This window comes from Nocardia carnea NBRC 14403, assembly GCF_000308515.1.
GTDB lineage: Bacteria > Actinomycetota > Actinomycetes > Mycobacteriales > Mycobacteriaceae > Nocardia > Nocardia carnea.
Genome location: NZ_BAFV01000018.1, coordinates 57,146 through 111,915, shown reverse-complemented (window position 1 = coordinate 111,915; position 54,770 = coordinate 57,146). Strand labels below are relative to the sequence as shown.

Here is a 54,770-nt window from a genome sequence, read left to right as displayed (position 1 = left end):
TGGATTCGCGGATTCCGGGGCCGGCGGTACGAGGCGGCGGCGGGGTCGCGGCGGCCGGCACCACCAGGACACGGTCGCCCAGTACCGCCCGGATACGGACGGCAGCCGAAGCGAGTTCGGCGCGGGCGGCGGCGGCTTGTTCGGCGGTGACCGTGGCAGCGAAGGCGAAACGCTGCGCGATATCGGGTTCCAGCGCGCCGGGATGCCCCGTGATCCACTGCCCGTGATTCGCCCACGCCTCATATGCTTGGACCACCCGGAACGCGGCAATCCACTCGTCGCGGAGGCGCAGGTGGACCGGTTCGGCGCCGAACCTGCCGGCCATCGATCGGACCGCGGCCGCGATCCCGGGATCGGCGTAGCCGCACAGCTCATGGTCGACCACGAAACCTTTCGAGGTGGCGGTATCGGTGCCGAGCAGGCAATCCGCGACGGCGGCCAGCATCTCCCCGTCCGCCGTGACCCAGCCGACCGTGTCGAACGACTGCGCCAGCGGCAGCAATCCGGACGTACAAATCCGGCCGTGAGTGGTACGGATCCCCCACAACCCTTGATAAGCGGCAGGCACCCGAATGGACCCGGCGGTATCGGTGCCCAGCCCGATATCCACCTCGCCGCGAGCCACGGCAACGGCCGGTCCGCTGGTGGACCCACCCGGAACACTTTCGGGCGCAGCAGGATTGACAGGCATGCCGTAACGGCCATTGCTGCCGGTGAGGCTGTATGCGAACTCGTCGGTGTGCGCGATACCCGTGATCCGGGTTCCGGACGCCAGTAATCGCGCCACCGCGTGAGCATGCTTCGTCGCCGGCCGCTGATCCGCCGCATAGGCCGGGATTCCGGCGCCGACAGCGAACCCCGCGACCGCATACAGATCCTTGACCGCCACGGTCCGGCCGGTCAGCGGACCCGGCGCGGTCGCGTCGACCAGGGGTGACCCGCGAAGCCTCCACACGGCCGTATCGATGCCCTTCGAGTTGCCGTACCCCCGGCAGAGACCATCCGCGTCGGGGCGAGCACGGCCGGACGCGCCGAATCCCCTCCTGCCACCCGGAGGCACGTCCGCGCCGCCACCTGTTGCGAAACCGGTCCCGGGGGCCGGTATGGCGCGGTCTCTCGTCCCTGCCGAATAACCGGCGTCAGTACTCGCATCGACTCCCGAATCCGCACACGCAGTGATCGCCCCGGCGCGGAAGTCGCGGCCCGCGATCATCGGATCCGCTCCAGGATTCGCCGCGCGAACGCCGTGTCCGCGCCGGGGCCGAAATCGGATCGCCGGATCATTCCGTGCACCCCGCGTACCTGGTCGACGGCCTGCGAGATCGTGAAATCGGCGGCGGCGCTGAGGTACAGGTAGGCCTGACGGGGGTCGGCTTCGAAGAGTCCGGCCACCAGGTCGACGGCGTGGGCGACGCATAATTCCAGCGCGGTGTTCAGGTCCGGATGGATACCGGTGGGGATCAGCAACCCGTGCGCGGCGGCGAACGGGCCGATCCCCCCACCGAACCCGCCGGCGATATCCGCCGCGGGGATCAGGTCCACGGTCAGTGTGGCGCGCAGCGGCGCTTCCAGCGCGGTCAACGCTACTTCGCCGTCGCCTTGCGCGAAATGCGGGTCACCGATGTAGAGCAGTGCCTCGGGAACTTGGACGGGCAGGAAGAGGGTCGCGCCCGCGGTGAGGAGTTTGATGTCGATATTGCCGCCGTGCGGTCCGGGTGGGACCGAACCGACGCGGGTCCCGGTATCGGTGGCCACGCCCATGATCCCCAGGAACGGGGCCAGCGGGAATTCCGCGCTCCCGGCCCGTCCGGTGGAGTCGAGCGGCAGGGCGCCGAACCAGTGGCCGTCCCGATCGTGCACCCGGCAGAACTGCCCGTAGTCGCCGTCGAATCCCGGACGGCCGGCCAGCACGCCGCGACCGTGCCTGGTGGACACCACGCCGTAGGGCGCGCGCATGGTCAAGGCGTCGATGCGTACGGCCAGCAGATCACCCGGTCGCGCACCGGCGACGGCGATCGGTCCGGTGACGATATGTGGTCCGGCCCCGGGTTCGCGCGGGGTGTGTGCTGTCACCTCGACGGCATCGGCGAGCACATCGTCGCGGTGCACACCGTGACTCCCGAAGTATCGCACCGGGTCCGAGCCCTGGTCCTCGAGAATGCCCTCGTGGCTGACGGTGTCCACGACGACGGTAGCGCCCGGGGGCACGGTGGCGACCGGGGTATCCGTACGGCACGGAAGCCGGCCCCAGAGCACTTGTTGCGAATCCGCGGGAACGTACACCGTGCCGGGCGCGACCGCCGAATCCTGTTGCAGCACCGGGAATGCGGGCGCGAAATCCTGTCCGATCAGTGTCGTCACCGCGACCTCCTTATTGGTCGGACCACCTGATGCACCGACCATAGGAGCCCGGAACCCCCGCGGCGACCGGGACAACGGAACGTAACGACCGATTTACCGCCGGGCAATACGGGCTCGAAAAGCCCTGGATATCGGTAACTTTCCCGAATCAATCGGACATATCGCCGGTACACTCCGGTATTACCGGAGCTGATAGGTTGTATCCCTCCCGAAGCGATCGCTGAGCATTGGTCCGACCTCTTCTCCGGCATCGGCCGCTCCGATTCGCCGACGGTGAGCCGAACGAGGAGGGGACCGTTATGACATTCGCATCGATACCTCCGATGCGGCGTCCCGCGCGCAGCGTCGGCGCCGAGGTCGCCGCACATCTGGAACGCCTGATCATCGCTGGTGAACTACGCGCCGGTGACCGGCTCCCTTCGGAACGCGACCTCGCCGCGAACCTCAACGTTTCCCGCTCGTCGTTACGCGAGGCCATGTTCGAACTGGAGTCGAAGAAGCTCATCGAGCGCCGGCAGGGCCGCGGCAGCACGGTGGCCGAGATCCCGCGCACGGCCACGGAACTGCACGGCAACCTCGCCGGAATCGATATCGAACTCGGTTACGCGACCGAATTGCGCGATCTGGTCGAGCCGCGGATCGCGCAGCTGGCGGCGCAGCGGGCCCTCGAATCGAATCTGTTGTCCCTCGGCGAATTACTGGGTCGTTCTCACGACGCCCACTCGCCCGAGGAGTCGATACGCCTCGATATCGAGTTCCACACGATGCTGGCCCACGCCGCCCAGAACCCGCTGCTGGTCACGCTGTGCACCATGACCACGGAATGGACCCGGCACACCCGTGGCCTCTCCCACCGCACCGCGCTGGGTCGCCGGATCTCCGTCCAGGGGCACCAAACGATCTACCGAGCGGTGTCCGAGCACGACGGCCCCGCCGCCGCGGCCGCGATGGAACAGCATTTGCGCGAGGTCCGCGAGATCAGCGTCGCTCCCCCGGCCCGGTGACGGCACATCCGCCGAACAAAACAGTGTGGCGCGGGGTCGAGTTCACTGCGGCGGCGTCCGGCGCGGATCTGGCATAGACCGTGTTCACCGGTCCGGGCCCCACGACTTTCCGGACGTTCCGTAGCGTTCTCCGCAGATTCCGCCGAGAAGGAGGTCTGAGGTGACGGAGATCGAGGGCGGGCAAGCGGTGCGCGTCGGCGACCGGGATATCCATTACACCGAATCCGGTTCGGGACCTGCCGTGCTGATGTTGCACGGCGGCGGTCCCGGCGCCTCGGGGCAGGCTGCGTACGCACACAATGTGGACGCGCTGGCCCGCCGGTTCCGCGTGATCGTCCCGGATATGCCCGGGTACGGGCGGTCGAGCAAGTATCTGGATCGCTCCGACCCCTTCGGCGACCTGGCGGCGGCCATGACGGGGCTGCTGGATGCGCTGGGGGTGCGCAGCGCACATGTGGTCGGCAATTCCTACGGCGGGGCGGCGGCCTTGCGGATGGCCATGGACGCGCCGGATACGGTCGACCGGTTGGTTCTGCCGGCTCCCGGCGGGATCGGCACCACCCGGGCCCTGCCGACCGCGGGTTTGCGGGCGCTGCTCGCCTACTACGGCGGCGACGGCCCGAGCCGCGAGAAACTCGCTACGTTCATGCGCGGATACCTTGTGCACGACGCGCGCACCATCACCGACGAGATGATCGACAACCGCTATCGCGCGAGCCTGGATCCGGAGGTCGTCGCGAATCCGCCGCTGCGCCGGCCCTCGGGTCGGTCCGCCCCGCGCACGCTCGTGCGTATGGACCTCACCCGTGATCCCCGGCTGCGCCGGATCACGCAACCGACCTTGGTGATCTGGGGCGCGGAGGATCGGGTGAACCGTCCTTCCGGGGCACATATGCTCGCCCGCCGGATCCCGAACTGCGATGTGTACCTACCGGCCGCCACCGGCCATTGGGTCCAAGGGGAACGGCCCGAGTTCTTCAACAACTTGGTCACCGCCTTCCTCGCCGAGTGGCAGTAATCGACCTCGGCCGGCCGCCGGAAATCCAGGAAAGACCCGGCGTTGTCCTCGGCGGCCTCCCGCGCCGGTGCCGTATGAAAGCCGGACTGCACCGATAAGTTTCGGCGTACTGACCGAATCACGGTTCACTTTCCGCTAATGTCGCGCTGGCCGGGCGAATGCCCGGCGGGGCCTGTGCCGCGGCGCGGCGCCGGCCCCGATATCGGCTCGGCGGTCGGTCCACCGATCGCAACGTTTCCGCAGAGGAGCAGCATGTATCCCGGCGCGCATGTCGATCGTTTCCCTGATAAACCGGCCGTAATCCTCGCCGAGACCGGTGAGACGCTGACCTACCGGGAACTGGAGGACAACTCCGTCCGCCTCGCCCGGCACCTCCACGAGGCGGGTCTGCGCAAGGGCGACCATGTCGCGCTGCTGTCCGGGAACGACCCGACGGTGTACGAGGTGTACTGGGCGGCGCTGCGATCCGGGCTTTACATCACCGCGGTGAACCGGCATCTGTCGCCGAGCGAGATCAGCTATATCGTCGGCGACTGCGGGGCGCGGGCGCTCATCGCGTCGGCCGGTCTGCGCGAAGCCGCCGAGAAGATCATCGAGGAGACGCCCGGAGTGCAGATCCGGCTGGCCTTCGGTGGCACGGTCGAGGGGCACGGATCCTATGAGGAAGCGCTGGCCGCCGCTTCCCCGGAACCTTTGACCGAGCAGCCCCGCGGCGCCGATATGCTCTATTCCTCCGGGACCACCGGGCGGCCGAAGGGCATCAAACATCCGCTGCCGGACCGGCAGGTCGGCGATCCACCCGGCGATACCTATACCGCCGTTTTCGGCCCGCTCTACGGATTCGATACCGAGACGGTGTACCTGTCGCCCGCCCCGCTGTACCACGCGGCACCGCTGCGGTTCGGGGGCGTGGTGCATGCCCTCGGTGGGACGCTGGTGGTGCTGGAACGTTTCGACGCCGAGGAGGCCTTGGCGGCCATCGAGCGGTACCGCGTCACCCACAGTCAGTGGGTTCCGACCATGTTCGTCCGGATGCTGAAACTCGACGAGGCCGTCCGGGCCCGCTACGACGTCTCGAGCCTGCGGGTGGCGGTCCATGCTGCCGCGCCGTGCCCGGTCGAGGTCAAACAGAAGATGATCGACTGGTGGGGGCCGGTGCTGCACGAGTACTACGCGTCCACCGAGGGCAACGGCGCCACCTTCATCGACAGCGAACAGTGGTTGCGGAAGCCGGGGTCGGTGGGGCCCGCGGGGCTGGGTGCGGTGCGGGTCTGTGGCGACGACGGCGCGGAATTGCCGGCGGGCGAGATCGGCACGATCTATTTCGAACGCGAGGAAGTCCCGTTCACCTACCACAACGATGCGGCGAAAACCGAGCAGGCGATCCACCCGCAGCATCCGACCTGGACCACCACCGGGGATATCGGCTACATCGACGAGGACGGTTTCCTGTTCCTCACCGACCGTAAGGCGTTCATGATCATCTCCGGTGGGGTGAACATCTATCCGCAGGAGATCGAGGACGCCCTCGCCCTGCATCCGAAGGTTCTCGATGTCGCCGTGATCGGTGTCCCGGACGAAGAGATGGGCGAATCGGTGAAGGCCGTGGTCCAACCCGCTCCCGGCGCCGAACCGGGCCCCGGATTCGCCGCGGAACTCCGCGACTACCTGCGTGCCCGTATCGCGGGATACAAGGTCCCGCGCACGGTCGATTTCGCCGACGAACTCCCCCGCACCCCCACCGGCAAGCTGGTCAAAGGCAAACTCCGCGCCCAGTACCTGTGAGCCCCACCGGGTCGGTCTCCGGTACCCGGTGCTCGTAGGGAGCGGCGGGGCGTTTGCGCCGGCGGGTGCTCGCAACTCTGTACGGCGGGTCCCCGATGCCGGATAATCGGCGACGACCACAGTGCCCGATACCGGAGACCACAGATGCCCATGGCGGTCGGCCGACTCGCCCCCACCGCGTACGTGACTTCCGGGCGGTTTCGCCCATGAGCCACGGAGTACGGCGGTCGCCTCGGCAGGACCGATCGCGCTTCACCGTCGACATCCTCTTGGAAGCGGCAGCGCAGCTGTTCGGGCGTGACGGTCTGGCGACCACCACCAACCACATCGCCGAGCGGGCCGGTACCTCGATAGGCACGCTGTACCAGTACTTCCCGGACAAACAGGCGATCCTGCACGCGCTGGCCCGGCGGCACGTGGCCGAGGCAGCTACCCGTCTGGGTGCCGTACTGGACGAGGTGCGCGCCGCCGAGCCGCCGTTCGAGACGGCGCTGCGCACGGTGCTGGACGTCGTCGTCGATCTGCACCGCGACCGCCCCGGATTGCACGCACTGATGCACCGGATGGCGTTACGCGAAGTAGGTGAACTGGCGGTCATGCACGCCTTCGAGGACCATCTCGCGAACGAACTGGCATATCACCTCCACCGCTGCGGGCGCGTCGGCACAGACCCGGTGTCGACCGCACGCCTGCTGGTGCACACGATCGATGCGCAGGTGCACCGGGTGAATCCGCGGCATCCGATGACCACGGACGATCTGATGGCCGTGGTGGAGCGGTTGGCGCCGCCGGTATCAGCGCCCTGACCCACCGGCTTCGGCGAGGATCGCACGCATGGCCCCGGCCAGCTGCGCGATTCCCGGTTCTTCGACGGGAAAATGCCCGCAGTTGTCCAGCAACACGGTTTCACGCCGGCCGGGAATGCGTTCGAGGAAACGGATACTCAGCTCGGGCGGTGTCCACTGGTCCGCGGCGGGATGGACCAGCGTGACCGGAGCAGCAGTGAAATCCTCCGGCGGTGTGTGCCGGTAGTCCACGAAACTACGGAGAAATCCCAGCGGGATCCGGGCGCCGCCGCCCAGCGGATCGGTCGCGCACAGCCGCGACAGTTCGGGGTCGAGGCTCATCTTGTCCATATGGGTGATCCAGCGGATCGGCACGCGTAGGCGGCCGCCGACCGGGTCGATCCACCGCAGCAGGCGCGGGCCCGACCGGCCGGGCAGGTTCCATCGGGTCAGGGCGGCGGGCGCCGCCGGATCGGCGGGGTCCAGCAGGCAGGTCGCCACGACGTGCGCTACCGCGCCGGTGCGTGCGGCGACCTCGTAGGCCAGCATCCCGCCCATACTCGCGCCGAACAGCACCAGTGGCCGGTCGTCCGCCGCGGCCCGGGCGTGCACCAGCTCGCACAGCAGGTCGACCCACTGGCCATAGCGCACCCCGCCCGGATCGGGTTCGATCGTCCGCCCGTATAGCGGGAGGTCGACGGCCGTGGCATCGACGTTCTCCCGGAGACCCAGTGCCACCGCCGGCCAGAGCAGGCCCGAGTGGCCCCCTGCGCCGTGGATCGCCAAGATCCGCACCGGAGCCTCGGGCACTGCCGCGCGCAGCATATGGACGCGGCGACCCCGCCACTCCCACCATTCGGAGACCGGTTCAGCGACCGAATCGGACCGGTAGGGCTCGGGAAGAAACTCGGCGTACGCGCGGTGCGCTTGTGCGTTCATATCTCCAGCCTCAGGGAGCCGGGCATGCCCCACAACTCGCTTTCGGCAGCCGTCCTTATACGTCCTGAACTGCGCTGATGCAGCCGCATCGGAGAGCTGCTCAGCTCCCGGTCGGCGTCCGGCCGTGCCCGGCCGCGGCCCCGTGAGCCGGCGGGACACGTTTGCCGCGCTCGATCCGGGCAATACCGCGGGGCGATGGGACCGGTCCGGTGACGAGGCGGGCAGGAGAGCGGGACGATGGCCGATAACGCGGAAAAGCGGTCGAATATCAACGATGTGGAAAAGCGCTGGTCCGGCGACCGGGCAGGCTTCCGGCGGGCTGTGCGCTACACGCTGGCGGTGCTGGGGGCTGCCGCGCTGGTCTGCGCCGGTACCGCGATCTGGTCGGCCACGGCGCAGTGCCGGGACGCCGATTCGCTGCTGTGCGATACGCCGTCCCAGGTGGCGGTCCTGTTCGGTCCCGGTGTGCTGCTGTTCCTGGGTGGTATCGGGGCATTCGTGGAGACGATCCGGGTGTGGCGGCGCGGTGGTACCTGGCCGATCTGGCAGGGCGCGGGCTGGTTCCTGTTCATGATCATGCTGTTCTATCTCGGCGTCGGCGCCACCACGGTCCCCGCGACCTGACCGGGTGCACAGAAACGTCCGGTTCCGGTAAGGGTCCCGGTAGGCCTGCTGATCGAGCCGTACTTGTGGCAGACTTTCGAGGAATGCTCGGATGACGGCCACAACGACTCGATGGGGTCGGCGGGAGCCGTGCGCGGAAGGTGATGCGGGAATTGAGATCGCGATGGATTTGATCGCCATCGAGGGCCGGGTGGCCACCGACCGGATCGCGGCCCGGGACCGTACACCGGAAACCGAATTACAGCTGGCGACCAGCCTGTCCGAACTCGCCGCCGCGTACCTGGCCACCAAAACCGATGGTTCGGCACGGAACCGGGTGGCCGGAGCATTGGAACCCGCCCAGGAGGCGGTGATGATCCGGCTGCGCTGGTTCACCGCCGGGCAGGTCACCGCACAGTTCGCGAACAAGGTGCAGGACACATTGCGGCTGCTGGAGCAGGCGGCCCGGGAGATCGGGCACCGCGAACTGGCCACCGCGACCATCCGCGACGCATGCAACGCCTATACGCAGGTAGCGCACGATCATCCGAATGCGGCGGGCGCCTGCGCGGACAGCCTGTCGAAATGCGGTGTCTGGCTGTGCCGGCTGGACCCGGGCGCGGCCGTCATGGCAACCGACGAGGCCGTACGGATCCGCGCCGGTCTGTTCGCGGCCGATCCGGATCAGTCCCGGAAATACCTCGCCACCTTGAACACGCTGTTGCGCACCCTGATGGTGGGCCGGCAGCGGAAACAGGCGGTGGCCATGTACCGCGAACGTTATACCGCGCTCACCACCCCGGAGATGGCCGCGCAGCTGCGCGCGATGAAGATCGAAGAGATCGGTTTCACCGGCAAAACCCAGTCCGCACTGCGCAAACTCGAATGCCGCACGCTGGAGCGCGCCGGCTATCTGACCCAGCAGCAGATCCTTTATCAAAGCGCCGGCGATCTGGCGACCATCGAGGAGATCAACTGGAATCTGGCACTGGTCGGGCTCAAACCGCTGGTGGCAGGGGCGATGCCGGAACAGCCGGCCAAACCGGTGGAGATCGGTTCGTCGTTCGGTGCGCTCGGGGTGCTGTGTTCGGCGCCGGATGCAGTGCAGCAGGTGCGGGCGGCGATTATCGCGGCCTACAGCGAGGCGGGCGCGGAGCTGGTGGATATCAACACCGCGTACGGCGTGGACAAGGCGCATTGGGGCACCCGGGACCCGCAGATGAACGCGACCCCCGAACTCGGGGAGGATATCGTGCTGATCGAGCGGAGGTCGGGGAGCTGGGTCGCGGTGCAGAGCCTGAAATGGGAGCTCACACCGGTGGCGAAGAACCCGCTGGCCCGCCGTCTTTCACGGCAGTGGCCGGTGATGAGCGTGACCAGTACCGAGAGCCTGGCCTACGAGCTGTGCTGGTACGAACAGGGCGGGGCCACCCAGTACGCCGCGCTCGGGCGGCCCGCGGAGCCGGTGGCGCTCGATACCCCGCTGGCGCCGTTGGATTTCGGCAAGCTCGCCGATTACGGCGCCGATTACGCCTCGGAGACACAGATCCGTTCGGCCTTCGGTAATGCGACCATGTTCGCGAAGCTCACCGAGCTGCCCGCGAGCGGTATCCGCCAGGCCGCCGAGGCCCGGCCGCTGGCCGGCTACGGCGATCAGGTGCTGTGTTTCCGTGGCCCGGGAGCGAAACGGCTGGGCGGCGCCTGAACGGCCGACCGCATGTAGCCGGGGTCACCCCGATACCCTAGCGACCGCTTGGTGAGACTCGTCTCGGCCTCCGAACCATGCTTCGCTATGGTTTGGACCGAAGCTGATGCATTGCCGGATATCGGCAATGCCGGGAACATTAGGGTGATATGCGCCGATCACCATGGTGTCGTCTGCGCATGCCCTGGAACGGGTTGATCTATCGTGGCTGTTCGGCGGCATCTGTCCGACTCGTGGGATCGGGCACTCCGCTCCGGGAGAGATGTCACTCGCGGCCGGGTCGGTATCCGCACCCGGCTGCTTTCGATCCTGCTGATCACCAATATCACGCTGCTGATCATCGGTGTCGGCGCCGCCGGTTACCTGGTGAAAGACAGTCTGTCGGCCCGGGTCTGGGCCAATCTCATCAGCAGCACCACCACGCCGGTGATCTCCATGGTCGAAACGTTCGAGGAAGAGCGCAGGCTGTCGATGCTGTATCTGGAGGGCGATCCGGTCGCGGCCGGCGCCCTCGCGGATGCGCGAGCGCGTTCCGATACCGCGCTCGCCGCGACGATCGCCAAAGGAGAGGCGGCCCAGCGGCTCGACCCCGGCGGGTCGGCGGCCGAACTGGAGACCTTCCGCCCGCTCTACAACAGCGTTCCCGGCTTCCGCGCCACCATCGACGCCCGCGCGGTACCCAGTGCGGACGCTTTCGGATTCTTCAATACGGTGATCGACACGATTTTCCGGGCGTCGCTGATCGCCGCCCGGGTCGCGCCCGACGCCGGCCTGGGGATCGCGCTCGGCTACGGCGTCGAACCGCTGCGGGCCGCGGAAGCCCTCTCGCGCGCGGATACCCTCGGTATCGTGAGCCTTGCCCGCGGGGAAGCGACGCCGGAGCAATTCCTCGAATTCCACCGGTACGTCGGTGAGTTCCGTGCGCAGGCCGCCTATTCGGCGTCGGTGCTGCGGGGCCCGCGGCTGGACCAGCTGCACGCCCTCACCTCTTCACCGGACTGGCAGCAGGTGACCGCCATGCAGGACGCGATGGTGCTGCGCGGCCCCTTCCCGGCGCCGTCCGAAAGCGTCGACGACAGCGGGGAGTCCGTGCAATCCGGTTCGGCCACTCTGCCGATGACCGGACCGGCCTGGCAGGAAGCGTCCACCCGCCTCGGCTCGGCCCTGCTGAAATTGTGGGAGGACCAGAGCCGCGACGCGCATGCCATCGCTCGTGAGGAGGGCACCGATACGGCGAGCCTGTCGTTGATCGGCGGGATCGTGGTCCTGGTCGTCACGCTGGTGGCCTTCCTGGGCACCTTGTTCGTGGCCAACCGGTTCATCGCGCGTATGCGCCGCCTGCGCAGCGACACCCTCGAACTGGCCGACCACCGGCTGCCCGATCTCATGCGGCGTCTCGACAGTGGCACCGAGATCGATACCGCCGCCGAGGTGGCCCGCCTGGACTTCGGTACCGACGAACTCGGCGAGGTGGCCGACGCCTTCAACCGGGCGCAGATCGCCGCGGTGTCGGCCGCCGTGGCCGAATCACGGACCCGGGCCGGTTTCCGCACGGTCTTCCTCAATATCGCCCACCGCAACCAGGTCGCTGTGCACAAGCAGCTGGCCCTGCTCGATCGCGCGGAACGCCGCGAAGAGAACGCCGACCAGCTCGAGCTGCTGTTCGAGCTGGACCATCTGGCCACCCGCGCCCGGCGTCATGCCGAGAACCTCATCGTGCTGGGTGGTGAGAACCCGGGCCGGGTGTGGCGTAATGCGATTCCGCTGTGGGATCTGATCCGTGGGGCCGCGGCGGAAACCGTCGACTACACCCGGATCCACACCGGCGGCGCCCCCGATGTGCTGATCGCCGGCCAGGCCACCGCCGACCTGATCCACCTGCTGGCCGAACTGATGGACAATGCCACCGCGTTCTCCCCGCCGCAGTCCCGGGTCGAGGTCTCGGCGGCCGTCGTGGGCCGCGGGGTCGCGGTCGAGGTCGCCGACCAGGGGCTGGGTATGTCGGCCGATGAGATCGTCGCGAACAACCAGCTGCTGTCGCAGCCACCGGATTTCGGTGTCGCGGCGCTGTCCGGTGATACCCGGCTGGGGCTTTTCGTGGTGGCCACGCTGGCGGCCCGCCACGGCGCGTCGGTACGACTGTCGGATTCGATGTACGGCGGCGTCAAGGCCGTCGTACTGATTCCCACCGAACTGATCGAAGAACGGGACGTGCCCGGCGCCGGAAAACCCGCGGGCAACGCCACCCGTTCCGAGAAGGCCGGCCCCCAGGACTCCGCACCGAACGGCAGCCCCGCACCCGCCGGTGTCCCGGCCCCGGCGGGGTCCGACGGGTCTGCGCAACCGGCCACCGATACCGCGGCGCAGCAACCGGGTACGGGCACCCGCCCCCCGCTGCCCCGCCGGCGCCGGCAATCCGCCGAACCCGCCCCCTCTCCCGAATCCGCCGATTCCGGTGCCGGTACCGCCCCGGTCGCCGAAGCACCTCGTCCCCACAGCGCCGAGGAAGCACGCAATCTGATGGCCGCCATCGAGGGCGGCACCCGGTCGGGACGCAGTGCGCTGGCGCAGCCGGCCGAATCCGAGAGAACTCGACAGGAAGGCGACGATGACCACTCCCCCGCGCACTGACCCGAACCGGCCGTCGGCGAAACCGGTGAGCCGGCCGCCGGAGACCGAACCGAACGGCAAGCCGCAGCCATGAGCGGACCACACAACACCTCGGGGGACGAGGAGGACGCCGGCCCGGTCGTACGTCTCTATGCGCTGACCCGCGGCCGGGGTCGCAGCGAACGCGCGGAACTCACGCTGGATTCCATGGTGGTCGATGCCGGCTCCGGCCTGGCGCTGCGACGGCCGGAACCCGAATACGCCGAAATAGTCCGGTTGTGCCGGGCACCGCAGTCGGTGGCCGAGGTATCGGCTCAACTCGGCGTTCCGCTGGCACTGACCAAGGTTCTGATCGGGGATCTCGTCGACGACGGCCGGCTGACCGTGCGCGCACCGGTGGAGACTCCCGACAACGCCGCCGGACTCGATCTCCTGCGGACGATCGCGAACAGCTTGCGGGGCGGCTGATCCGAGCCGGGCCCGCCCAGCAACCTTCGAATACGCCGCCGCGCCACCCGCGCCACCGAACTTCAGGGTGAGCGCCTCATTTGCATGTCCACTTCCGGGACACCGCACGCATCCCGTTCGCTAGAGTCTGGGACAGATGAAGCGCATTGCGAGGAAAAATCTAGTAGAAATTATCGCAATGCCGGGATAGCTGGGATGGGCCGACCGGCGGCCGGGCGGCCCATCACCCTGAAATGAGTGGGTCTACGTTGGGATTTCGCCTACCTCTCGCCGGAACGATCCTGCGAAAAGCGCGTTCCGGAGCGAATCGCACGCGCGGGCGGGTCCGCATTCGCACCCGGTTGCTTGCGATCGTGCTGGTCACGAGTATCGCGTTGGTGACCATCGGGATCGGTGCAGCCGCCTATCTCGTGCGATCCGGCCGGGATGCGACGAACTGGGCCGAACTGGCCAGCAGCACCACCGGTCCGGCCATTCTCATGGTGCGGGCCTTCGCGGAAGAACGACGGCTTTCCTTGCTGCTCCTGGCGGGCGATACGACTGTGGCACCGGCGCTGGTGGCGGCGCGCGGTCAGTCCGATATCGCCCTGGGGGCGGTCATTGCCAAAGGCGACGCAGCCCAGCAGCTCAATCCCGACGGTTCCCAAGCCGAGCTCGAGGCTTATCAGCAGTTGTTCGGCCAGGTGCCCGCCACCCGGGCCGCTGTCGATACGGGCACGATCCCCCGGCCGGAGGCATTCGGTTTCTACAGCGCGGTGATCGATACGATCGTCGCGGCCTCCATGCTGGCCGCCCGGGTCGCCCCGGACGCCGGGGTGGCGATATCGCTCGGCTACGGCGCCGAACCCCTGCGCGCCGCCGAAGCACTGTCCAAGGCGGACACCCTGGGCGCAGCGGCGCTCACCCTGAACGAACTGACCGATGCCCAACTGGTCGAATTCAACCGTCACGCCGGTGAATTCCGCGGCGAAGTGGCGTATTCCGGCGCGGTACTCAAAGACGAACGGCTCGCGCAACTCCGGGCGATCACCGATTCCGCGAGCTATCGGCAGGTGATCGCCATGCAGGATGCGATCATGACCGGCGGCGCCCGGTCGGCCGACGAATCCGAGGACAGCTCCGGCAGCACCGATGACTCGGATTCCACCGGCGAAACGGCCGCGTTGCCGATGGATATCGCCGCCTGGCAGCAGGCATCGGGCCAGGTCATCGGGGATCTGTTGAAGCTCTGGGAGGACCAGAGCAACGACGCCCATGCCACCGCCCGCGCACAGGGCGACGATACGGCCACGAGATCGCTGCTGGGCGGTATCGCCGTCCTGCTGCTCACCGGGCTGACCTTCCTCGTGGCGCTGGTGATGGCCAACCGCTTCATCGGCCGGATGCGTCACCTGCGCAACGACACCCTGGACCTGGCCGACAACCGCCTGCCCGACCTCATGCGCCGCCTCGACGACGGCGCGGAGGTGGACACCACCGCCGAGGTCGCGCAGCTGGATTTCGGTACCGACGAACTCGGTGAGGTCGCCGACGCCTTCAACCGGGCCCAGTTGGCCGCCGTCTCGGCCGCGGTGGCCGAGGCCAAGACGCGGGCGGGTTTCAACGCGGTGTTCCTGAATATGGCGCATCGCAACCAGCTCGCGGTCCATCGTCAGCTGGCACTGCTGGATCAGGCCGAACGCCGCGAAGAAAACGCCGACCAGCTCGAACTGCTCTTCCAGCTGGACCATCTCGCCACTCGCGCCCGCCGCCACGCCGAGAACCTCATCGTGCTGGGTGGCGAACAGCCCGGCCGGCGCTGGCGCAAACCCGTCTCCCTGTGGGACATCATCCGGGCCGCGGCCGCGGAAAGCCTGGATTACACACGTATCCACACCGGGCGGGTACCGGAGATGCGCGTCGTCGGGAAAACCGCGGCCGACCTCATCCACCTGCTCGCCGAGCTGATGGACAATGCGACGGCGTTCTCCCCGCCCGATTCCCGGGTCGAGGTAGCGGCCACCCTGGTGGGGCGCGGTGTGGCGATCGAGGTGGCCGATCAGGGCCTCGGTATGGCGGAAGACGAGATCGCCGAACGGAACCGGGCGCTGGCCCAACCGCCGGACTTCGGTGTCACGGCGTTGACCGGCGATACCCGCCTCGGACTGTTCGTGGTCGCCACCCTGGCTGCCCGGCAGGGTATTTCGGTACGCCTGACCGAATCCGCGTACGGCGGAATCAAGGCGATCGTCCTCATTCCGACCACGCTCACCGAACCCGGCGGGCCCCCACCGCTGGAAGCCGCCCCGGTGATCGAACCCGCCATGGCCGGCACGGCACCCGCGGCACCGCTGCCCTTCCACACTTCGCCGTCGACCACCTTCGCCACCGCTCCGGTGTACGAGGCGCCCTACGATTCCCGCACACTGGGGTCGGACGTCTACCCCGCCATCACTTCCGAGGTCCCGTACCCGCACCCGGAGCCGGACCCGTACCGCGCGGGCGCCGGCCGGCCGCCGCTGCCGCGCCGCCACCGGAAGGCCACCGAGCCCACCGCCGGGGAGGAGAACCCCGATCCCGGTGTGGTCCGCCCCCGGACCCCGGAACAGGCCCGCAACCGGATGTCGGCGATTTCTCGCGGAAGCCGTCAGGGCCGCCGCGCACCGCACTCCGATACCGATGCTCCAGAACGCTCTAGACGAGAAGGCGACCGATGACCAACCCCAATCGCACCGATCTCAGCTGGCTACTCGAGGAATTGGTCCGCGGTCTACCGGACGCCGATTCCGCGGTACTGCTGTCCACCGACGGCCTGCTGATGGGGCATTCCTCCGGGCTGGACCGCGACGACGCCGAACGTTTCGCCGCGATGGCCTCCGCCTTCCACAGCCTGGCGCGTAGCGCCGGAAGTCATTTCAAGGCGGGTGGGGTATGCCAGACCGTGGTGGAGCTCGACCGGGCGGTCCTGTTCGTCACCGCGGCCGGTGGTAATGCCTGCCTCTCGCTGCTGGCCGCCGACTCCGCCGATCTGGGGATGGTGGCCTACGAAATGAACCGCACCGTACAGCAGGTCGGCGCTCATCTCGGGGTCGATTCCCGCACGTATCAGGGCGACCGCGGCCGGCCGGGCCCCCATGACCGGCCGATGCCTCAGGACCGGCCGCCGATGCACGCCCACGACCGGCCCGGCGCGAACGTGCGCGGCTATCCGAACGGCATACGCTAGCCGTGTACGGGCCCGAGGATCACTGGGACGAGGACGACGACGGTCCCATCGTGCGCCTCTTCGCGGTGACCCGCGGGCGGGGCGGCACGGGGCGCCGGGAGCTCACCCTGGACACCAGGGTGGTGGACCGCGGTGCCGGGCTGGCGCCGCAGCGCACCGAACCCGAGTACGTCGATATCATCCGGCTGTGCCGGACCGCGCAGTCGGTGGCGGAGATATCGGCGCAGTTGCAGCTTCCGCTGGCGATGGCGAAGGTGCTCGTCGCGGATCTGATCGACGACGGCCGGCTGGAGGTCCGGCCGCCGTTCGAAACCACGATAGATCCCGCCCGGGATATCGGTCTGCTGCACAGCATCGCGCGCAGCCTGCGGGAGGTCTGACCATCGGGCCGGACCTCCCGCGCCCGCGGTCAGCCCAGCCGGGCCGCGAGGCGTGTGGCGTTCATATGCGCGATGGCCTCGATCGTCACCATCGGGTTCACACCCGAAGAGGTCGGGAAGCAGGACGCGTCGGCGACGACGATATTCTTCACATCCCAGGTGGCACCGTCTGGGTCGGTTGCGGAGTTCTCCGCCGAGCCGCCCATCCGGGCCGACCCCATGATGTGCAGGGCGCCCATCGTGCAGCGTCCCGGACCGTATCCGGCGGCCTCGGCGGCGGCCGAGAACTCGGCGAGCGAACCACGAACGCCCGGTTCGTAGGAGACACCCGCTTGGTGTCCGGAGAAGATCCGGGTGGCGCCCGCGGCTTCGAGGATCCTGGCCGCGCCCTCGATACCGGTGTGCAGGTGAGCGGCATCGTAATCGGAGATCCGGTAGTCCACGGTGGGTTCACCGTCCCGATCCACCTTCACCGCACCGGAGTCGCGGTCGCGGGTGATGATGCCGACGGCGTTGGTGCGCGCGAAATCCTGCATGACGCGGCGATGATCCGCCGAACCCTGCCAGCTCATGAATCCGGTGGACGAGCCGGGTGCCAGCGGGCCGGTCTCGTAGATCACGCCGTAACCGTTTCCGTCGAGATCGGCGTGCTGCCGGCAGATCCGGGTCTGCAGACCGCCTTCCCAGGGCCGCACCTCTTCGTCGAACAGGCCGAAAACCGCCGCCGCCGGATGCAACCGCAGGTAACGGCCGATGTTCTTGTTACCCAGCCCCGACCGGCGCAGCAGTGCGGGCGTCTGGATCGCGCCCGCGGCCACCACCACCGCTCGCGCGCGGACTTCGAATTCCACGCCCGCCGAGGTACGCACGGTCACCGCTTCGGCTATATTGTCGCGCACCGAGATCCGGCGAACATTCGCGTCCACGATCAACCGGGCGCCGCGGGCCGCGGCATCGGCCAGCCAGGTCTTGGTCACCGACTGTTTGGCCCCCAACCGGCAGCCGCTACCGCACCGGCCGCATTCGATACCGGCATCGCAGGCATCGGTCACATTGCGCGGCAGGGGGTCGACGGGCCAGCCGAGCGCACGCGCGCCGCGCTCCAAAATGTTGTCCCGCGCAAGCGGGGTGGAGCGCCGCTCGTTCACCCCGAGCCGACGCAATACCGTCTCCAGCGATTCGGTGAACTCGGCGTCGGCGAACTGCTGGGCGCCGACCGCGGCCCATTCGTCGCGGACACTGTCGGGAGTGGGCAGCGAGGTACTCCAGTTCACCACCGTGCCGCCGCCGAGACAGGAGCCCGCGACCAGCGCGAGCTGGCCTTCGCTGGATGCCAGCGGCCCGGGCGAATACAGCAGCTGCTGCCCGGCGAGTTCACCACCGCCGAAATCCTTGTCGTCGTAGTACTCGCCGCGTTCGAGGACGATCACATCGAGACCCGCCTCGGCGAGCACGCCGGCAGCGGTCCCACCACCGGCACCGGAGCCGACGATCACGACATCACAGGTGAGGCTCGTCGGTTCGGTGATGCGCTGCGGTGCAAGCGCGGGCTGTGGCGCATTTGCCAAGGGGCCGGGAATCGCGTCGTAGCCCAGGTGTTTCCACAGAGGGTTGACTCCCGTCGGCCCCGGGGTGACGTTGTATGCCAGCAGCGACGCCTGCTTCAGAGCTTGGAATACCGCGCGCACGGCACCGAGCCGGGATGCGCCGAGCCGCAGCAGCGCCTTCTCCCGGTCCTGCTGCGACAGTTTCGAATACCGCCGCGGCCCCCATCCGGCGAGCAGTCCGGTGACCGGACCGTCCCACAGGTCCAGCAGCATCGCCAGCTGCTTGGTCTCGGCTTCCCGCGGGTTGCGCGCCAGCAGTGCCAGCACCGTGTCCACAACGCCCAATTCGGACGCCGAGGGCAGGGTCAGGCCGTCCCCGGGCAGGAACGTATCGCAGATCATCTCCAGCGCGGCGCGCTGTTTGTCGGTCGGTTGCATGGTTGTCCCTTCGCTACAGCCGATTTCTACCACGGTGTGCGAATATTCGCTCACTTATAAAGCAATACCCCGCTATATAACCGCTCTCTGGTCTAGAACAATTGTTCACTTCTCCGTGTGCGTCACCGCATGTTTCCGGAAGCGCCCACACCGCCGGTGCTCGATGATCGAGCGATGGAAGCAATCCAAGGAGGCGTAGTGCGAACAGTGGTTCTGACGGCGGCGGGGATTTTCTTCACGGGAATGGGTCTCTACGCCCTCGCCGCGCCCGCGCGGCTCGTGCGGCCCTTCGGTATCACCGCCGGCACCGCGCCGGGGCGCTCCGAAGTACGGGCGGTGTACGGCGGGTTCGGTCTGGCGGTTGCCGCCGTGCTGTTCTGGTCGGCGACGACGCCCGGCGAACTCGGGCGGGGCGTGGTAATCGCGGTCGCGGTGGCGCTGGCCGGGATGGCGGCGGGCCGGGTGGTTTCGCGGGTCCTGGACTCGCCGGCCGCGTTCTATCCGGTCTGGTTCTACTTCTGGGTCGAGACGCTCGCGGCCGCGGCACTGCTCACGGTGAACTGAAACGGGATGGCCGGCAGCGCCGTCAGAACAGGGTCATCGGTTCGGTTTCGGCGGGATCGGGCAGCGGTACGAGGTCCGGGACATGGACGCGGACGTCATCGTGGAAACGGCGCGCCAGATCCCGGGAGGACGCATTGTCCGGGGTATGCAGGAAGACCGTCGGTGAACGCCCCTCCCGCAACCATTCGACCGTCTGCTCCACCCAGGGCCGCCAGCCGGCCACCGTCGACTCGGGATCGTCGCGACCGTGATACCGCACGATCGGGGTCCGGGTGAGTGCCCGCATCCGCCGCGGCAATCGCGGCTTCTTCGACTGTGCCTCGTGTTCCGCCGAACTCGCCGGCCGCGCCGCGAACAGGACGGTGGTATCGAAGGGCACCCACTCCGCCCCCGCCCCGCCCAGTACTCGTTCGAGCTGGTTCGCCGCATCGTCGTCGGTGAAGAACGCCGGATGCCGCACCTCCACCGCCACCCGCAGCCCGGCCGGGACCTTCCGGACGAATCCGGCCAGCGACCCGAGCTCGCTCGGCCCGAATGTACCGGGCAGCTGGATCCACAGCGCGTGCATCCGGGTCCCGAGCGGCTCCATGGTGTGCAGGAAATCGTTCAACTCGGCGTCCACACCCGAGAGCCGGCGCTCGTGAGTGACGGTTTTGGGCAGTTTGATCACGAACCGGAAATCCGGGGCGGTCTGCTGTGCCCAGGTCTCCACGGTCCGACGAGCCGGTACCGCGTAGAAGGTGGTGTTGCCTTCCACCGCATCGCACCAGCTCGCGTAGCTGCGCAGTTTGTCACCCGTCGCCGGCCACGCGGTATGTGTCCACATGGCGCAGCCCACGGATAAACGCATATCCGCCCTCAGCGCTTCAATCCGTGCATCCGTGCGACGACCTTCTCGATCACCGCCGCCGGCACCAGCCGCCGCAGCAAGAACACGATCGGCGCCCGGCTGCCCTTGGCGTACAACGGTTTCGGTTGCGCCGCGGAAATCGCGCGCAGGATGGTGCGCGCCACTTCTTCCGGGCTCGTCCCGGCCCGCTCGTTACGGTCCAGATTGCTGATCATCGTCGCGAAATCCACCGCATATACCGAATCCGCGGCAATGTATTCGGTACGCCGCTCCCCGATTCCGGTCGCGATCGAACCGGGTTCGACGGTACTGATCCACACCCCGAACGGCGCCGTCTCCAACCGTGCCGCGTCCGCGAAACCCTTGATCGCCGCCTTCGTCGCCACATACGAGGACCGATAGGCCAGCGGGAAACTCGCCAGCATCGACCCGACCATGATGATCCGCCCGTACCCGCGCTCCCGCATTCCCGGCAGAACCAGCTGCGTCAGCTGGACCGCCCCGAAAACGTTCAACTGGAATATCCGGGTGACGGCGTCGTGCGGCAGCTCCTCGATCGGACCCGACTGGCTCTCCCCCGCATTGTTCACCAGCACATCCACCGGTCCGAGCGCATGCCCGAACCGCTCGATACCGGCCGGATCGGTGAGGTCGAGCGCGCGATACTCCACCCCCGGAACCCGCGCCGACGCCGCGAGCGAATCCGGATTCCGGCTTGTCCCGATCACGCGATAGCCCTGGTCCACCAGCAGCGCGGCAGTCGCCCGCCCGATCCCCGACGACGCCCCCGTCACCAGCGCGGTCTTCGCCATACGACCCCTATCCTCGACAATCCGGGCGCCCGGCAAGGAGCCGGGCAGAACCGCCAATCTAACCGATCGGCGGTCCGCCCCACGGATCACCAGGTGGAATACCCGCCGAGCACGCCCAGCATGTTGAGAAAGATGATGTACTTCAGGAAGCCAGGCATATCGGTCTCTCTTCGATCGTCGAACTCGGTCGCCGGAGGGCGTCCATCTACCGATTACCCTCCGACCAGGCGTCACACTCCTAAAGATGTGCGCTGCTGAGCTTTTCGATCACCGATACGAATTCGTTACTCACGCACACAGATCAGCCGAAAACCAGCTGCGGGTGGGGCTGTACTTCCGGCGCAAGAACTGGCTCGAACAATCGACCGGGCCGCGGGGCTGTCCGACGGCAGGTCACCGGTGTTCCTGGCACGAAGCGGGGGCGGGTACGGCAGGATCGCGGTATGCAGAGTGAGATCTTCGCCAACGAGAACATGGCCCAGCCCGCGACCGCGCCCGGGTTGACCGCGCAGAGTGCGAAAGCATTGAAGTACGCCGTGAACGGCGAATGTCTCGCGCGGCAGGGTTCGATGGTTGCGTTCCGCGGGAGCCTGCAGTTCGAGAAGAAGGGGCAGGGGGTCGGGAAGTTTCTGCAGCGGGCGCTCACGGGCGAGGGGGTGCCGCTGATGGCGGTGCGGGGTCAAGGGGAGGCATGGTTCGCGCATTTCGACCGGAACTGTTTCCTGGTCGATCTGGTGCCCGGCGATGCGCTCACCATCAACGGCCGCAATATTCTGGTGTTCGATTCGAGCCTGCAGTACGACATCCGGATGGTGCAGGGCGTCGGGATGGCCGGTGGCGGACTGTTCAACTGTGTATTCACCGGGCAGGGGCGGCTCGGGCTGGTGTGCGCGGGGACGCCGATCATCATTCCGGTGCATCCGCAGGCGCCGGTTTTCGTGGACACCGATGCGGTGGTCGGGTGGAGCGCGCAGTTGCAGACCTCGTTGAACCGGTCGCAAACTTTCGGTTCGATGGTGCGTGGCGGCTCGGGCGAGGCGTTCCAGCTCCGTCTCGACGGTGAAGGGTTCGTGATCGTGCAGCCCAGCGAAGCCTGATCGCGCGCCCACACAGCCCTGCGGAAAAAAGTTCCGGAAATTTCCGGCGTGGATGTCGAGAACGTCGTAACGGCTCCGTCCCAGGTGTGATCGACCAACCAGGGTCGGACATCCGAAGGGAGAATCCCATGGCGAAGTACCTGCTCCTCAAGCATTACCGCGGCGCTCCGGCGGCGGTCAACGATGTGCCGATGGACCGGTGGACACCGGCCGAGATCGAGGCGCATATGCAGTACATGCAAGATTTCGCGGACCGTTTGGAGAGCACCGGCGAGTTCGTCGACGGTCAGGCTCTCGCACCAGAGGGCGCGTGGGTCCGCTACGACGGTGAGGGGAAACCGCCGGTGACCGACGGCCCGTTCGCAGAGACCAAGGATCTGATCGCGGGCTGGATGATCATCGACGTCGACTCCTACGACCGCGCCGTCGAACTGGCCGGCGAGTTGTCCGCGGCGCCCGGCGCGGGCGGGAAACCGATCCACGAATGGCTCGAGGTGCGCCCGTTCCTGACCGCACCGCCGACCGTCACCGAGTGATGACCGCCGACGCGCTGGACGCGGGCCGGCTGCGGGACCTGATCCCCGGTGTCCTGGCGGCCCTCGTCCATCGCGGGGCGGATTTCGCGACCGCCGAGGACGCCGTGCAGGAGGCGCTGCTGCGGGCCGTCGATACCTGGCCGCGGCAGCAGCCCGACGATCCCAAGGGCTGGCTGATCACCACGGCGTGGCGGTGTTTCGTGGATCTGGCCCGCTCCGAATCCGCACGCCGCAACCGTGAGCTGCGCGTTTCCGAGGAGCCGGCGGCGGGACCGGCCGCGCCGGAGGACGAAACGCTGCGGTTGTATTTCCTGTGCGCGCATCCGAGCCTCACACCCACCTCAGCGGTGGCGTTGACGCTGCGGGCCGTCGGCGGTCTCACCACCCGCCAGATCGCGCAGGCCTACCTCGTCCCCGAAGCCACCATGGCGCAGCGGATCAGCCGGGCCAAACGCACCGTGAGCAAGGCCCGGCTGGACACTCCCGGGGATCTGCGCACGGTGCTGCGGGTGCTCTACCTGGTGTTCAACGAGGGATACAGCGGCGATATCGACCTGGCCGCGGAGGCGATCCGGCTGGCCCGGCAGCTCACCGCGACCACCGGCGACCCGGAGGTCGCGGGCCTGCTCGCCCTGTTCCTGCTGCACCATGCCCGGCGCCCGGCCCGCACCCGCGCGGACGGCAGCCTGGTGCCACTGGCCGAACAGGATCGCGAGCTGTGGCGCCGCGACCTGATCGCCGAGGGCGTGACCATCCTGCAGGCGGCCCTGGCCCGCGACCGGCTCGGCGAGTACCAGGCGCAGGCGGCGATCGCGGCACTGCACGCCGATGCGCACACAGCGGAGGAGACCGATTGGGTGCAGATCGTCGAATGGTACGACGACCTGGTCGGGATCACCGGCAGCCCGATCGCCCGCCTCAACCGCGCGGTGGCCGTCGGCGAGGCCGACGGCCCGCAGGCGGGTCTCGCGGCGCTCGCCGAACTCCCCCGCTACACCGCATCCGCCGCCTACCTCCACGAACGGGCCGGCGATACCGCCACCGCGGCGCAACTCTATGTGCAGGCCGCCGACCGAGCGCAGAACCTCGCCGAACGCAACCACCTCACACTCCGCGCCGCCACCCTCCATCAGCGCCTTCGGCATGACGGGAGCTGAACACCTGTTCCCGTATCAGATTCTGCCGTGTTCGCGGAGCGTGCCGATATTGCCCAGGGTTACCACGCCGCGCCATTCCACGGTCTGGCCGGGCGTGAAGTGCAGGAAGTCGAAATCCCAGCCGCCGTCGTCCAATTGCTCGCGCTCGAGCCGGTCCAGATCCGCGGCGATCGTTGGTTCGTCGAACAACGCCCGGCTCGGTGTCGCCGGACGCGGGGACAGCGTGAGTGGGCCGATCTGCTCATTTTCGACACCGCCTTCGACCGGGACCGTACCGTCGTCGCGGATCGCGGACCGGAAGCGTTCGACGGCCGCGGCGGCGCGGACGGGGTCGGGTACGGCGTCGAGGAATTGCAGCGCGAATTTCACGGTGTAACCGGCGGGGGCTTCAGCGGCGTCGATCCGGTTCCAGCACCATGTTGTCGCCTTGTCGAGCCATGGATGTTGCACTCTGAGCCGCCACAGGCCGGCGGCGAGGGCGTAGGTGAGGAATCCGGCCTCCGGGTCCGGCGCCATCCACGGGGCGTGCGGGTGGCCGGTAGCCGACGGCAGGACGGTCGGCACACCGCCGTCCGGGTCGGCGATACCGGCGATCCAGTCGGCCAGCCCGGTGACCATCGGATCTGCGGCCGCATCCAGTTCGGCGAGTATTTCCAGCGCGGACAGTGCCGCCGACGGCTGGCTGCCGGGACAGCGCACATCGGGTTCCAGTGCGTGCCCGAATCCACCGTCGGAGTTGCGGTAGGCGGCGAGCGCGGTGCGGACGGGTTCGACGGGGCCGTCGTCGAGGAGTACGGCGAGCCGGTGCCGTTCCAGGACACGGGCGCTGGACTCGATGTACTGCCGGGCTGCTGCGAGGTCGATGCTCATGCACCCGGAGGTTAGGCAGCTGTGAGTGTGGCGTCTTCCAGAAATCGGACAGGGGTGAGGCCGGTGAGATGCCGTACTTCGTCGGTCATATGCGCCTGGCCGGCGTAGCCCGCCGCGTAGGCGCGTTCGGCCAGCGATTCCCCGTCTGCGGCGACCAGCCGGCGCAGCCGGGCGACACGGGCCAGGAACTTCGGCCCGTACCCGACGGCCGCCGTGACCCGCCGGTTCAGCTGACGCTCACTGACCCCCAGGTCGGCCGCCACGGCCGCGACCCGGGCGCGCGGAACCCCCAACCTGCGTACGGCCGCACCGACCAGCGGGTCCGGTTCGGCCTTGCGGTGCAGCACGGCCTCGGTCAGCAGCCGCAGCCGTGCTGCCGGGTCCGCGGTTTCGGGGCGGTCGGGCCACTCCGCCACTGCGGGCCAGATATCGGACAGCGGCAGCTGCCGATCCCGGACCTGGTCGGCGGGCACGCCGAGAACACGACCGGCTACTCCGGGCCGCAATCGGAGCCCCCCGGCGCGTTCGCCGACCGCCGCCCACGTCATCGGCCCGGTATCGGCGCCGACCACCAGCAGGCGTCGGCCGAGCCACACCAGATCGACGCATCCGTCCGGTATGACACGCTGCGTGCCGTCGAGGAGAGCGTCGCTTTCCCACACGCACACCACCGCCGGTTCCAACCCGGCCGGCGGCCGGTACTCGCGGTAAGCGCCCACGGCTCGACTCTAGCCGGGACCGGGGACACTCTCCGACTCGCGGGGACGACCGTCAGGACTGTGATCAGCGCTTTCGGCGCGTTTGCCGTTCGGTGTCGTAGGCGCTTCGCGCCCGCTCGACCTCGGCGAGGTTGCCCGACCAGTCGGCCAAGGCCGCGAACAGCGGCGCCAGACTGCTGCCCAGCTCGCTGATCTCGTAGACGACTCGGGGCGGAACCTCCGGATGGTAAGTGCGCGTGATCAACCCGTCGCGTTCGAGCTGCCGGAGCCGTTCGGTCAGCACTTTCGGGGTGATCGTGGTGATCGACCGCTGAAGTTCGACGAAGCGGTGCGGCCCGCGGTAGTGCAGCACCCACAGGATCGGCGTGGTCCAGCGGCTGAACACCACATCGACCACCGGCGCGATGGGACAGGCGTTCTCCGGAGCGACGTCCACGTCCGGATTCCAGGCTGTGGTTTCGGTCACAATAGCGCTCTACCTCCAATACTTTCCTCTAGGTACCTACTGTCTTTCGAATAGTAGCGTCGCGTCACCGAAGTCGAGAGGAAAAAGCATGATCGTGATAACGGGAGCGACGGGCAATGTCGGACGACCGCTGGTACAGGCGCTGGCCGCGGCAGGAGCGGAGGTCCGGGCGGTCTCACGTACAGCGGAGGCAGCGGATTTCCCCGCCGGTGTCGAGTATCGGCGGGCCGACCTTCTACGGACGGACGAACTGACTCCCGCCCTCACGGGCGCACATACCGTATTTCTGCTGGCTTCCGGCGATTTTCTCGGCGCGGGCGGTGATCTCGGCGAGGTCGTGGAGTCGGTCCGCAGTGCGGGCGGGCGCCGAGTGGTACTGCTGTCCTCGCAAGGGGTCGGCACCGGGAATCATCCCGCGGACGCGGAAGCGGCGGTGCGGGATTCCGGTCTCGACTGGACGATCTTGCGCCCCGGGAACTTCGCCTCGAATGCACTGCAATGGGCGGAATCGGTGCGCGGCGAGCGAACGGTCACGGCACCGTTCGCCGATATCGCACTGCCGGTGATCGATCCGGTCGATATCGCCGCGGTGGCCGCCGCGGCCCTGCTCGACGACAGCCACGACAGTTCGATCTACGAACTCACCGGCCCCGAGCCCGTTTCCCCCAGGCAGCAGGCCGCCGCCCTCGGCGCAGCGCTGGGCGAACCGGTGCGTTTCACCGAGCTGTCGCGCGCGCAGGCAAGGGAGCGGATGGTGCAGTTCATGCCCGGACCGGTGGTCGAATCGACACTGGATATGCTCGGCAGCCCGGCACCCGCGCTACAGCAGGTCAGCCCGGATGTCGAAAAGGTGCTGGGCCGGGCACCGCACACTTTCACGGAGTGGGCGGCACGCAACTCGGCGGCGTTCCGGTAGTCGGGCCGGGCGCCGCGATCAGCGGCAGCAGTTGGGATCCAGCACCACACACAGGGCGGCCAGCGCGTCGCGGTGGGCGCGATGGATGACGTTCATACCGTTGCGTTCCGAGGTGATCAGGCCGGCTTTGCGGAGCTGGGTCAGGTGATGACTGACGGTGGATTCGGACACGTCGACCGCGGCGGCGAGGTCGCCACCGTTGGCGCCGGCGTCCGGGTCGGCCAGCAGGAGCGACATGAGTTTGACGCGGACCGGATCGGCGAGCGCTTTCAGGCGGAGCGCGACGTGCAGGGCCGCCTCGTCGTCGATGGGACCGGCGGCCACGGGGGCGCAGCAGACGGGGGCGGTCGTATCGATGACGGGTAGCGCTTTCGGCATATTCCGATGCTACCTACAGTATTGACATATGTCGAAAAGGTGGCACACTCGACCACGCCCACCTTTTCGATATATGTAACACAACTGGAGGTTTGCGATGTCTCGTGTACAGCTCGCTCTGAATGTCGATGATCTGGAACAGGCGGTCGGGTTCTACTCGACCCTGTTCGGTGCCGAACCCGCGAAACGCAAACCCGGATATGCGAATTTCGCGATCGACGAGCCGCCGCTGAAACTGGTGCTGATCGAGAATCCTGGTCAGGGCGGCAGCGTGAACCATCTCGGGGTGGAGGTCGAGTCCTCGGACAAGGTCCACGCCGAGATAGCGCGCCTGACGGCGGCCGGCCTGTTCACCGAGGAACAGATCGCGACCACGTGTTGCTTCGCCACCCAGGACAAGGTGTGGGTGACCGGACCGAACGCCGAGCGCTGGGAGGTCTATACGGTCCTCGCCGATACAGAGCATTTCGGTACCGCGCCCGAGTTCGCCGAGACGGACGACCGCGCGGCGGTACAGGCATGCTGCGGCACCAGCGCCGACGCCGGCGACGCGGACGAGGTCGCCTGTTGCGCACCGGCCGCCGGACGGTGAACCCCGTTCCCCGATCCGGGCTCAGCAGTCCGCACCTGGCCTGAGCAGCTGTTTGCCGGAGGAGACGCGGGTACTCCGCTCCCGATATGCCGGTACGCCGGCGACCCGTACGACGGGAACGGAAACCATGAACGACTCCACCGGCAACAGCATGTTCGTCGACGAAGAAGTGCGGATACCCGTCGGCGATATCCATCTCGACGCCCGGATCCGGCTACCCGCGCCGAACTGCGGGATCGTCGTTTTCGCGCACGGCACCGGTAGCGGCCGGCACAGTCCGCGCAACCGGCATGTGGCCGCCGTGCTCGAGCGGGCCGGACTCGGCACCGTCCTGCTCGATCTGCTCACCGCCGAGGAAGAGCACCGCGACCTGAGTACCCGGGAGCTGCGATTCGACATACCGCTGCTGTCCGGACGGCTGGCGGCAACCGTGGACTGGCTGGCCGACCGGGCCACAACCGCCGAGAACCCGGTCGGCCTGTTCGGGGCCAGCACCGGCGCCGCGGCCGCCCTGCGCACTGCCGCCGAGCGTCCGGCCGCGGTGCACGCCGTCGTCTCCCGCGGTGGCCGCCCGGACATCGCGGGAGACGCCCTCACCCGCGTCCGGACCCCCACCCTGCTGATCGTCGGCGGCGCCGACGAAATAGTTCTCGATCTCAACCGCGAGGCCCAGCAGCGCATGACCGTGCACCCACGCCTCGAGATCGTGCCGGACGCCACGCATCTGTTCGAAGAACCCGGCGCACTCGACCGGGTCGCCGCGCTCGCGACGGACTGGTTCCTGGACAACCTCGGCACCACTCCGGCGACGGGGCCGGCGTCCTGAGCCGGGCGAGGTCAGGCCCCGAGGGAGCGGACCTCACTGTCGAGCAGTGCGGCCTGGGTGATCAGGTCGTTCTCCGCCGGACTGTCGCCCAGCTGAGCGATCAGGTCCGCCCGTGTCACGACGACCAGGCCGTCGCCGTCACGCGGGGACGCTTCGTGGATCTGCATTCGCCCCTCGGACAGTACGAGGCAACTGTCCGGCCCGGCCTCGAGCAGTCGATGGAGATCGGCCGCGTCGACCTGTGTCCGAACGCGGCGCTCGGCGCTGTTTGCGGATGATCTGTCGGTATTCATGCGCCCCGGATGCCCCGAGTGTCCGCGCGGAAACACGGCAGCATGCCCTGTTTGCCGGTGGCGCAGCCGGGTACTGCCGCGCCGCAAGCGACCGTAGGAGGTGGACACCCATGGCGGAATCAGTGGTGGACGACGAACTCTGGGACGATTTCCATCGGGTGGTCAATATGTCGTCGCGTGAGCTCGGCGATTGGTTGCGCACCGAGGCGGCGAGCGCGGTGGCCGAACGGGAACCGGATCGCTCCGGACCCGAGATCGGCCGGCAGGTCCTGGCGATTCTCGGCAAACGCCGGACCGATCTGACCGCCGACGATGTGACGGTCATGCGCCGTGTGGTGGCCACGATCACCGCGGAACGGCGCGACGATCTGGAACCGGTGGCCGGCGATGCGCAGTTCCGGCATCGGCTGATGTGCCTCGGGCACGACCCGCTGAAGGCGGCGTGACCGCTCTCCGGCCGGTTCAGGCGGGCAGCAGTTCGGCGATGAGCGCTTCGACCCGGGCGCGGATCTCGTCGCGGATCGGGCGCACGTCGTCGATACCTTTGCCCGCCGGGTCCGGCAGATCCCAATCCCGGTAGCTGATGCCGGGGAAGACCGGGCAGGTGTCGCCGCAGCCCATGGTGATCACCACGTCGGAGGATTGCACCGCGTCCGCGGTGAGAATCTTGGGCGACTGTGTGGCGATATCGATGCCGGCCTCGGCCATCACCGCAACCGCCGCGGGATTCAGGGCGGCGGCGGGCGCGCTGCCCGCGGAACGGACCTCGATCGCGTCCCCGGCGAGGTGGGTGAGGAATCCGGCGGCCATCTGGGAGCGGCCGGCATTGTGGACGCAGACGAACAACACGGTGGGCGGGGTCATGGAATCGTCTCTTTTCATGCGGGAGTGAGTCAGGGCCGGACTTCGACGTCGCGGTGGCCCGCCTCGGCCGGTGTGCCGGAATTCCGGAACTTGTTGCGTAGCGCCAGGGACACATAGACCAGCCCGACCAGCACCGGCACTTCGATCAGCGGGCCCACCACCCCGGCGAGCGCTTGACCGGAGGTAGCGCCGTAGGTGGCGATCGCGACCGCGATGGCGAGTTCGAAATTGTTGCCCGCCGCGGTGAACGCCAGCGTGGTGGTCCGCTCGTAGCCGAGGCCCATGAGCGCGCCGAGCAGGTAGCCGCCGCCCCACATGATCGCGAAATAGGCGAGCAGCGGTACCGCGATCCGCACGACATCGAGGGGCTGGGCGGTGATCCGCTCCCCCTGCAGGGCGAACAGCACCACGATCGTGAACAGCAACCCGTACAGGGCCCACGGCCCGATCCGCGGGATCAGCGTCGATTCGTACCAGTCGCGGCCTTTCGCACGTTCCCCGAACCGGCGGGTGAGGTATCCGGCCAGCAGCGGGACCCCGAGGAAGATCAGCACCGATTTCGCGATCTCCCAGGGCGAGGCCTCGATGGTGGTTTGTTCCAGACCCAGCCATCCGGGCAGCACCGAGAGGTAGAACCAGCCCAGAACCGCGAACATGAGCACCTGGAAGACCGAGTTCAGCGCCACCAGGACAGCGGCGGCTTCCCGGTCACCGCAGGCCAGATCGTTCCAGATGATCACCATGGCGATACACCGCGCCAGCCCGACGATGATCAGTCCCGTGCGGTATTCGGGCAGGTCCGGTAGCAGCAGCCAGGCCAGCGCGAACATCAGTGCGGGCCCGAGCAGCCAGTTCAGTACGAGCGACCCGGCCAGTAGTCTCCGGTCACCGGTGACGGTGTCGAGCCGGTCGTAGCGGACCTTGGCCAGCACCGGGTACATCATGATCAGCAGCCCGATCGCGATCGGCAGCGATATCCCGTCGATTTCCACCGCGGCCAGGCCGTCGCCGAGTCCGGGTATCAGCCGGCCCAGCAGCAGCCCGGCTACCATCGCCACCCCGATCCACACCGGCAGGAACCGGTCCAGGGTCGAAAGCTTCCCCACCACCCCCGGCGCGCTGCCGGTCGTCTCGGCGCTCACGCGTTCACCTCGGCGGCCGCACCGCTTTCCACCAGTAGAATCTCCGAGAGCCGCCGCAGCACCTCCGGGACCACCCGGTAGTACACCCAGGACGCGCGCCGCTCGCTGGTCAGCAATCCGGCGCCACGCAGCACCTTCAGGTGGTGCGAGATCGTCGGCTGGCTCAATTCGATGCCCTCGGACAGATCGCAGACGCAGGCTTCCTGCCCGGCCCGCGACGCGATCGAGCTGAGCAACCGTAAGCGCACGGGATCCGACAGCGCTTTGAACACCGCCGCCAACTCCACCGAGGCATCCACCGACAGAGGTTCCCGAATCCGGGCCGAGGGACTGCACCCCTCGACCGGAACCTGCGAATTAGACATACATCGATATTGACAACTATCAAACCCGTGAGTCAAACGAATGCCGGGTGAACTATCCCACGGCCGCCCTCGCCCGGCCGCCCGGTCCCGCCGGCACTTCCCCTCGATGCCGCCGGGCTGCCCTATCGGACGAGGGTCAATCGTGGGACCGGCGGCAGCGGCGCGGACTCCGGGCGGGCGCGGAATGCTTCGATCACGAAGGCGGCGAAGCGCCGCGAAGCCGCGGTGCGGGCAGCCTGCGAGCCGGGTTGGATACCTCGGTGCGCCATGAGCATCAGCATCAGGTCGTCCAGCACGAAATCGGGGCGCAGGTGCCCGGTTTCCTTCGCCCGGCGTGCCAGTTCGGTGATCGATGTCAGCGCGTACTCCCGGCTCGCGGCGAAATCCAGGGCATTCGGGAACGTCGACATGAAGGCTTCGGTGAACCCGCGGCTGTGCGCGTTCAGTTCGAACGTCCGCTCGATGACGCGGCAGAAGCCGCGCCACGGGTCCGGATCGGCCAGGCCCTCGTCGGCGATCGTGTGGCAGGTACGCATCTGGTCGGTGAATGCCTCGGTCGCCAGGGATTCCTTGGTCGGGAAATGGCGATAGAGGGTGGCGGGCCCCACCTCCGCGAGCCGCGCGATCTCCCGCATCGGCACGTTCAGCCCCTCGGTGGCGAACAGGGCACGCGCCGCATCGAGGATGCGTTCGCGGTTGTCCCGGGCATCGGAGCGCTGTGGGTGAGTCAAATGATCGGGCATCACTCTCACTTTAGCTAAACGGACGGGGGCGTCCGTTAGCGTCGGAAACGAGCGAGAAGAGCCATTCCTCGCCGACCGAACCCTGACCGAGGAGAGATAGTGAAAGCAGTGGTCATCCAGTCATTCGGCAGTCCCGACGGGCTGGCCGTCATCGAGACCCCAGCCCCCGCGCCCGGCCCGGGACAGGTGGTGATAGCCACCGAGGCGATCGGTGTCGGAGGTGTCGACGCGATGATCCGGCGCGGCACCGTCGCCGGTGTCGGCATCGAGGAAGGCCATGTTCCCGGCTCGGAGGTCGCCGGAATCGTCACCACAGTCGGCGCGGGTGTCGATGCGTCGTGGACCGGCAAACGCGTGTGGGCGTTCACCGGCCGCGGCGGCGGTTATGTGGAACAGGCCCTCGCCTCGGTGGAAGACGTCCTGCCGCTACCCGCAGACCTGTCCGCCGCCGACGCGGTCACCCTCGGAAGTTCCGGAATGGTGGCCCATTTCGCCCTGGCGCATGCCCATTTCGCGCCCGGGGAGACCGTGCTGGTGCGCGGCGCCGCCGGCAGTCTCGGAGTCATGGCGGTCCAGCTGGCGGCCCGCGGCGGCGCCCGCGCCGTGGCGGTCACGACCTCCTCGGCGAAGCGCGGCGCCCGGCTCCGCGCCCTCGGCGCGACACATGTGCTGAACCGCTCCGGCGAAGGCGCCGACGCCCCCATCGCCTACGACGTCATCCTCGATATCATCTCCGGACCGGATATGCCCGGGTTCTTCGACAAGCTCGCGCCGAAAGGCCGCATGGTCGCCGTCGGCGCCGTCGCGGGTTTTCCACCGGTGGATTTCGGCGCGACCATGCTGGCTTCGTTCGTGGAATCGCTGTCGTTCGCGACCTTCAGCGCGGACACCGTCACACCGGCCGACCGCCGCGCCGTACAACTCGACCAGTGGGCCGCAGCGAGTCGCGGCGACCTGCGGGCGGTCGTCCACGAATCGCTGCCCCTGGAGAAAGCCGCACTCGCACACCGGAAGATGGACGATGGCGAGGTGTTCGGCAGAATCGTCCTGACTCCGTAGCCACACCGGAACAATGAACTACTCCGTGACCGGCCGATTCGATATCGGACCCTTCAGTCGTCCGATTCCACCGTGTAGAGATGGAAACTGCCACGGAACCCCTTGAGTTCGGCTTCGCGTGCGGCGGTGACAGCGATACCCGGCCGATCGGCCACGGCGTCGCGCACCGATTCGCTGACGAGAACCTCCCCGCCGGACGCCTGGGCGGCGACCCGGGCGGCCAAGGCCACATTCCGGCCGAACAGGTCGTCGCCGCGGCGGACCGATCGCCCCATATGGATCCCGATGCGCACTCGAACACCGGCCACCGGTTTGCCGAGGGTGCCGATCGAGCCCTGCACGTCCAGACCGCAGCGCACGGCCTGCCCGGCGTCGCCGAACGCGATCATGAAACCGTCACCCTGGCTCTTCACGATGTGCCCGTTGTGCGCGGCGACGTATTTGCGGATCAGCCGGTCGTGCCGGCCGAGCAGCGCGACCCAGGCGCGGTCGCCCACTCGTTCGTTCAGCGCGGTGGACCCTTCGATATCGGAGAAGGCGATCACGATATTGCCGTCGGCGCTGAGTCGCGCCAGATCCGGTCGTTCCACTTGCGCCCAACCGGCCAGGTCTTCGATCGAGTTGAGTACCGCCGCACGGAACCCTTTGCGGCGCACGAGACTCGCTGTCTGCCATACGGTCTTGACTGCTTCCCGGCCACTGTCGACCAGCAGCTGCCGGGTATCGGGCCGGCGCCGCGTCTCGGCAAGTTCGTGCCGGGTGCGCACCAGCAACCGACACAGCACGATCAAGCCGGCGGCCTCGGCGACGACAACCGCCGCCAGGATGTATTCGACCATCGGGTTCCCTACCGCTGCGCGATGGTGTCGCCGGAAGGTTCCGGCTCGGTGTGAGCGGCCCGGCTCAACTGCTGCGACACCTCGGGCAGGTCGAGGTGGATGCGGCGGTCCATGGCTCGGGCGAGCAGTTCATCGGCGACTTGGCGGACCGCTGGGCGGAGCTGGGCGAGTGCCCCGGCGAGCTCGTTCAGCCGTTCGGGGGCAGGGTTCTCCGATACCGGGTTGACGAGGTTGACCCGGAATTCCCGGACGAAGGCGAACGCCATCCGGTCGAACGCCGCTTCCAGTTCCCAACTCAAGGCGAGGACCGAGCGCAGCGGGATACCGGCGGCCACGAAGGCCGTCGCGGCCTCGAGTAGCCGTCCACTGGAGTAGACGAAGCGGTCTTCCTCGATACGCAGGTAGCCCAGCGCGATTGCCTCGGTGATGGCCTCGGGAGTGGCTTGTTCGCCGAAGCGCGTCAGCATCTGATCGAAATCCAGGGTGACTTCCCCGTCTCCCCAGGTTTGTGATGCCGCTGTTTCGAATCCCAGCAGCTCCGACACTCCGCCGCCGTGCTCGGCGCTCGTCAGCAGGTCGGCGATACCGTCGAGGCTGTGGCCGCGGCCGAGCAGGTCGGCGATGAGTCGCAAACGTTCGAGGTGGGCCTGGTTGTACACGGCGTGGCGTCCCTGACGCCGTGGGGCGTCGAGCAGACCCCTGTCCTGGTAGTAGCGCACTGTCCGCACCGCGACCCCGGCAGCCTCGGCCAGCTCCGCGACCCGGTACTCGTGCGGACGTTGCGTCATCGTCATCCTCCCGCTCATCGCCTGCGAGCCATAGGTTCGGCAATCTTAGCCCTACTGTCTCAGTAGATGGTGGTTTCCACTGCGGGTTTACCTGGGTAAGCGTACGGAACCCCTAGCAGGTTGTGGCTCAGGTCACCGACAGTTACAGTTCCTACTGATACAGAAGGGCGCCGGCGGACCGAGCCGGCACAGGGGGACCCCTGCAGTTCGGCGGTAAGGAGGCCGAGGTCAGTGCTGACGAACACCCCTCGAACAAGCAGAGAACTCGAGATCGCCGGGGTACCGGCAATGGCACATCTGCCCCGGCCACGCCGACTATCTCAGCAGTTACTGGACCATCTCGCCGGTGAAGCCGGCGGTGCCGCGCCGGGGGCAGCACTGCCGTGTGGCGTGGCGCGGCGCGAAGCCGTCGAGGTAGTGGCCGGATGCCTGGAACTGGTGGCCGCGGTGCTGGAAGGCCGCACAGCCGGTCGGCTACCCGAGCCGGTGCAGGACAAGATCGCCGATTGGGCCGCCGACGGCGTGGCGCTGGAAGCCGTGCAACACGCCACCCATATCGGGTTCCGGTTCGTTCTGGATCTACTCGCCCGGCCCGCCGCCGGCCCCGACAGCCGAGCACTCGTTGTGGCAGGGCAACGGCTGGCCGAGGTTCTGGACGGTGTGATCACCACTTTCACCAGCGCCTACGTGCGCGAGCTGCGAGCCCACACTGCCATGCGCCAGGCCGGCGCGGAGGCCCTGGCAGCCGCCTTGATCGCCGGGACGAGTACCCCGGAAACGGCGCGCGAATGTGGATTCCGAAGCGCGGACGCATACGCGGTATTCGCGCTGACCCTCAGCCGTCCGGCGAGCGCGACCATCGAGGATGGGCACGATCCCGTGGGCGCGCTCCGCCGGCTGCGGCGACTGCGCGGCGAACTGACCATGGGCGATGGTGTGCCGCTGGCACGGCTCAGCGAGGAAGGCGGCACCGTGCTGGTTCCCGCGGATTCGTACGGCGGCACTTCGACCGCAAAGCTGTTCGAGCGTCTGCGGATCGCCGCGGGCGACCCGCTGCTGGCCACCGTGGTCCACGCTCGCCGCGACCAGATCCCCGAAGCGACCCGGCGCGCACACGAACTTCTCGACCTCGCCCAGCGCCTGGACCGCCCCGCCCGTCTGTACGGGATGGCCGACCTCGCCGTGGAATATCAGATCACCCGCCCCGGCCCCGCCCGGCGCCGCCTGGCGAAATCCCTGGACCCGCTACTCCTGCAGCCCGAGCTGCTGGACACCCTGACCATGCACCTGGCAAATGAACGCAACCGCCAGCGCACCGCCCGCGCGCTCTACGTCCACACCAACACCGTCGACTACCGATTGCGCCGCATTGCCCGCCTCACCGGCCTGGACCCCGCCGACGCCGAAGGCCTGTGGCAGCTACAGGCTGCACTCATCGCCAACGCCTACGAAACCGCCCACAGCGACCCCAGTTCGCCTGCACCGGCACATCTCGAATATTCCGAGTACCTCGTTGCCTCCGAAGCCACCGCCGTTCTTCCGGCGTCCGGACCCACCGGTGCCCCCGTGGGAGCCCTCGGTTAGCCGGCCGGTCGACGCCCCACCGCACGACCATCCCGAATTCAGGCGCCCGTGGGACACACAGCAGCGGCAACGTCGGCACAGTCCCCGAAAATGTAGCGGCGAACGCGCTGGAACCCGATGACGAACGCTCATCCGCTCGGATGGCATCCTCGACGTAACGAGGCAGCGCGCCCGCGTACCCGCTCGGCTTCAGGCCGCGGCGAGCGGGGCGCAGCATGCGCCCGCCGCTCCTGCCGTTGTTGTTTACGGCGGCGTTCGTCGTGGATGTGGATGCGCGACAGCGCCTCTGCAAGTAGTTCACCCGCGCGGTGGCGGTGGTTGATCCGCGGACGCTGCTCCGGATCGATATGCGGTGGTGCGATCCATGCAGTGCGACCGGGATAGGGCGACCTCGGACCTTCGGTGACCGTCCGCCAGCCGCCGGGGCCGTCGTGGATCAGGGCGTGGCAGGAGTCGCAGGCCAAGGTCAGGTTCGTGATATCCGTGGCGCCGTTCTTGCGATAATCCAGGACATGGTGCACGGCGCACAGACTCGCCGGAGCGTCGCAACCCGGCCGCGAACAGCCCTTCAGCGCGGCGATCAACGCAAGCCGTTGCGCGGGCGAGGCGAGTCGTTTTCGACGGCACAGGTGCAGGGTCATTCCCGCGTGATCGAACACTGCCAGCCACGGCAGCGACCGTTCCGCCAGGATCAGCGCGTCGCGCAGGGGTACGGTGCCGCCGGTCGCGGTGGTCGCGACCCCGGCTGCCTTCTCGATATCGTCGACGGCCACGGTCAGGATCGTGGCGACCGGCACTCCGCGGTGGGTGCCCAATCCTTCAGTGGCACTGCCGGACTCGAACAGCGCTTTGAGTGCGTCGTGGTTACGTTGCGCCGGGGTGCGGTGGTCGCGAGCGGCGGCCTCGGCGAGCACGGCAGCGTCGGTTCGACCGGGGTCTATCCGCGGGCTGCCGGGATCGTCAGGATTGCATACGCCGGGGCGAGCGTATTTCGCAAGCACCGGATCCAGCAGTGCACGCAGCACCGGGTCGATATCGCCGCGGATCGGGCTCATCCCGTCCGGGCGTTGCCGGCCGATCGTGATGCCGCGCATGCGGGCGCGGTCGGTGTCGGTGGTGAGCCGGCCGTCGGGATCGAGCTGGGCGAGGATTCGGTCGCCGACCATACCGAGATCATCGGGGGAGCCGGAGCGAGCGAACTCGGCGAGGATCTGCTCGGCTGCTTCGCGCTCTTCGGCGGAGGCGCCGTGCGGCACCCGATTCATCACCGCGGCGATACCGCGGGCGTGGTCGGCGGAAATTTCGCCCGATGCCAATGTTGCTGCGGTATGCGGCAATCGAGGGGTGATGGGTTCACCGGCCATATCGTGAAAGGTCGCGACCCAGGCCGCTTGATTGACCCGGGCACCGGCATCGGCGCCGGCCAACCGCAGGGTTTGCATCAGAAACTTCTTCAGCGATTTCACGCCGAACCGCGCGGGCAGCGATCGCTGCTGAGCTTCGACCAACAGGCGATGCTGCACGGCGGTCAGCATTCGGGTGCACCGTTCCACATTCTGCATCGCGGCGACGAGCTCGTCATCCGAGAGTGAGTTGAGTGGTAGCTCGTACAGATCGACCACCGCTGTACGTAACGTCTCGGTTGCCTGCCGCATGAATACCTCCCCCCGAAAGCATGTTCGAACTATAACGCAATCCGAGACCGAGCAACAGGGTTGACAGCTGGATGCTCAACTGCTTGAAATGCTCGAACGATGACCGACCATGACCCGACCGAACTGAATCTCGAAATCGCTCGCAAGGCCTACCCGGTCGGCCAGCACCTGACCGGCACGGTCGCGAGTATCCCGAAGCCCGGCGTCATAGGGTTATTTGTCGACTTGGGCACGGGCACGCCGCCGTGGGGATTCGTGGATGTACTCCATCTTCCGGACGCTCCGGAGCAATGGCCGGCCGTCGGCACGATCACCGAGTTCGAGGTCGTCCATCACACCCATGAAGGACACCGAGTCAGACTCCTTCCACTCGATCCCACCTACCGTGGAAGTCCTCGGCCGCCGATAAAAGGGCAGCGGCTACGCGCTGTGAAACGCTCTCTATCGGGTGACAATTAGCTTGATCAGCCAGCCGCGTCGCACCAATTGGGCGTCATCTGATCCGGTCCGACCGAGTGGTGCCCCGCGGTATGCGGTGGTCAGCGACAGCGACCGATTTTCGGCGGTCGGCTCGGGCCGCTGCGCGAACAGCGGCCCGAAGCCGAGCGCGAAGATCAGTCGAGTACGGCGTATGCCTCCACCTCGACCAGCACGTCGGGTTCGAAGAGATAGTCGACGCCGATCGCCGACAGCGGGGGTAGCGGCTGGGGTATCCCCAACTCGGCCACGACGCTGTCGATACCGGCGACGAAGTCCTCGTACTTGTCCGGGCTCCAGTTCGTGACGAAGAACCGCAGGCGTACGACATCGGCGAACGTTGCGCCCGCCCCCGCCAGACCGCGCGCCGTACTGCGCAGGGCGTGCGCGACCTGGCCGGCGAGGTCACCGGTCGCGACGGGGTTACCGTCGGCGTCGCGCGCGATCTGTCCGGCGACGTGCACCTGGCGGGTGCCGGTACCGATCGAGACGTGGTGATACGGAACGGGCGCGAACATACCTTCGGGGGTGAGCAGCTGCACTGTCATCGGGTGTCTCTTTCGCTGGTAGAATCAGGTATCCGATTTCTACCTGGTGCCCAAAGGTAACTTCAACGAGACTAGGTTTCATGACGGAAACCACCGCACCGGCCCCGCAGCTCACCCCACAGCACCGCGACCTGCTCGATCAGGTGCTCGACAAATGGTCGCTGCGGATCCTCGACGCCCTGTGCGAGTACGGACCGTTGCGCTTCAACGGCCTCCGCCGGGCCATACCGGTGGTGACGCAGAAATCGCTCACCACCGCGCTGCGCCGCCTCGAACGCAACGGGATGATCGAGCGGATCGTCACCAGCACCCGCCCCGTCGCGGTCGAATACCGCCTGACACCGCTCGGCAGATCGCTACAGGATCTCCTCGACGCACTCCTGAACTGGGCGACCGGCACATTGCCCGAGGTCGAACGCGCCCGCGAGGAATTCGACGACCGGCTGGACGCGGATCAACCGGCGCTGTAGCACCGCGTCGCAGACCGTCCCGTGTTCGACGCGCACCCCGGTCCTGACCCCGCGTTCACGCCATTTCCGGCACCCGCAGGTGCGCGAGCGGCAATTCGAACTCCCGCACGTCGAGTGCTTCGACCCCGGCCTGCCGGGCCGCATCTACCCGTAGCGACGCCGACTGCTCCCGGCTCGCCCGCATCGCCGCGGCATTCTCGTAGCTGGTGCACGAGACCGCGCGGCCCGTCCGGCGGTTGATCAGCAGACTCGCACTGCAGAACCCGTCGAGCTGCTCCATCGCGGGAAGGGTGGCGGACTTGTAAGTATGCACCGCCGAATCGAGGCGGCTCGGCTCGGTCTTCACCCAGGTCGCGCGCACGCACGCCCCCTCACCCACCCGGTGCGCCCGATGCAGTCCGGCGATCTCCCAGTCCTGGATCTGCGCACTGCCGCCGAATGTCGCAAGCCCCCGATCACGGATGGGAGCGATCCGATCCTTGCTCGCGTCCATCGATTCCTGCGATTCCCACGAACTGGTGGCAATGCAATGCCCGGTATCCCGGTCGACCAGCAGCGACAACCCCATACACCCGGGAATTTCCCGCAGCCCGGGCAGAACAACATCGCGCATATACGCGATCCCGGAATCGATAGCGGAGGGTGTCGCCTGAATTCTGGTAGATCGCGCGAACACGACCCACCCCCTCTCTACTCGGGGCGGCACCCCGGTGGCACCACCGGCCCTCTACACCCTGCTCTCCCACCATCGCGCAGACAAGGGGTATCCGATCGCCGTTTCACAACTCGCAGGTTTCACAGGGTGTCCGGTCCCCATATCGACGGTCGCCGTCGGAGTGACCGCGCAAGCACTGCCGGGACCGCCGTCGGGGCGCCACCCAAATCAATCCCGCCGCTGTCGCGGCGTCACCCAGCCGCTGGTCAACGCGACCAGCACGGTCAAATCCGCTCGCTGTCGCGCAGTTCTTGCAGCGCCGCGCTGACACTGCCCGCATCGTCGGCGCCTGCCTGTTCCAGCCTGCGCCGGAGGCCCGCAATCAGCTCCGCCCGCCCTTGCGAGGCCGAGCGCATCCGCCCTTCTGCAATCACCCGAACTCGGATATCACGCGATGGATCCACCGGCACGACCCTGCCGATCACCATGCCGCGCTCGGTTATCTCGACTGTTTCACCGGCCTTGACCAAGGCCAGCATCCGCGCGGTGTGATGGGACACCTCACGGATCGGGATAGCGGCCATGAGCCGAATGGTGTCACCAAAATGTGTCACCAGGGATGCATGACTCGAGCCCGGACCTACCGGACGATGATCTGCAGGCAACGCGGCAACCCTCGCGGCCGCGTGACCCCTCACCAGCACTGGAGCAGGTGCGGGTGGTTGGTTTCGTCGAGCGCGAGCGCGGCGGTCCACAGGGAGGCATCGAGCGTTGCGGGTATCCGCCAGTCGGCCGGTGCCGCGGCGGGCACGTGGATACGTACCGGGTCCAGCTCGATCAGGTAGCGGTCGGCGACGGCCCACCATTGCCGGCCGGTCGCGTCCATGACAACGGCGACGATCAGGTCACCGGCACCGGGGAGTTGCCGGGCCGCGACCCGGACCGGTTCGGGTATATGCCGGTTCTCCACCCGATCCTCGAGCTGATCGCCGCACACCACGAAGACGAGACCGAACCCGAACATGTCTGGTCCCAGCACCTTCCGCAGCTGCGCGGCCCGCACGTGGATCGGATTCGGTTCGTCGTCGCCTCGGTCGCCCGTGAGATCGACGGCAGCGCATTCGGCGTCGACAGTTTCGCCGTCGAAGCGGAATCCGTACAACATCGGCAGCAAAGTCGCGGGCATCGACAGCAGAAAGTGCGCGGTGATTTCGCCGATGGACTCGTCGTCGGGGTACCGGATCGCGCTCACCCGGCAGTCCCCTGCGCCCAGAACTGATGCCGGACCACATCCCACAGGGCGGAGAGTTCCGGAAACCGTTCCCGCACCTCGGCCAGATCCGGCGCGGCCCCCGGATCGCTCACCGCGAGCACGGTGCGATCGTCGGCGACGTTACGCACCCGAATGATCCGGATCAGCTGCCGATCCCGCTGCCACACCGCACGCCACTCCCCCAGTTCTGCGCTATGGGTTCTGCCACCGGAGTGCCGCAATTGCCCCGCCAGAGGGCTTCCGCATCGATCCACCATGCGGGCTATCGTCCGCTCCGAACGTCCTGCCGTAAGGCTCAGCGGGACAGCCCGATTCAATTGGACTGTCCGCCCAGCGACCGGAACGCCCGGTCCATCACGACGGTACGAATCGGACCGCGATCAGGTCCGTTCCGTATCGCCGCGGTCCGAAGTCCCGTGCACAGTCGTTCGGGGCGGAACGCGGCGAGCGAGTTCACTGCGACCGACGCCGAGGTGCTGCCGGCCGAACACTTGGCGCATTCCGGCCGAATTCCGCTGCTCAGAGGCCTTCCGTACCGTTCGTCCATCTGGTTGAGTTGCGGTGATTCGCCGGAATGAACAGTTCAGCGGGACAGTCCGATTCGTGTCGGTGGAATGCCTGGGTTACGGACCGTTTCGCTCCGAGGAAACGTCCGAATCGGACCGCGTCCTGGGCTTTCCGGCCGACAAGGGGAAGGGGAGTTATGGCACGAGACGAACAACCTGGTTCCACCCTGCCTCGACGGCAGTTGGGCCGGGCGCTACGCGAAGCGCGGCAGGGAGTGGGGTTCACCCTGGAACAGGCTGCGCAGGAAATGGAGATGAGCAAGACGTCGGTTATCCGGATTGAGAAGGGGCACAACGAGAAGGTTCGGTTGCGGGATGTGGAGGGGTTCGGACAGCTGTACGAACTCTCGGAGAAGCGGATAGACGAGCTGAAAGCGCTCGCGCAGCAGTCGGCGACCAAGTCATGGTGGCAGGCTTCACGGCACCTGATGCTGCCGGGGTACGGCACCTATCTCGGCCTCGAATCCGGCGCCACCCTATTGCATTCGTACCAACCTGTGATCATTCCAGGCCTGATGCAGACGGCTGATTACGCCAGAGGGATCGAACGTCCGACAATGCCGGGAAATACGGCAGAGGATCTCGAACTCCGTGCGGAGGTCCGACTGCGACGGACGGCCATTCTGACCAGACAGCGCAGGACGGTCACGGCAGAGTTCCTTCTCCATGAGAGCGTCTTGCATACGGTTGTCGGGACCCAGAGGATTATGGCCAAGCAGCTACGTCACATCGCCGATATGGGTACTCGCCCCAACGTCACCATACGAATACTGCCGTCGGCCGCTGGATTCCCAGGTGAAGTTGTGCCGGTCCTCCCATACATCATTCTCGACTTCCCGGCCGACAGCATGGAGCCCCCCGTGGTGTACTGCGAGAACCCGATCGGATCGATGTTTTTCGAGGACGACGCCGATGTGAAGCGTTACCGCGACATTCATCGCGATCTGAAATGCGCCACACTGGACGAGCAACGATCGAGAGACCTGCTGCGGCAGTTGGCAAGGAGATACGAACAGTGACTGTCACACTATCCGGCGCGCAATGGTTCAAGTCGTCCTACAGCGGCTCGGGCAACGAGTGCGTGGAGGTCGCCTGGCTGCAGGATGCGAACGTCGGTGTCCGGGACTCGAAGAACCCAGCCGGTCCGGCATTGACATTCAGCTTCGCCGACTGGGCCGCGTTCACGGCTTACCTCCGAAACCGCGGAGCCGCTCCCGCCTGACTCCGCCTGGATTGGTCAGGACCCGAAGTCCGCGTTCATATGGCGGTGCCCGGGTGGGCGCCGGGGTGCCGACTCATCGAGGATGCGCGGCAGTATCAGGCAGGAGGGCGAGCCTGTATCGTGAGGGCCGGTTTGTGTGGATCGTTCACACGCTGGGCAGGAGGGGTATGCGCACCGCGAGCAGGCAGTACATAAAGGCAGTGGGGAACGCGGTGGTCGCGATGGTGGCGGCCGGACTGGTCGCCGGTTGCACGGTCGGTGGGGAGTCGGCGTCGGCGGGACCGAGTACAACCACCGGGGAGCCGCGCGTCGAGTGGAATCCCTGTTCTGAACTCTCGACAGAGGCACTGGAGGCAACCGGAGCCAGTCCAGAGACGAAGTCGACGAGGTTCGATGCCCCCGGCGATCGAGCTGCGGTACGTATGTGCTCCTGGGAGCCCGCCGACGGTCGTCCGTACTACATCGGAATCGGGTCCTTTGTCTTCACGCTGGATGAGTTCCGCCAGAACGATCAGGTGACCGGCTTCACCGATGTACAGGTCAACGATCGGCCCGGGCTCACCTTCTACCCCACCGGCAACGAGAACCCCATCCGCCGCTGCTACGTCGGCTTGCCCATGGCGAGGGGTGGACTGATGATCTACGCGGATTGGCGCTACGGCAAACGGGATTCGCTGCCGGAATCACCGCCATGTGGGCTGGCCGTCCAACACGCGCAGACGCTGGAACCGTACTTGCCGGACTAGACAGTGCAGACGAAAACCTGTTCCGCCTACTGTCGCGGGATGCTGCTTCACAGGGGGAGGACATGACCGAGCAAGTCGCGATGCTGCAACAGTGGCAAAACCTGAAAACCCAGGCCGAAAGCGGCGAACTACGGATGGAATCCGATATCGCCGCCAAACTGGCAGCGCACTGCGACGCCTTCGCGACCCGTCTGGAAGACGCGCTCAGCCAGACCGATGACCTGAAGGTCGTCGAAGGCTTCGGCGGTGTACGGTCCGCCCAGTTTCTGCGAGACAAGTTCGCCAAGAAGGCGGTTGAGGATCCAGATTCGGCGGCAAACCGTTTGAAGACCGCGATCGACATCGTGAACTTGATGAAGCAGACCTTCGAGCTGTCCTGCAAGCAGATCGAAGAAACCGATCAGTCCACGTCCAGCGCTCTGGGTAATACGGGGGTCTGATCATGAGCTTTTTCGGCGGCGACGAAGCCGAGCAGAACCAGGAGAACGACAACCAGCTCATCGAGGACCAGGACAAACAATGGGGTGACAACCGGGTCGCCGTCAACGGGGAATGGCTCGGGTTGGTCACCGATTTCGGTGGACAGTACGCGCCGCCCGCAATCCTCGAGAAAGACGGTTTCGAGGCCATGACCCATCAGCAGATCTGGGATCTGCTCCAAGGTGTCAACGCGGGGCTGATCAACGATAAGGCGTTGGCGTGGCGAAGCCTCGCCGATCTCACCGAAACCGCCAACCAGGACTTCCTCAAAGCCGTCAACGAAGACCTGGACACCGGCTGGAACGGCCAGTCCGCCACCGCCGCCGTCAACGGGGTCCGGGCATTCAGCAACTCGCTCATACCGTTGGTCGCGAGTTTCCGGTTGGTCGCGCACAGCCTCGACCTGATAGAAACCTACCTCGGCCAGGCCAAAGCCTCGGTAGGCGAACCGGACAACGTGACCATACGTGACAATATCGTCAGTGTATTGCCCGACGACTTTTTCAAAACCCCACAACACCGTGCCGATGAGGCCCAGGATACTGCTCGGCGTGTAATGACCACTTACTACGAGCCGGGCGCGGAGGAAGTAGACCGCAAGACACCTGTGCTTCCGGAACCGGTGAAACCCGTGGACGACGGCAGTAAACCGCAGGGCACCGACTTCCCGCAGGGCAACAACACCACCAACGGGAACAACAACGGCACCGACACCGGTACGAACACCGAGGACCCCGGGCAGCAGCAGCCGACCGGTGAGGACCCGCAGTCCACCGAACCGCAGTCGACCGAACCGCAGAGCACCACACCGCAATCGACGACTCCTCAGTCGACAACCCCGACGACCCCGACAACTCCTTCTCTGACCACCGGATCACCCACGGCGCCCGGCAGTCCCGGATTTCCGGCAGGAACGCCGTCCGGAATGCCCTCGGGTGCCCCGCAAACCACCGCACCCCATATCCCCGGGCAGACAGTGCCCGGCGGCAACCCGAACAAACCGGCCGGGGCACCTGCCGCGACCGCGCCCGCCAACAGCAGCAACCGTGCCGGTCGCACCGGAATGCCCGGCATGATGTCGCCCGGCGCCGCGCGCGGTAACGGCCAGGACGACGACGAGCACGAAATCCCCGACTACCTGATCTACGACCGCGGTAGCGAACTGCTCGGCACCCAGCCGCCGGCATTGCCTCCGGGCGGGGTGATCGGCGGGTGAACGACCTACAGTGGCGCCTGGACGGGGAGATGTTCATCCAGGCGGTGCACCGGTTCGAGCGCGACCGGTTGCCTTACCCGATCCGAGTTCTGCCGCTGGGGCCCAGCGAAACACCGCCGACCGCCGAAGAGTATGAACGCGCCCGAGCGTCGGCGGCGCAGCGGCTGCAGACCTTGGCGGACGACAACATGCTCCGTGCTCTCCGCGTATTGCTCGAACCGCAGGTCCGGATCGAGGTGCATGGAGCGTACGACCGGGGTTTCGAACGAGTGGTGCGGATCCATGCCGGTATCACCGGGCAGTCCGCGACCCTCGCCGTCCAGGCACCCGGCTCGACGAAGGAGTACGGCGGCGATATCCACCTGCAATCCTGTGCGCCACACGAGTTGGCCGCGAGGGTCGTAGCGTGCCTACCGCGCTGCGCACCGGGCCGTTTCTCGACGACAGTCCGCGGCACCCGATCCGATATCGGACAGATCGAGTACTCACGGCACCCGAGCCGGATATCGCGAATCGAACAGATCAACCAGATCCTGCGCCGGCCACGATCGGGCGTGGGCGAAATCGGCATCTTCGCAGGCCCCGCCATCGATTCCCGCCCTACCGGAAACCCGCACGGTTTCCACTGGATGGACCTGCTCCCGCAGGACGGGCGCTACCTGCTGATCAAACACAGCAGCGAAGATTTCACCCTCGCCCCCGGGTCCCCGGATGAGATCACCCGGCGCATCCAGCACGCGATCGGCACAGTCCGCCGGACAGCACCGCAGCGGGCGTCGTCCCCGCAGCAGGTCATCCCTCACGAAACTCCCCACCCCCGCCGCGAGCTGCCTGCACAGGCATCCGCACGGCGCGTGCTCTCTCAGGAAGACATCGACGCCGACGACGCCTATTTCCAGGAACGCAACCAGCGCGGCTGGCTCGCCTGAACTTCAGAGTGCGCCGCCGGACCGATGCCCCCGCCTCATCGGCGATTTCGCCGTGCGGGCGATCGATCGGCGGCAGGACTGTCGCAGGCGGCGGATTCTCGACCACCACGGGCGTTCTAGGCTGGCGCGGTGCTGGGAAAAGATGCTCTGTCGGAAACCCACCGGGCCTTACTGGATAGCTGGTTCGCGAGCTGGAAGGTCGTCGCGGACCACTCGTGGCCGCTGCAGGATACGACGGTTCTGCGGATCCGTGCGGACGGCGGCGACTTCATCGTCAAGGCTTCCCGGACGAGTCACCACATCGATCGAGAGATCGCAGCGCATCGGTCGTTCCTGTCGTCGTCCACTGTCGCGGTACCGCGCCTCGTCCACGCCGACGTGGAGGAGAAGGTCCTCGTCGCGACCTATCTGCCGGGCGAGCTCGTCGAAGGTACTGCGGCGGAATGGACTCCGTCGACTTACCTCAAGGCCGGACAGGCACTCGATGCCCTGCTGGTCCCGGGGGACGTGTCCCCGGATTACGTCGACAGGCTGCGGGATCGGGGGCTTCGGTCGGTCGCGGACGCCGCCGGACTGGTCAGCGCCGGCCATCTCGACGAGCTCGGGAAACGACTGATGCGCACAGCTTCTCGGCCGGTCCGACTGTCGTTCACCCACGGTGACTACCACCCGCGTAACTGGCTACTCCACGACGGCGAGTTCGCAGTGATCGACTTCGGCCGCGCGGAGCAGCGGCATTGGACCAGCGACCTGGTGCGGTTACAGTCCCAGCAGTTCTCCGCAAGACCAGATCTGGCCGCGGCGTTCACCACCGGACTCGGACGCGATTTCGGCGAGGAAGATATCGAGGTTCTCGAACTCGAATGGATGTATCAGGCGATCACGACGGTGGTCTGGGCGCATGGGATAGGTGACAGCCCGTTCGAGGAGCACGGTCGTCGGATGATTGCCAGAATGATGAGCTAGTTGTTGCGGGCCAGCGCGTTGTTGACGGTCGCCAACGATTCGATGAGGGTTTCCCGTAACCGTGGGCGACGACTCCGGGTGCTCTTCTAGACGTTGGGCTTCGGCGGCCGCTGGCCGACGCCGGTCAGCAGTGTGTCCACTACGAGCGTTGCCAGTTCATCCACGTCTCGGGCGTCGGCGGGCTGGGTCTGTGCGGCTTCGTGGATCAGCGCGTAGTACGTGCGCCGAGCCCATGCCAGGTCGGTGTCGGGCCGTAGGGCACCTGTGTGCTGCAGCCGCCGGAAGAGGCGGTCGCACTGGTCAAGCACGTCCGCATGTACGCGTGCAGCCTCGGAATCCTCAGGCTTGATGGCGTTCATGGCGAAGCCCCAGCCGATCTTGACCCGGAGCACATTTGCGGTCACCTGATACAGCGCGACCATCGGCGGAGCGGTCTCGGGCCGGGCGCTGGTGACGGCGTCGTGGAACTGCTGAGTGGCCCAGGCTGTCATGGCATCGACGAGGGCCTCGCGGCCGGTGAACCGACGATGCACGGTGGTCCGGGCGACGCCCGCAGCCTCCGCGATCTGTTCCATGGTGGCTGCGGGATTGGCGCTCAGCACGCGTTCCGCGGCCTCGAGGATCGCCTTCGCTGTCCGCTCGGCGTCTGCGCGCATAGGCCGTACTCGCCTCTCCTGCTCCATGTGACCTCCTCCTCATGACCCCTCCAGGCTACGTTACAGTCGCCACTCACACTCAATTTGCAACAAACGTGTCGCAACTTTTAGGCTAGTCGCATCACTGATGACGTCAATTGAACTTGGAGGGCTCATGGATCTGCAGATGGACGGCAAGGTCGCTGTCGTGACCGGCGCAAGCCGAGGAATCGGATTGGCCACGGTTTCGGCCTTGATCGGCGAAGGAATGCGCGTGCTGGCGGCAGCACGGACGATCACACCCGAGCTGCAGGCCACGGGTGCGCTCAGTGTGTCCGTCGACCTGTCCACTCCCGACGGCCCTGCTCAGCTCATCGAACGGGCGGAGGCAGAGTATGGGCGGCTCGATGTGCTGGTCAACAACGTCGGGGGTGGTGACGGCGGTGGCCAGACCGGCGGGTTCCTCGCCTTCACCGATCAGCAGTGGAGCAGCGCGTTCGACTTGAACTTCCTGGCGGCAGTCCGCACCACGCGGGCCGCACTGCCGCATCTTCTGGAAGGCCGCGGCGCGATCGTCAATATCTCATCCAACGGTGCCCGAATCCCGCATGCCGGCCCGATCACCTACACCACCGCCAAGGCTGCGCTCACCGCCTTCGGGAAGGCAGTAGCGGAAGAGTTCGGCCCGCAAGGAGTGCGCATCAACACAGTCTCACCTGGCCCTGTCCGGACTCACATGTGGGAATCCTCGGATGGCTATGGAGCTGAGCTCGCCGAGTCCATGGGCCTGAGTCGGGAGCAATTGATGAACAACCTCCCCACAGCCATGGGGATGGTCACCGGCAGGCTCGTGAAGCCTGCGGAGGTCGCTGACCTTGTTGCGTACCTCGTTTCACCGCTCGCAGGCAGCACCACTGGGGCGGACCACATCATCGACGGGGGTGCGATCAAGTCTGTGTGACGCACCGACGTCCTTCATCTGGCCGTCCGCCCGATGCTGTGCGAGCCGGTAATGCGCAGGCATAACCAGGGCATACCTGCGAGACGGCCCCGGACAAGACCGTGTGTGCTTCCACCGGAAGATCACCTTCGACCGGGCGTGATCCCGTGCGATGCGACCACGTCGCCGGGCACGGTGGCGCGCCCGGCGACGGAATGCTCACCAAGTAACGAGTAGCTTCTCCGGGCCACGCACCAACAGCCCCGACTTCCACGGAACCTCGTCCACCGGCACCGCGAGACGCAACCCCGGGAGCCGTTCCAGCAACGCCTCCATCGCGACCTGGAGTTCGATCCGCGCCAGCTGTGCGCCGAGGCAGTGATGCGCCCCGTACCCGAACGCGATATGCGGGTTGCGCTGCCGGGTCAGATCGAGCGTTTCGGGATCGTCGAACACGGCTTCGTCCCGGTTGGCGGATTGGGTGTGCACGAACACCGCCTCCCCCGCCCGCACCGTGACCCCGCTGAGCACCACATCCTCGGTCGCCACCCGCGGCTGCCCGCCTCCGGCGCCGAGCTGGGTGTGCCGCAGCAGTTCCTCGACCGCGCCCGGGATCAGCTCGGGGTCGGCGCGCAGCTGGTCCCAGTATTCGCGCTGAGTGAGCAGGACGTAGGTGAAGTTGGCGATCTGATTGGCCGTGGTCTCGTGGCCCGCGATGAGGATCCCGACCCCCAGGTTGACCAGTTCCTTCTCGCTCAGCCGGTCCTCGTCGTCACGGGCCGCGACCAGGGCGCCGAGCAGATCGTCGGTGGGGTGTTCGCGGCGTTGGGCGACCTGTTCGGCGAGGTAGCCCTCGAGCGAGCCACGGGCGGCTTCGATCTGCTCGCGGGTGTAGGCGGTGGTGGACAGGATCGCGTCGGAGAAATCGCGGAAACGGTGCTGTTCCCGGGCCGGTACGCCGAGCATTTCGCAGATCACGGTGACCGGTAGCGGCAGGGCCAGCCCCTGTACCAGGTCGGCGGGGGAACCGGCGCGTTCCATATCGCCGAGTTTCTCGTCGACGATCTGCCGGGTGCGCGGGCGCAGTTCCGCTACCCGGCGGCCGGTGAATGCCTTGGCGACCAGTTTGCGCAGCCGACTGTGCTCGGGCGGGTCGAGACTCAGCAGTGAATCGGCCTGGGCGGGCGCGGGAGTGGCGCGCGGGACGTCTTCGCGACCAACCGTTGCCGCGCGGCTGAACCGCGGATCGCCGAGCACCGTGCGCACGTCGTCGTAGCGGGTGACCAGCCAGCCCTGGCCGCCGTAGGGCAGCTCGACCCGGCTGACCGGCTCTTCGCGGCGCAGTTTCGCGTAGAGCGGGTCCATATCGAGACGTTCCGGTGCACCGAAGGGGTAGTGGCGCACCTCGGTGTTCACGGTCATGCGATCTCCCTTCCGCGGCGCCCGGGGACCGGACACCCAGCGATGTAAGCGATTGCTTACTTAGCTAGGGTAAGGGTGTGGGGGATCACGCGTCAACGATGCGATCCCCTTACTCCGGAGGGAATCCCGGATCGTTGCGTTCCAGCAGCACACCCGCCGCACGCAGCACATATCCCGCAATCTCGGCCGGATCGGCACCGGCCAGCGGCTCCCGGCGCAGCACCGAACGCACCATCCCGATACCGAGCAACCAAGCCAACAGCAGATCGGCCCGCAACTCCGCGCCCTCCCCATCGGTCAGCGACGACAACGCCCGGATGTACTCCTCCCCCAACTCCCGGCGAATCACCGACGCACTCGCTTCGTGCCCGCTGGACCGCAGCGCCGCCTGCAACCAATTCCCATGCGCGGCCACAGCACTCGGCTCCAGCGACTTCTCCAGCAATCTGGACAACAATGTCTCCACAGACCCGGATTCGAGCAGCGACCGGCCCCGATCGGTCATGGTCGCCCGGAACAGTTCGTCCTTGTTCCCGAAATACCGGAACAGCAACGCCTGATTCACACCCGCCCGGGTCGCGATATCACGCACCGTCGTGCGCTCATACCCCCGGTCGGCGAACAATTCCTGCGCCGCCCCCAGAATCGCGGCCCGGGTAGCCGCGGAATCCCGCTTCCGGCCACCCGCCTCGTTTCCGCCGACCATCTGTCCTCCGATCCACCGATATCCGGACAAGCAGCGTAAACACATCCGCTATCAGGACAAAGCAGGCAGTCCGCACACTGGACTTCGCCACAATCCTCGAATTACGCTCAGCGCACCATGCCCGAACTTCTCGGAATAAACCATCTGACCTTGGCGACAACAGATCTCGACCGGCTCGCCGCGTTCTACACGGGCCTACTCGGCGCCCGGCTCGCCTTCGAACGTCCCGCCACAGCCGAGGCCCCTCGGGTCGCGATACTCGATGTCGGCGGCGCCGACCACCTCATGCTGGTGGAAACGAGCTGTCCAGCCCCTTCTCGACCGGACCCTCTCGGCCGCGCCGGCTGGGGTCTGCGCGTCTCGACCTATGAACAGCTGTGCACCGTACGCGAGGTACTGCTATCCGCCGGAGCACAGGTGGGCCCCATCGAAACCCTCCCCACCCAGTGGACCGTGACTGCGCACGACCCCGACGGCCGCCCCGTGGACCTCCGAGCCCACCGCCCGACCTCAGCGCGCGCCCACGACTGATGAGCACCCGGCCACGGGCCCGAAGCCGGCGGCCGTCAGCCCCGCAGCACCGCCCGGGTTTCCATCAGCGCGAACCCGAGAAGATTCAGCCCTTTCCACTCTGCGGGGTTCTCGACTCGGGGATCGCCCGCGGTCAACCCGACACCCCAGATCCGGTCCACCGGGCTGGCCTCCACCAGGACCCGATCCCCGGTATCCAGCAGGAACCGCTTCAACTCCGGGTGCTGACCGAACTTCGCCAGATTGCCGCTCACCACGATGCCGTACCGGTGTTCCACCCACGTATCCTCGGCGAACCCCCGGATACTGCGACCCAGATTCTTGGCCGCCCCCGGATGCGGTGCGGCCGATACCTTCTCCGCGATGTCGTTATCGTCGAAGAGCAAAGCCTTCCGCCACATCATGTAATGCTCGGCCGTCGCAAAATCCACCCCGTCGACAGTGAACCGCACCGGCCACCATTGGCTCAGGCAACTCGCGCCGGCCCTTCCGTCGGGACGCGGCTGGTGGCCCCAGAAAGGCAGGTACTTGACCCGCTCACGGTCGGAAGCAGCGATCAATTCGCCGACACTACGCGCCTGCATTCGTCCGAGTCTGCTCCGAACACTCCGGAAAAGCACGACGTTTTCCGGCCCCGGACCAGTCGCAGCCTCTGTCAGGCACTCACGGTTTGCGGGCCAGACCGGCCGAGATGAGCTGATCCCAGACGGTCAGTTCCCGGTCCGCCGTACCGATACTGCTCATCGGTGTATCGGATTCGTCCGCGGTATCCGGCCGCCACAGCACCGCGGGCACGATTCCCGGCGCCAGTATTTCAAGGTCACCGAACAGTTCCCGGATTTCGTCGTCGGTGCGCCAGCGGCCGCGCCCGAACGTCGACTGTAATTTCTGTTCCGCCGCCTCGGTCTCCGCATTACCGCCGGACCGGAAATGCGATATGAACACCTGACTTCCGGAAGGAATCTGATCGCACCAATAAGAAACGACACCGCGCGGGTCTTCGTCGTCGTTGAGGTGGTGCAGGATCGCGCTGAACACCATCGCCACCGGCTGGTCGAAATCGATGAGCCGGCGCACCTCGTCGCTGTTGCGAATCTGTTCCGGCTCACGCACATCTGCCTGGACCACGGTGGTGCTGTCATCGGTGGCCAGCAGCGATCGGCCGTGCGCCAGCACAATGGGATCGTTGTCGATGTAGACGACCTTCGCCCCGTCGATGTACCGAGCCGCGACCTGGTGCACGTTATCGGCCGTCGGCAGACCACTGCCCAGGTCGATGAACTGTTTCACCCCACTGCGGGCGATATCACGTACACCCCGCACCAGCGCCTGCCTGTTCCCGAAAGCGATAGCGACCGAGCCGGGCAGATCGACCTTGAAATGATCGCCGATCTTCTGGTCGACCGGATAGTTGTCCTTCCCCCCGAGTAGATAGTCGTACACCCGCGCGATGCTCGGTGTATTCGGATCCACCACGCCCGCATTGTCGTTCATCACGCTCTCCCGTCGACGGAGCCTCCCGTGTCCTCATGGTATGCAGCCGGGCGAACCTTTGTCCCACAACCAGTTCGCTCCGATCCCCACGGACGCAGCCTCCGGACCGCTCAGGTGGAATCACCTCGCAGCAGCTGGAAGGTCGATACCGGCTCACCGGTCCGCAAGCTTTCGGACAACGCCTGATGCCAATGGTTCTGTACCGCGCGTGCCAAGCCCGTACCGACTCCGACGGCGGCGGCAGTCTCGGCCACATGCCCGGCACCGGCCGTCATCATGCGCAGATGGCCGATATCCCGCCGGCCGCCGGAATCGGTGGCCGTGGCGGCAACCGCGGCGTACAGCGCCGTCATATCGCCCATCGATTGTTGTGCGAACGGCATGAACCGCGCGATCGGTTCACCCGAGCGATCGATCATGGCCAGCGCTTGTTCGAAGGCGAGTAGCCCGGACGAGAAAATTGCGAACACGGACTGGTAGTACAGCTGCGCGAGCCCGACATCCACGCCCAGATACTCGGGCCGGCCGAGCGGACGGACTACCTCGACGCACGCGTCGAAAGCCGCTCGCTCGCCGCTGTAGAAGATGAAGGAGTCCGGCCCGCCGAGGCCGTCTCCGTCGGCCATCACTCCACCCGCGAGGAAGCGACCGCCGCGCGCACGAACCCACGCCGCTGCCGCACGAGTCTCGTCCGGCGTATCCGACGAGAGATTGACGATCGTCTTGCCCGGCAGGTGGCCGGCGGCCGGACCGAGCACGTCGTACATGGCGGCGTAGTCGGTCAGGCTGAGCAGGATCACTTCGCCCGCGTCCAGCGCCTGCGCGACCGTATTCGCACGGGTGGCGCCGAATTCCTTCATAGCGTCTGCTTTTTCCGGGCTGCGGTTCCAGACAGTGACCGCCAGGCCGGAAGCCCGTAATGACTCGACCATCGCCTGTCCCATCGGTCCCAGCCCTATCACGGTCACCGGGCCGGCTGCTGCTTGCGTCATATCAGCGTTTCCTTACTCAGTGGTTGGACCGGCGAGAGGCCAGGAGCTCGATCAACGCGGTGATGCTCTGCTCGCCTCGACCTTCGGCAACCGCTCGATGCAACAGTTCGTGCATTGAGGCGTGCCAGGACATATCGACACCCGATGCTGCGCTGAGCTGCTCGTCGGAGGGGATCGCGTCGTGGGACAACGCGACCGATGAACCGAGCCGGGTGTAGTCCCGGTCGTCGATTTCCCCTGCCATGATCGGTAGTAGCGACTCGATCATCCGCAACCATTTGATGGAGTACGGCACCATCGTCTGCGCTTCGATACCACGCGTGGCCAGTAACGCTGCGCCTTCGAAGAATCCGAGCAACGCGGGAAGAAGGGTCGCGCCGACGGCCGACTCGTAGAGGGCGGCCAGATCCGGGTCGTCACCCAGATGCACGAGGTCGCCGCCCAGAGCCCGCAATGTTGCCCGGTGAGCGTCGAAAACCGCTCGTTCACCGCCGAAATACAACAATGTGTCCGGCTTTCCGACGGCCGAGGGCACATTC

General features: G+C 67.1%; 63 protein-coding genes (2 of these 63 running past the window's edge). 32 read left to right on the top strand and 31 right to left on the bottom strand.

The window, feature by feature from the left end; all coding sequences use genetic code 11:
* Together ON22_RS05900 and ON22_RS05895 are read right to left on the bottom strand one after the other, a co-directional pair.
* Positions 1-955, bottom strand: the 5' portion of a protein-coding gene (locus ON22_RS05900; RefSeq protein ID WP_063820541.1) for an amidase family protein. Its footprint begins 206 nt before the window's first position; only the first 955 of its 1,161 coding nucleotides appear in the window; the start codon lies at positions 953-955; the stop codon falls past the left edge of the window.
* 254 nt (positions 956-1,209) lie between these two features.
* Positions 1,210-2,361, bottom strand: a complete 1,152-nt coding sequence (locus ON22_RS05895; protein WP_197039711.1) for an acetamidase/formamidase family protein — start codon at positions 2,359-2,361, stop codon at positions 1,210-1,212.
* 299 nt (positions 2,362-2,660) lie between these two features.
* Between ON22_RS05895 and ON22_RS05890 the strand changes: the two genes are divergently transcribed.
* The 4 genes from ON22_RS05890 (at position 2,661) to ON22_RS05875 (ending at position 6,974) form a co-directional block, all read left to right on the top strand.
* Positions 2,661-3,365 carry a FadR/GntR family transcriptional regulator gene (locus ON22_RS05890; RefSeq protein WP_051157199.1) on the top strand — a complete coding sequence of 235 codons (705 nt, stop codon included), beginning with the start codon at positions 2,661-2,663 and terminating at the stop codon, positions 3,363-3,365.
* A gap of 160 nt (positions 3,366-3,525) precedes the next feature.
* The gene (locus ON22_RS05885; RefSeq protein WP_051157198.1) at positions 3,526-4,383 is read left to right on the top strand and encodes an alpha/beta fold hydrolase; all 858 of its coding nucleotides are present in this window, start codon (positions 3,526-3,528) and stop codon (positions 4,381-4,383) included.
* A gap of 252 nt (positions 4,384-4,635) precedes the next feature.
* The gene (locus tag ON22_RS05880; protein WP_033246048.1) at positions 4,636-6,168 is read left to right on the top strand and encodes an acyl-CoA synthetase; all 1,533 of its coding nucleotides are present in this window, start codon (positions 4,636-4,638) and stop codon (positions 6,166-6,168) included.
* A 206-nt stretch (positions 6,169-6,374) separates the two neighbouring features.
* Positions 6,375-6,974 (top strand): TetR/AcrR family transcriptional regulator, encoded by a 600-nt coding sequence (locus tag ON22_RS05875; protein ID WP_033245957.1) that lies wholly within the window; start codon positions 6,375-6,377, stop codon positions 6,972-6,974.
* Here the strand turns inward: ON22_RS05875 and ON22_RS05870 are convergent.
* Positions 6,963-7,892 carry an alpha/beta fold hydrolase gene (locus tag ON22_RS05870; protein WP_033245956.1) on the bottom strand — a complete coding sequence of 310 codons (930 nt, stop codon included), beginning with the start codon at positions 7,890-7,892 and terminating at the stop codon, positions 6,963-6,965. The genes ON22_RS05875 and ON22_RS05870 overlap by 12 nt on opposite strands.
* Positions 7,893-8,129: 237 nt before the next feature.
* On the opposite strand from ON22_RS05870, the gene ON22_RS05865 reads away from it, so the two are divergent.
* The 7 genes from ON22_RS05865 (at position 8,130) to ON22_RS05835 (ending at position 16,863) form a co-directional block, all read left to right on the top strand.
* Positions 8,130-8,516, top strand: a complete 387-nt coding sequence (locus ON22_RS05865) for a hypothetical protein (RefSeq protein ID WP_051157197.1) — start codon at positions 8,130-8,132, stop codon at positions 8,514-8,516.
* Positions 8,517-8,679: 163 nt separating this feature from the next.
* The gene (locus ON22_RS05860; RefSeq protein WP_033245955.1) at positions 8,680-10,200 is read left to right on the top strand and encodes a hypothetical protein; all 1,521 of its coding nucleotides are present in this window, start codon (positions 8,680-8,682) and stop codon (positions 10,198-10,200) included.
* 204 nt (positions 10,201-10,404) lie between these two features.
* Positions 10,405-12,831 carry a sensor histidine kinase gene (locus ON22_RS05855; protein ID WP_051157196.1) on the top strand — a complete coding sequence of 809 codons (2,427 nt, stop codon included), beginning with the start codon at positions 10,405-10,407 and terminating at the stop codon, positions 12,829-12,831.
* 69 nt (positions 12,832-12,900) lie between these two features.
* Entirely contained in the window at positions 12,901-13,278 is a 378-nt protein-coding gene (locus ON22_RS05850) for a DUF742 domain-containing protein (RefSeq protein ID WP_033245954.1), read from the top strand.
* Positions 13,279-13,631: 353 nt separating this feature from the next.
* Entirely contained in the window at positions 13,632-15,974 is a 2,343-nt protein-coding gene (locus ON22_RS05845) for a sensor histidine kinase (protein WP_051157195.1), read from the top strand.
* Positions 15,971-16,483 (top strand): roadblock/LC7 domain-containing protein, encoded by a 513-nt coding sequence (locus ON22_RS05840; RefSeq protein WP_063820540.1) that lies wholly within the window; start codon positions 15,971-15,973, stop codon positions 16,481-16,483. The genes ON22_RS05845 and ON22_RS05840 overlap by 4 nt, the downstream gene beginning before the upstream one ends.
* 2 nt (positions 16,484-16,485) lie before the next feature.
* Entirely contained in the window at positions 16,486-16,863 is a 378-nt protein-coding gene (locus tag ON22_RS05835) for a DUF742 domain-containing protein (RefSeq protein ID WP_033245953.1), read from the top strand.
* A 29-nt stretch (positions 16,864-16,892) separates the two neighbouring features.
* On the opposite strand, the gene ON22_RS05830 is transcribed toward ON22_RS05835, so the two are convergent.
* Positions 16,893-18,848, bottom strand: a complete 1,956-nt coding sequence (locus ON22_RS05830) for a GMC family oxidoreductase (RefSeq protein WP_033245952.1) — start codon at positions 18,846-18,848, stop codon at positions 16,893-16,895.
* Between the two features lie 174 nt (positions 18,849-19,022).
* Here ON22_RS05830 and ON22_RS05825 point away from each other — a divergent pair, with 174 nt between their 5' ends.
* Positions 19,023-19,412 (top strand): DUF4345 family protein, encoded by a 390-nt coding sequence (locus ON22_RS05825; protein WP_033246043.1) that lies wholly within the window; start codon positions 19,023-19,025, stop codon positions 19,410-19,412.
* A gap of 22 nt (positions 19,413-19,434) precedes the next feature.
* Here the strand turns inward: ON22_RS05825 and ON22_RS05820 are convergent, their stop codons facing one another.
* Together ON22_RS05820 and ON22_RS05815 are read right to left on the bottom strand one after the other, a co-directional pair.
* A complete protein-coding gene (locus ON22_RS05820) occupies positions 19,435-20,262 on the bottom strand; it encodes a DUF72 domain-containing protein (RefSeq protein ID WP_043739873.1) in 828 nt (275 codons plus the stop codon).
* Between the two features lie 8 nt (positions 20,263-20,270).
* Positions 20,271-21,074, bottom strand: a complete 804-nt coding sequence (locus tag ON22_RS05815) for an SDR family oxidoreductase (protein ID WP_033245950.1) — start codon at positions 21,072-21,074, stop codon at positions 20,271-20,273.
* 443 nt (positions 21,075-21,517) lie between these two features.
* Here ON22_RS05815 and ON22_RS05810 point away from each other — a divergent pair, with 443 nt between their 5' ends.
* From ON22_RS05810 to ON22_RS05800, 3 genes are all read left to right on the top strand, one after another.
* A complete protein-coding gene (locus ON22_RS05810) occupies positions 21,518-22,171 on the top strand; it encodes an AIM24 family protein (RefSeq protein ID WP_033245949.1) in 654 nt (217 codons plus the stop codon).
* Positions 22,172-22,299: 128 nt separating this feature from the next.
* The gene (locus ON22_RS05805) at positions 22,300-22,707 is read left to right on the top strand and encodes a YciI family protein (RefSeq protein ID WP_033245948.1); all 408 of its coding nucleotides are present in this window, start codon (positions 22,300-22,302) and stop codon (positions 22,705-22,707) included.
* Complete coding sequence (locus tag ON22_RS05800; protein ID WP_033245947.1) at positions 22,707-23,864, top strand: RNA polymerase sigma factor; 1,158 nt, start codon at positions 22,707-22,709, stop codon at positions 23,862-23,864. The genes ON22_RS05805 and ON22_RS05800 overlap by 1 nt, the downstream gene beginning before the upstream one ends.
* A 15-nt stretch (positions 23,865-23,879) precedes the next feature.
* Here ON22_RS05800 and ON22_RS05795 read toward each other — a convergent pair whose 3' ends face one another.
* From ON22_RS05795 to ON22_RS05785, 3 genes are all read right to left on the bottom strand, one after another.
* The gene (locus tag ON22_RS05795) at positions 23,880-24,734 is read right to left on the bottom strand and encodes a hypothetical protein (RefSeq protein WP_033245946.1); all 855 of its coding nucleotides are present in this window, start codon (positions 24,732-24,734) and stop codon (positions 23,880-23,882) included.
* Positions 24,735-24,745: 11 nt separating this feature from the next.
* On the bottom strand, positions 24,746-25,453 hold the full coding sequence (locus tag ON22_RS05790) for a DUF6597 domain-containing transcriptional factor (RefSeq protein ID WP_033245945.1): 708 nt from the start codon (positions 25,451-25,453) through the stop codon (positions 24,746-24,748).
* 64 nt (positions 25,454-25,517) lie between these two features.
* The gene (locus tag ON22_RS05785; protein ID WP_051157194.1) at positions 25,518-25,919 is read right to left on the bottom strand and encodes a winged helix-turn-helix transcriptional regulator; all 402 of its coding nucleotides are present in this window, start codon (positions 25,917-25,919) and stop codon (positions 25,518-25,520) included.
* An 88-nt stretch (positions 25,920-26,007) separates the two neighbouring features.
* Here ON22_RS05785 and ON22_RS05780 point away from each other — a divergent pair, with 88 nt between their 5' ends.
* The gene (locus ON22_RS05780; RefSeq protein WP_033245943.1) at positions 26,008-26,835 is read left to right on the top strand and encodes an SDR family oxidoreductase; all 828 of its coding nucleotides are present in this window, start codon (positions 26,008-26,010) and stop codon (positions 26,833-26,835) included.
* Positions 26,836-26,853: 18 nt separating this feature from the next.
* On the opposite strand, the gene ON22_RS05775 is transcribed toward ON22_RS05780, so the two are convergent.
* Positions 26,854-27,213, bottom strand: a complete 360-nt coding sequence (locus ON22_RS05775) for an Rv2640c family ArsR-like transcriptional regulator (protein WP_033245942.1) — start codon at positions 27,211-27,213, stop codon at positions 26,854-26,856.
* 97 nt (positions 27,214-27,310) lie between these two features.
* Between ON22_RS05775 and ON22_RS05770 the strand changes: the two genes are divergently transcribed.
* The gene (locus tag ON22_RS05770) at positions 27,311-27,805 is read left to right on the top strand and encodes an ArsI/CadI family heavy metal resistance metalloenzyme (protein ID WP_033245941.1); all 495 of its coding nucleotides are present in this window, start codon (positions 27,311-27,313) and stop codon (positions 27,803-27,805) included.
* 127 nt (positions 27,806-27,932) lie between these two features.
* Positions 27,933-28,631, top strand: a complete 699-nt coding sequence (locus tag ON22_RS05765) for a dienelactone hydrolase family protein (RefSeq protein ID WP_197039709.1) — start codon at positions 27,933-27,935, stop codon at positions 28,629-28,631.
* Positions 28,632-28,642: 11 nt separating this feature from the next.
* On the opposite strand, the gene ON22_RS05760 is transcribed toward ON22_RS05765, so the two are convergent.
* A complete protein-coding gene (locus ON22_RS05760; protein WP_033245940.1) occupies positions 28,643-28,924 on the bottom strand; it encodes a hypothetical protein in 282 nt (93 codons plus the stop codon).
* A 110-nt stretch (positions 28,925-29,034) separates the two neighbouring features.
* Between ON22_RS05760 and ON22_RS05755 the strand changes: the two genes are divergently transcribed.
* Positions 29,035-29,370 (top strand): DUF3140 domain-containing protein, encoded by a 336-nt coding sequence (locus ON22_RS05755; RefSeq protein ID WP_033245939.1) that lies wholly within the window; start codon positions 29,035-29,037, stop codon positions 29,368-29,370.
* Positions 29,371-29,386: 16 nt separating this feature from the next.
* On the opposite strand, the gene ON22_RS05750 is transcribed toward ON22_RS05755, so the two are convergent.
* From ON22_RS05750 to ON22_RS05735, 4 genes are all read right to left on the bottom strand, one after another.
* Positions 29,387-29,788 carry an arsenate reductase ArsC gene (locus ON22_RS05750; RefSeq protein ID WP_033246041.1) on the bottom strand — a complete coding sequence of 134 codons (402 nt, stop codon included), beginning with the start codon at positions 29,786-29,788 and terminating at the stop codon, positions 29,387-29,389.
* A 29-nt stretch (positions 29,789-29,817) separates the two neighbouring features.
* The gene (gene arsB / locus ON22_RS05745) at positions 29,818-30,930 is read right to left on the bottom strand and encodes an ACR3 family arsenite efflux transporter (RefSeq protein ID WP_033245938.1); all 1,113 of its coding nucleotides are present in this window, start codon (positions 30,928-30,930) and stop codon (positions 29,818-29,820) included.
* Positions 30,927-31,295 (bottom strand): ArsR/SmtB family transcription factor, encoded by a 369-nt coding sequence (locus ON22_RS05740; RefSeq protein ID WP_033245937.1) that lies wholly within the window; start codon positions 31,293-31,295, stop codon positions 30,927-30,929. The genes arsB and ON22_RS05740 overlap by 4 nt, the downstream gene beginning before the upstream one ends.
* A 122-nt stretch (positions 31,296-31,417) precedes the next feature.
* The gene (locus ON22_RS05735; protein WP_033245936.1) at positions 31,418-32,038 is read right to left on the bottom strand and encodes a TetR/AcrR family transcriptional regulator; all 621 of its coding nucleotides are present in this window, start codon (positions 32,036-32,038) and stop codon (positions 31,418-31,420) included.
* Positions 32,039-32,137: 99 nt separating this feature from the next.
* Between ON22_RS05735 and ON22_RS05730 the strand changes: the two genes are divergently transcribed.
* Positions 32,138-33,097, top strand: a complete 960-nt coding sequence (locus tag ON22_RS05730; RefSeq protein ID WP_033245935.1) for a zinc-binding dehydrogenase — start codon at positions 32,138-32,140, stop codon at positions 33,095-33,097.
* A 53-nt stretch (positions 33,098-33,150) separates the two neighbouring features.
* Here the strand turns inward: ON22_RS05730 and ON22_RS05725 are convergent, their stop codons facing one another.
* Together ON22_RS05725 and ON22_RS05720 are read right to left on the bottom strand one after the other, a co-directional pair.
* The gene (locus tag ON22_RS05725) at positions 33,151-33,936 is read right to left on the bottom strand and encodes an adenylate/guanylate cyclase domain-containing protein (protein WP_033245934.1); all 786 of its coding nucleotides are present in this window, start codon (positions 33,934-33,936) and stop codon (positions 33,151-33,153) included.
* Positions 33,937-33,944: 8 nt separating this feature from the next.
* Positions 33,945-34,724 (bottom strand): MerR family transcriptional regulator, encoded by a 780-nt coding sequence (locus tag ON22_RS05720; protein ID WP_033246040.1) that lies wholly within the window; start codon positions 34,722-34,724, stop codon positions 33,945-33,947.
* 231 nt (positions 34,725-34,955) lie between these two features.
* Here ON22_RS05720 and ON22_RS05715 point away from each other — a divergent pair, with 231 nt between their 5' ends.
* Positions 34,956-36,308, top strand: coding sequence for a PucR family transcriptional regulator (locus tag ON22_RS05715; RefSeq protein ID WP_156052372.1), 1,353 nt, complete (start codon positions 34,956-34,958; stop codon positions 36,306-36,308).
* 128 nt (positions 36,309-36,436) lie between these two features.
* Here ON22_RS05715 and ON22_RS05710 read toward each other — a convergent pair whose 3' ends face one another.
* A complete protein-coding gene (locus ON22_RS05710) occupies positions 36,437-37,963 on the bottom strand; it encodes an HNH endonuclease signature motif containing protein (protein WP_063820539.1) in 1,527 nt (508 codons plus the stop codon).
* Between the two features lie 99 nt (positions 37,964-38,062).
* Here ON22_RS05710 and ON22_RS36560 point away from each other — a divergent pair, with 99 nt between their 5' ends.
* The gene (locus tag ON22_RS36560) at positions 38,063-38,422 is read left to right on the top strand and encodes a hypothetical protein (protein ID WP_156052371.1); all 360 of its coding nucleotides are present in this window, start codon (positions 38,063-38,065) and stop codon (positions 38,420-38,422) included.
* Positions 38,423-38,577: 155 nt separating this feature from the next.
* Here the strand turns inward: ON22_RS36560 and ON22_RS05705 are convergent, their stop codons facing one another.
* Positions 38,578-38,988 (bottom strand): RidA family protein, encoded by a 411-nt coding sequence (locus ON22_RS05705; RefSeq protein ID WP_033245933.1) that lies wholly within the window; start codon positions 38,986-38,988, stop codon positions 38,578-38,580.
* An 80-nt stretch (positions 38,989-39,068) separates the two neighbouring features.
* Here ON22_RS05705 and ON22_RS05700 point away from each other — a divergent pair, with 80 nt between their 5' ends.
* Complete coding sequence (locus tag ON22_RS05700; RefSeq protein WP_033245932.1) at positions 39,069-39,458, top strand: winged helix-turn-helix transcriptional regulator; 390 nt, start codon at positions 39,069-39,071, stop codon at positions 39,456-39,458.
* Positions 39,459-39,513: 55 nt separating this feature from the next.
* Here ON22_RS05700 and ON22_RS05695 read toward each other — a convergent pair whose 3' ends face one another.
* The 4 genes from ON22_RS05695 to ON22_RS05680 all read right to left on the bottom strand — a co-directional run bounded on the left by ON22_RS05695 (position 39,514) and on the right by ON22_RS05680 (position 41,643).
* Positions 39,514-40,134: an antibiotic biosynthesis monooxygenase gene (locus ON22_RS05695; RefSeq protein WP_033245931.1), complete on the bottom strand. Its 621-nt coding sequence runs from the start codon at positions 40,132-40,134 to the stop codon at positions 39,514-39,516.
* 263 nt (positions 40,135-40,397) lie between these two features.
* Entirely contained in the window at positions 40,398-40,697 is a 300-nt protein-coding gene (locus tag ON22_RS05690) for a type II toxin-antitoxin system Phd/YefM family antitoxin (protein WP_033245930.1), read from the bottom strand.
* A 110-nt stretch (positions 40,698-40,807) separates the two neighbouring features.
* Positions 40,808-41,365 (bottom strand): hypothetical protein, encoded by a 558-nt coding sequence (locus tag ON22_RS05685; protein WP_033245929.1) that lies wholly within the window; start codon positions 41,363-41,365, stop codon positions 40,808-40,810.
* The gene (locus ON22_RS05680) at positions 41,362-41,643 is read right to left on the bottom strand and encodes a hypothetical protein (protein WP_156052370.1); all 282 of its coding nucleotides are present in this window, start codon (positions 41,641-41,643) and stop codon (positions 41,362-41,364) included. Before ON22_RS05680 ends, ON22_RS05685 begins: the two co-directional genes overlap by 4 nt.
* A 446-nt stretch (positions 41,644-42,089) precedes the next feature.
* Here ON22_RS05680 and ON22_RS05675 point away from each other — a divergent pair, with 446 nt between their 5' ends.
* Both ON22_RS05675 and ON22_RS05670 read left to right on the top strand, forming a co-directional pair.
* Entirely contained in the window at positions 42,090-42,971 is an 882-nt protein-coding gene (locus ON22_RS05675) for a helix-turn-helix domain-containing protein (protein WP_033245927.1), read from the top strand.
* A complete protein-coding gene (locus ON22_RS05670; protein ID WP_033245926.1) occupies positions 42,968-43,174 on the top strand; it encodes a DUF397 domain-containing protein in 207 nt (68 codons plus the stop codon). Before ON22_RS05675 ends, ON22_RS05670 begins: the two co-directional genes overlap by 4 nt.
* 145 nt (positions 43,175-43,319) lie before the next feature.
* On the opposite strand, the gene ON22_RS37830 is transcribed toward ON22_RS05670, so the two are convergent.
* Positions 43,320-43,469 (bottom strand): hypothetical protein, encoded by a 150-nt coding sequence (locus tag ON22_RS37830; protein WP_231508705.1) that lies wholly within the window; start codon positions 43,467-43,469, stop codon positions 43,320-43,322.
* On the opposite strand from ON22_RS37830, the gene ON22_RS35220 reads away from it, so the two are divergent.
* The 5 genes from ON22_RS35220 to ON22_RS05645 all read left to right on the top strand — a co-directional run bounded on the left by ON22_RS35220 (position 43,399) and on the right by ON22_RS05645 (position 47,511).
* Positions 43,399-43,920, top strand: coding sequence for a DUF3558 domain-containing protein (locus ON22_RS35220; RefSeq protein ID WP_231508702.1), 522 nt, complete (start codon positions 43,399-43,401; stop codon positions 43,918-43,920). The two genes, ON22_RS37830 and ON22_RS35220, sit on opposite strands and share 71 nt — an antisense overlap.
* A 62-nt stretch (positions 43,921-43,982) precedes the next feature.
* Complete coding sequence (locus ON22_RS05660) at positions 43,983-44,360, top strand: hypothetical protein (protein WP_033245924.1); 378 nt, start codon at positions 43,983-43,985, stop codon at positions 44,358-44,360.
* A 2-nt stretch (positions 44,361-44,362) separates the two neighbouring features.
* Entirely contained in the window at positions 44,363-45,616 is a 1,254-nt protein-coding gene (locus ON22_RS05655; protein WP_051157189.1) for a hypothetical protein, read from the top strand.
* Entirely contained in the window at positions 45,613-46,545 is a 933-nt protein-coding gene (locus tag ON22_RS05650; RefSeq protein ID WP_033245923.1) for an ESX secretion-associated protein EspG, read from the top strand. The genes ON22_RS05655 and ON22_RS05650 overlap by 4 nt, the downstream gene beginning before the upstream one ends.
* A gap of 129 nt (positions 46,546-46,674) precedes the next feature.
* On the top strand, positions 46,675-47,511 hold the full coding sequence (locus tag ON22_RS05645) for a phosphotransferase family protein (RefSeq protein WP_231508688.1): 837 nt from the start codon (positions 46,675-46,677) through the stop codon (positions 47,509-47,511).
* Between the two features lie 86 nt (positions 47,512-47,597).
* On the opposite strand, the gene ON22_RS05640 is transcribed toward ON22_RS05645, so the two are convergent.
* Positions 47,598-48,167 carry a TetR/AcrR family transcriptional regulator gene (locus ON22_RS05640; RefSeq protein WP_231508687.1) on the bottom strand — a complete coding sequence of 190 codons (570 nt, stop codon included), beginning with the start codon at positions 48,165-48,167 and terminating at the stop codon, positions 47,598-47,600.
* Positions 48,168-48,321: 154 nt separating this feature from the next.
* Here ON22_RS05640 and ON22_RS05635 point away from each other — a divergent pair, with 154 nt between their 5' ends.
* Positions 48,322-49,107 (top strand): oxidoreductase, encoded by a 786-nt coding sequence (locus tag ON22_RS05635; protein WP_033245921.1) that lies wholly within the window; start codon positions 48,322-48,324, stop codon positions 49,105-49,107.
* Positions 49,108-49,305: 198 nt separating this feature from the next.
* On the opposite strand, the gene ON22_RS05630 is transcribed toward ON22_RS05635, so the two are convergent.
* A complete protein-coding gene (locus tag ON22_RS05630) occupies positions 49,306-50,508 on the bottom strand; it encodes a cytochrome P450 (RefSeq protein WP_033245920.1) in 1,203 nt (400 codons plus the stop codon).
* A gap of 109 nt (positions 50,509-50,617) precedes the next feature.
* Complete coding sequence (locus tag ON22_RS05625) at positions 50,618-51,214, bottom strand: TetR/AcrR family transcriptional regulator (RefSeq protein ID WP_033245919.1); 597 nt, start codon at positions 51,212-51,214, stop codon at positions 50,618-50,620.
* A 117-nt stretch (positions 51,215-51,331) separates the two neighbouring features.
* Here ON22_RS05625 and ON22_RS05620 point away from each other — a divergent pair, with 117 nt between their 5' ends.
* Positions 51,332-51,745 (top strand): VOC family protein, encoded by a 414-nt coding sequence (locus ON22_RS05620; RefSeq protein ID WP_033245918.1) that lies wholly within the window; start codon positions 51,332-51,334, stop codon positions 51,743-51,745.
* 35 nt (positions 51,746-51,780) lie between these two features.
* Here the strand turns inward: ON22_RS05620 and ybiA are convergent, their stop codons facing one another.
* From ybiA to ON22_RS05600, 4 genes are all read right to left on the bottom strand, one after another.
* Positions 51,781-52,329 carry a riboflavin biosynthesis intermediates N-glycosidase gene (gene ybiA / locus ON22_RS05615; RefSeq protein WP_033245917.1) on the bottom strand — a complete coding sequence of 183 codons (549 nt, stop codon included), beginning with the start codon at positions 52,327-52,329 and terminating at the stop codon, positions 51,781-51,783.
* 79 nt (positions 52,330-52,408) lie between these two features.
* Positions 52,409-53,239 (bottom strand): SAM-dependent methyltransferase, encoded by an 831-nt coding sequence (locus tag ON22_RS05610; protein ID WP_033245916.1) that lies wholly within the window; start codon positions 53,237-53,239, stop codon positions 52,409-52,411.
* 110 nt (positions 53,240-53,349) lie between these two features.
* A complete protein-coding gene (locus tag ON22_RS05605) occupies positions 53,350-54,231 on the bottom strand; it encodes an NAD(P)-dependent oxidoreductase (RefSeq protein ID WP_033245915.1) in 882 nt (293 codons plus the stop codon).
* Positions 54,232-54,247: 16 nt separating this feature from the next.
* On the bottom strand, positions 54,248-54,770 hold the 3' portion of the coding sequence (locus ON22_RS05600) for an NAD(P)-dependent oxidoreductase (protein ID WP_231508686.1). It continues 413 nt past the right edge of the window; only the last 523 of its 936 coding nucleotides appear in the window; its start codon lies beyond the right edge, outside the window; the stop codon is at positions 54,248-54,250.

What these genes read in the sequence shown, in the direction of transcription:
- ON22_RS05890 (WP_051157199.1), top strand. Translation starts at nt 2,661, where the DNA reads ATGACATTCGCATCGATACCTCCGATGCGGCGTCCCGCGCGCAGCGTC.
- ON22_RS05880 (WP_033246048.1), top strand. Translation starts at nt 4,636, where the DNA reads ATGTATCCCGGCGCGCATGTCGATCGTTTCCCTGATAAACCGGCCGTA.
- ON22_RS05875 (WP_033245957.1), top strand. Translation starts at nt 6,375, where the DNA reads ATGAGCCACGGAGTACGGCGGTCGCCTCGGCAGGACCGATCGCGCTTC.
- ON22_RS05870 (WP_033245956.1), bottom strand. Translation starts at nt 7,892, where the DNA reads ATGAACGCACAAGCGCACCGCGCGTACGCCGAGTTTCTTCCCGAGCCC.
- ON22_RS05865 (WP_051157197.1), top strand. Translation starts at nt 8,130, where the DNA reads ATGGCCGATAACGCGGAAAAGCGGTCGAATATCAACGATGTGGAAAAG.
- ON22_RS05860 (WP_033245955.1), top strand. Translation starts at nt 8,680, where the DNA reads ATGGATTTGATCGCCATCGAGGGCCGGGTGGCCACCGACCGGATCGCG.
- ON22_RS05850 (WP_033245954.1), top strand. Translation starts at nt 12,901, where the DNA reads ATGAGCGGACCACACAACACCTCGGGGGACGAGGAGGACGCCGGCCCG.
- ON22_RS05840 (WP_063820540.1), top strand. Translation starts at nt 15,971, where the DNA reads ATGACCAACCCCAATCGCACCGATCTCAGCTGGCTACTCGAGGAATTG.
- ON22_RS05830 (WP_033245952.1), bottom strand. Translation starts at nt 18,848, where the DNA reads ATGCAACCGACCGACAAACAGCGCGCCGCGCTGGAGATGATCTGCGAT.
- ON22_RS05825 (WP_033246043.1), top strand. Translation starts at nt 19,023, where the DNA reads ATGGAAGCAATCCAAGGAGGCGTAGTGCGAACAGTGGTTCTGACGGCG.
- ON22_RS05820 (WP_043739873.1), bottom strand. Translation starts at nt 20,262, where the DNA reads ATGCGTTTATCCGTGGGCTGCGCCATGTGGACACATACCGCGTGGCCG.
- ON22_RS05815 (WP_033245950.1), bottom strand. Translation starts at nt 21,074, where the DNA reads ATGGCGAAGACCGCGCTGGTGACGGGGGCGTCGTCGGGGATCGGGCGG.
- ON22_RS05810 (WP_033245949.1), top strand. Translation starts at nt 21,518, where the DNA reads ATGCAGAGTGAGATCTTCGCCAACGAGAACATGGCCCAGCCCGCGACC.
- ON22_RS05805 (WP_033245948.1), top strand. Translation starts at nt 22,300, where the DNA reads ATGGCGAAGTACCTGCTCCTCAAGCATTACCGCGGCGCTCCGGCGGCG.
- ON22_RS05800 (WP_033245947.1), top strand. Translation starts at nt 22,707, where the DNA reads ATGACCGCCGACGCGCTGGACGCGGGCCGGCTGCGGGACCTGATCCCC.
- ON22_RS05795 (WP_033245946.1), bottom strand. Translation starts at nt 24,734, where the DNA reads ATGAGCATCGACCTCGCAGCAGCCCGGCAGTACATCGAGTCCAGCGCC.
- ON22_RS05780 (WP_033245943.1), top strand. Translation starts at nt 26,008, where the DNA reads ATGATCGTGATAACGGGAGCGACGGGCAATGTCGGACGACCGCTGGTA.
- ON22_RS05775 (WP_033245942.1), bottom strand. Translation starts at nt 27,213, where the DNA reads ATGCCGAAAGCGCTACCCGTCATCGATACGACCGCCCCCGTCTGCTGC.
- ON22_RS05770 (WP_033245941.1), top strand. Translation starts at nt 27,311, where the DNA reads ATGTCTCGTGTACAGCTCGCTCTGAATGTCGATGATCTGGAACAGGCG.
- ON22_RS05765 (WP_197039709.1), top strand. Translation starts at nt 27,933, where the DNA reads ATGAACGACTCCACCGGCAACAGCATGTTCGTCGACGAAGAAGTGCGG.
- ON22_RS05760 (WP_033245940.1), bottom strand. Translation starts at nt 28,924, where the DNA reads ATGAATACCGACAGATCATCCGCAAACAGCGCCGAGCGCCGCGTTCGG.
- ON22_RS05755 (WP_033245939.1), top strand. Translation starts at nt 29,035, where the DNA reads ATGGCGGAATCAGTGGTGGACGACGAACTCTGGGACGATTTCCATCGG.
- ON22_RS05750 (WP_033246041.1), bottom strand. Translation starts at nt 29,788, where the DNA reads ATGACCCCGCCCACCGTGTTGTTCGTCTGCGTCCACAATGCCGGCCGC.
- ON22_RS05740 (WP_033245937.1), bottom strand. Translation starts at nt 31,295, where the DNA reads ATGTCTAATTCGCAGGTTCCGGTCGAGGGGTGCAGTCCCTCGGCCCGG.
- ON22_RS05735 (WP_033245936.1), bottom strand. Translation starts at nt 32,038, where the DNA reads ATGCCCGATCATTTGACTCACCCACAGCGCTCCGATGCCCGGGACAAC.
- ON22_RS05725 (WP_033245934.1), bottom strand. Translation starts at nt 33,936, where the DNA reads ATGGTCGAATACATCCTGGCGGCGGTTGTCGTCGCCGAGGCCGCCGGC.
- ON22_RS05720 (WP_033246040.1), bottom strand. Translation starts at nt 34,724, where the DNA reads ATGACGCAACGTCCGCACGAGTACCGGGTCGCGGAGCTGGCCGAGGCT.
- ON22_RS05710 (WP_063820539.1), bottom strand. Translation starts at nt 37,963, where the DNA reads ATGCGGCAGGCAACCGAGACGTTACGTACAGCGGTGGTCGATCTGTAC.
- ON22_RS36560 (WP_156052371.1), top strand. Translation starts at nt 38,063, where the DNA reads ATGACCGACCATGACCCGACCGAACTGAATCTCGAAATCGCTCGCAAG.
- ON22_RS05705 (WP_033245933.1), bottom strand. Translation starts at nt 38,988, where the DNA reads ATGACAGTGCAGCTGCTCACCCCCGAAGGTATGTTCGCGCCCGTTCCG.
- ON22_RS05700 (WP_033245932.1), top strand. Translation starts at nt 39,069, where the DNA reads ATGACGGAAACCACCGCACCGGCCCCGCAGCTCACCCCACAGCACCGC.
- ON22_RS05690 (WP_033245930.1), bottom strand. Translation starts at nt 40,697, where the DNA reads ATGGCCGCTATCCCGATCCGTGAGGTGTCCCATCACACCGCGCGGATG.
- ON22_RS05680 (WP_156052370.1), bottom strand. Translation starts at nt 41,643, where the DNA reads ATGGTGGATCGATGCGGAAGCCCTCTGGCGGGGCAATTGCGGCACTCC.
- ON22_RS05675 (WP_033245927.1), top strand. Translation starts at nt 42,090, where the DNA reads ATGGCACGAGACGAACAACCTGGTTCCACCCTGCCTCGACGGCAGTTG.
- ON22_RS05660 (WP_033245924.1), top strand. Translation starts at nt 43,983, where the DNA reads ATGACCGAGCAAGTCGCGATGCTGCAACAGTGGCAAAACCTGAAAACC.
- ON22_RS05655 (WP_051157189.1), top strand. Translation starts at nt 44,363, where the DNA reads ATGAGCTTTTTCGGCGGCGACGAAGCCGAGCAGAACCAGGAGAACGAC.
- ON22_RS05640 (WP_231508687.1), bottom strand. Translation starts at nt 48,167, where the DNA reads ATGCGCGCAGACGCCGAGCGGACAGCGAAGGCGATCCTCGAGGCCGCG.
- ON22_RS05635 (WP_033245921.1), top strand. Translation starts at nt 48,322, where the DNA reads ATGGATCTGCAGATGGACGGCAAGGTCGCTGTCGTGACCGGCGCAAGC.
- ON22_RS05630 (WP_033245920.1), bottom strand. Translation starts at nt 50,508, where the DNA reads ATGACCGTGAACACCGAGGTGCGCCACTACCCCTTCGGTGCACCGGAA.
- ON22_RS05625 (WP_033245919.1), bottom strand. Translation starts at nt 51,214, where the DNA reads ATGGTCGGCGGAAACGAGGCGGGTGGCCGGAAGCGGGATTCCGCGGCT.
- ON22_RS05620 (WP_033245918.1), top strand. Translation starts at nt 51,332, where the DNA reads ATGCCCGAACTTCTCGGAATAAACCATCTGACCTTGGCGACAACAGAT.
- ybiA (WP_033245917.1), bottom strand. Translation starts at nt 52,329, where the DNA reads ATGCAGGCGCGTAGTGTCGGCGAATTGATCGCTGCTTCCGACCGTGAG.
- ON22_RS05610 (WP_033245916.1), bottom strand. Translation starts at nt 53,239, where the DNA reads ATGAACGACAATGCGGGCGTGGTGGATCCGAATACACCGAGCATCGCG.
- ON22_RS05605 (WP_033245915.1), bottom strand. Translation starts at nt 54,231, where the DNA reads ATGACGCAAGCAGCAGCCGGCCCGGTGACCGTGATAGGGCTGGGACCG.